Source organism: Vibrio sp. 970, assembly GCF_033339075.1.
The window spans coordinates 57672-115034 of record NZ_JAWOTW010000015.1 but is presented as its reverse complement, the minus strand read 5'-3'; the positions used below and the strand labels follow the sequence as shown (position 1 = coordinate 115034).

Annotated in this window: 58 protein-coding genes and 2 tRNA genes (2 of these 60 running past the window's edge); 27 read left to right on the top strand and 33 right to left on the bottom strand. The window is 44.6% G+C overall.

Annotated features, from left to right (window positions below; all coding sequences use genetic code 11):
* The 4 genes from R7Q11_RS19740 to btuD form a co-directional block, all read left to right on the top strand.
* A protein-coding gene (locus R7Q11_RS19740; protein WP_206957318.1) for a M3 family oligoendopeptidase crosses the window boundary here: on the top strand, positions 1-350 show its 3' end. Its footprint begins 1447 nt before the window's first position; 350 of the gene's 1797 nt are visible here — the last part of the coding sequence; the start codon falls outside the window, past its left edge; the stop codon is at positions 348-350.
* A gap of 274 nt (positions 351-624) precedes the next feature.
* Entirely contained in the window at positions 625-1653 is a 1029-nt protein-coding gene (locus R7Q11_RS19735) for a succinylglutamate desuccinylase (protein WP_005377878.1), read from the top strand.
* A gap of 82 nt (positions 1654-1735) precedes the next feature.
* The gene (btuC, locus tag R7Q11_RS19730) at positions 1736-2731 is read left to right on the top strand and encodes a vitamin B12 ABC transporter permease BtuC (RefSeq protein ID WP_025766768.1); all 996 of its coding nucleotides are present in this window, start codon (positions 1736-1738) and stop codon (positions 2729-2731) included.
* Positions 2718-3485 carry a vitamin B12 ABC transporter ATP-binding protein BtuD gene (gene btuD, locus R7Q11_RS19725; protein WP_080996857.1) on the top strand — a complete coding sequence of 256 codons (768 nt, stop codon included), beginning with the start codon at positions 2718-2720 and terminating at the stop codon, positions 3483-3485. Before btuC ends, btuD begins: the two co-directional genes overlap by 14 nt.
* Before the next feature lie 70 nt (positions 3486-3555).
* On the opposite strand, the gene R7Q11_RS19720 is transcribed toward btuD, so the two are convergent.
* From R7Q11_RS19720 to R7Q11_RS19710, 3 genes are all read right to left on the bottom strand, one after another.
* Positions 3556-4131 (bottom strand): nucleoside triphosphate pyrophosphohydrolase family protein, encoded by a 576-nt coding sequence (locus R7Q11_RS19720; protein ID WP_182016178.1) that lies wholly within the window; start codon positions 4129-4131, stop codon positions 3556-3558.
* A gap of 110 nt (positions 4132-4241) precedes the next feature.
* Positions 4242-4814: a DUF1415 domain-containing protein gene (locus R7Q11_RS19715; RefSeq protein WP_053306933.1), complete on the bottom strand. Its 573-nt coding sequence runs from the start codon at positions 4812-4814 to the stop codon at positions 4242-4244.
* Positions 4815-4903: 89 nt separating this feature from the next.
* The gene (locus tag R7Q11_RS19710; RefSeq protein ID WP_047100700.1) at positions 4904-6127 is read right to left on the bottom strand and encodes an MFS transporter; all 1224 of its coding nucleotides are present in this window, start codon (positions 6125-6127) and stop codon (positions 4904-4906) included.
* A gap of 106 nt (positions 6128-6233) precedes the next feature.
* On the opposite strand from R7Q11_RS19710, the gene R7Q11_RS19705 reads away from it, so the two are divergent.
* A complete protein-coding gene (locus R7Q11_RS19705) occupies positions 6234-7103 on the top strand; it encodes a LysR family transcriptional regulator (RefSeq protein WP_206957311.1) in 870 nt (289 codons plus the stop codon).
* A 27-nt stretch (positions 7104-7130) separates the two neighbouring features.
* Here the strand turns inward: R7Q11_RS19705 and R7Q11_RS19700 are convergent, their stop codons facing one another.
* Positions 7131-7361 (bottom strand): glutaredoxin family protein, encoded by a 231-nt coding sequence (locus tag R7Q11_RS19700; RefSeq protein ID WP_005377871.1) that lies wholly within the window; start codon positions 7359-7361, stop codon positions 7131-7133.
* 138 nt (positions 7362-7499) lie between these two features.
* Between R7Q11_RS19700 and R7Q11_RS19695 the strand changes: the two genes are divergently transcribed.
* Both R7Q11_RS19695 and rlmF read left to right on the top strand, forming a co-directional pair.
* Complete coding sequence (locus R7Q11_RS19695; RefSeq protein ID WP_005377870.1) at positions 7500-8015, top strand: M48 family metallopeptidase; 516 nt, start codon at positions 7500-7502, stop codon at positions 8013-8015.
* Positions 8002-9129, top strand: coding sequence for a 23S rRNA (adenine(1618)-N(6))-methyltransferase RlmF (rlmF, locus tag R7Q11_RS19690; protein WP_170893855.1), 1128 nt, complete (start codon positions 8002-8004; stop codon positions 9127-9129). Before R7Q11_RS19695 ends, rlmF begins: the two co-directional genes overlap by 14 nt.
* A gap of 71 nt (positions 9130-9200) precedes the next feature.
* Here rlmF and R7Q11_RS19685 read toward each other — a convergent pair whose 3' ends face one another.
* The 6 genes from R7Q11_RS19685 to R7Q11_RS19660 form a co-directional block, all read right to left on the bottom strand.
* A complete protein-coding gene (locus R7Q11_RS19685) occupies positions 9201-9521 on the bottom strand; it encodes a hypothetical protein (protein ID WP_052484232.1) in 321 nt (106 codons plus the stop codon).
* Between the two features lie 70 nt (positions 9522-9591).
* Positions 9592-11187, bottom strand: a complete 1596-nt coding sequence (locus R7Q11_RS19680; RefSeq protein WP_042521927.1) for a S41 family peptidase — start codon at positions 11185-11187, stop codon at positions 9592-9594.
* Positions 11188-11552: 365 nt separating this feature from the next.
* Positions 11553-12317: a hypothetical protein gene (locus R7Q11_RS19675; protein WP_005377865.1), complete on the bottom strand. Its 765-nt coding sequence runs from the start codon at positions 12315-12317 to the stop codon at positions 11553-11555.
* Between the two features lie 30 nt (positions 12318-12347).
* The gene (locus R7Q11_RS19670) at positions 12348-13022 is read right to left on the bottom strand and encodes a GntR family transcriptional regulator (protein WP_005377862.1); all 675 of its coding nucleotides are present in this window, start codon (positions 13020-13022) and stop codon (positions 12348-12350) included.
* 152 nt (positions 13023-13174) lie between these two features.
* Positions 13175-14707, bottom strand: a complete 1533-nt coding sequence (locus R7Q11_RS19665) for an aldehyde dehydrogenase (NADP(+)) (RefSeq protein WP_225466660.1) — start codon at positions 14705-14707, stop codon at positions 13175-13177.
* Between the two features lie 21 nt (positions 14708-14728).
* The gene (locus tag R7Q11_RS19660) at positions 14729-15730 is read right to left on the bottom strand and encodes a 4-hydroxyproline epimerase (RefSeq protein ID WP_225466659.1); all 1002 of its coding nucleotides are present in this window, start codon (positions 15728-15730) and stop codon (positions 14729-14731) included.
* A 109-nt stretch (positions 15731-15839) separates the two neighbouring features.
* Between R7Q11_RS19660 and R7Q11_RS19655 the strand changes: the two genes are divergently transcribed.
* From R7Q11_RS19655 to R7Q11_RS19625, 7 genes are all read left to right on the top strand, one after another.
* Positions 15840-17096 (top strand): NAD(P)/FAD-dependent oxidoreductase, encoded by a 1257-nt coding sequence (locus R7Q11_RS19655; RefSeq protein WP_225466658.1) that lies wholly within the window; start codon positions 15840-15842, stop codon positions 17094-17096.
* Between the two features lie 123 nt (positions 17097-17219).
* Positions 17220-18293, top strand: a complete 1074-nt coding sequence (locus tag R7Q11_RS19650; protein WP_225466657.1) for a polyamine ABC transporter substrate-binding protein — start codon at positions 17220-17222, stop codon at positions 18291-18293.
* Between the two features lie 87 nt (positions 18294-18380).
* Positions 18381-19355: an ornithine cyclodeaminase family protein gene (locus tag R7Q11_RS19645; protein ID WP_225466656.1), complete on the top strand. Its 975-nt coding sequence runs from the start codon at positions 18381-18383 to the stop codon at positions 19353-19355.
* Between the two features lie 56 nt (positions 19356-19411).
* Positions 19412-20326, top strand: a complete 915-nt coding sequence (locus R7Q11_RS19640; RefSeq protein ID WP_005377851.1) for a dihydrodipicolinate synthase family protein — start codon at positions 19412-19414, stop codon at positions 20324-20326.
* Between the two features lie 73 nt (positions 20327-20399).
* On the top strand, positions 20400-21521 hold the full coding sequence (locus tag R7Q11_RS19635) for an ABC transporter ATP-binding protein (RefSeq protein WP_048626301.1): 1122 nt from the start codon (positions 20400-20402) through the stop codon (positions 21519-21521).
* A complete protein-coding gene (locus R7Q11_RS19630; protein WP_225466655.1) occupies positions 21518-22789 on the top strand; it encodes an ABC transporter permease in 1272 nt (423 codons plus the stop codon). Before R7Q11_RS19635 ends, R7Q11_RS19630 begins: the two co-directional genes overlap by 4 nt.
* A gap of 2 nt (positions 22790-22791) precedes the next feature.
* Entirely contained in the window at positions 22792-23640 is an 849-nt protein-coding gene (locus R7Q11_RS19625; protein ID WP_136976265.1) for an ABC transporter permease, read from the top strand.
* A gap of 119 nt (positions 23641-23759) precedes the next feature.
* Here the strand turns inward: R7Q11_RS19625 and R7Q11_RS19620 are convergent, their stop codons facing one another.
* Complete coding sequence (locus R7Q11_RS19620) at positions 23760-24194, bottom strand: hypothetical protein (RefSeq protein WP_042521922.1); 435 nt, start codon at positions 24192-24194, stop codon at positions 23760-23762.
* Between the two features lie 302 nt (positions 24195-24496).
* Between R7Q11_RS19620 and R7Q11_RS19615 the strand changes: the two genes are divergently transcribed.
* Positions 24497-26941 (top strand): collagenase, encoded by a 2445-nt coding sequence (locus R7Q11_RS19615; protein WP_017820899.1) that lies wholly within the window; start codon positions 24497-24499, stop codon positions 26939-26941.
* A 160-nt stretch (positions 26942-27101) separates the two neighbouring features.
* Here the strand turns inward: R7Q11_RS19615 and R7Q11_RS19610 are convergent, their stop codons facing one another.
* The 7 genes from R7Q11_RS19610 to R7Q11_RS19580 all read right to left on the bottom strand — a co-directional run bounded on the left by R7Q11_RS19610 (position 27102) and on the right by R7Q11_RS19580 (position 35882).
* Positions 27102-28898, bottom strand: coding sequence for an aminopeptidase P family protein (locus R7Q11_RS19610; RefSeq protein WP_053350405.1), 1797 nt, complete (start codon positions 28896-28898; stop codon positions 27102-27104).
* Complete coding sequence (locus R7Q11_RS19605; RefSeq protein ID WP_017633963.1) at positions 28898-29890, bottom strand: ABC transporter ATP-binding protein; 993 nt, start codon at positions 29888-29890, stop codon at positions 28898-28900. Before R7Q11_RS19605 ends, R7Q11_RS19610 begins: the two co-directional genes overlap by 1 nt.
* A 9-nt stretch (positions 29891-29899) precedes the next feature.
* Positions 29900-30883, bottom strand: coding sequence for an ABC transporter ATP-binding protein (locus R7Q11_RS19600; protein ID WP_225466654.1), 984 nt, complete (start codon positions 30881-30883; stop codon positions 29900-29902).
* A 10-nt stretch (positions 30884-30893) separates the two neighbouring features.
* Positions 30894-31826 (bottom strand): ABC transporter permease subunit, encoded by a 933-nt coding sequence (locus R7Q11_RS19595; RefSeq protein WP_005377839.1) that lies wholly within the window; start codon positions 31824-31826, stop codon positions 30894-30896.
* 9 nt (positions 31827-31835) lie between these two features.
* The gene (gene oppB / locus R7Q11_RS19590) at positions 31836-32756 is read right to left on the bottom strand and encodes an oligopeptide ABC transporter permease OppB (protein ID WP_005377838.1); all 921 of its coding nucleotides are present in this window, start codon (positions 32754-32756) and stop codon (positions 31836-31838) included.
* Between the two features lie 144 nt (positions 32757-32900).
* On the bottom strand, positions 32901-34511 hold the full coding sequence (locus tag R7Q11_RS19585) for a peptide ABC transporter substrate-binding protein (protein ID WP_132936608.1): 1611 nt from the start codon (positions 34509-34511) through the stop codon (positions 32901-32903).
* A gap of 264 nt (positions 34512-34775) precedes the next feature.
* Positions 34776-35882 carry a M20/M25/M40 family metallo-hydrolase gene (locus tag R7Q11_RS19580; protein ID WP_213969537.1) on the bottom strand — a complete coding sequence of 369 codons (1107 nt, stop codon included), beginning with the start codon at positions 35880-35882 and terminating at the stop codon, positions 34776-34778.
* A 539-nt stretch (positions 35883-36421) separates the two neighbouring features.
* Here R7Q11_RS19580 and hppD point away from each other — a divergent pair.
* From hppD to R7Q11_RS19540, 8 genes are all read left to right on the top strand, one after another.
* Positions 36422-37495 (top strand): 4-hydroxyphenylpyruvate dioxygenase, encoded by a 1074-nt coding sequence (gene hppD / locus R7Q11_RS19575; RefSeq protein WP_130546050.1) that lies wholly within the window; start codon positions 36422-36424, stop codon positions 37493-37495.
* The gene (locus R7Q11_RS19570) at positions 37488-38618 is read left to right on the top strand and encodes a homogentisate 1,2-dioxygenase (protein ID WP_042521907.1); all 1131 of its coding nucleotides are present in this window, start codon (positions 37488-37490) and stop codon (positions 38616-38618) included. Before hppD ends, R7Q11_RS19570 begins: the two co-directional genes overlap by 8 nt.
* Before the next feature lie 9 nt (positions 38619-38627).
* A complete protein-coding gene (locus tag R7Q11_RS19565) occupies positions 38628-39665 on the top strand; it encodes a fumarylacetoacetate hydrolase family protein (RefSeq protein ID WP_025766743.1) in 1038 nt (345 codons plus the stop codon).
* A gap of 21 nt (positions 39666-39686) precedes the next feature.
* Positions 39687-40355, top strand: coding sequence for a maleylacetoacetate isomerase (gene maiA, locus R7Q11_RS19560; RefSeq protein WP_054574090.1), 669 nt, complete (start codon positions 39687-39689; stop codon positions 40353-40355).
* Positions 40356-40550: 195 nt separating this feature from the next.
* Complete coding sequence (locus tag R7Q11_RS19555) at positions 40551-41210, top strand: DUF2726 domain-containing protein (protein ID WP_047100684.1); 660 nt, start codon at positions 40551-40553, stop codon at positions 41208-41210.
* Positions 41211-41329: 119 nt separating this feature from the next.
* On the top strand, positions 41330-41668 hold the full coding sequence (locus tag R7Q11_RS19550; RefSeq protein ID WP_005377830.1) for a hypothetical protein: 339 nt from the start codon (positions 41330-41332) through the stop codon (positions 41666-41668).
* Between the two features lie 179 nt (positions 41669-41847).
* Positions 41848-41924 (top strand) — tRNA-Val (locus tag R7Q11_RS19545).
* Positions 41925-41957: 33 nt separating this feature from the next.
* Positions 41958-42034 (top strand) — tRNA-Val (locus R7Q11_RS19540).
* A 257-nt stretch (positions 42035-42291) separates the two neighbouring features.
* On the opposite strand, the gene R7Q11_RS19535 is transcribed toward R7Q11_RS19540, so the two are convergent.
* The 15 genes from R7Q11_RS19535 to R7Q11_RS19465 form a co-directional block, all read right to left on the bottom strand.
* The gene (locus R7Q11_RS19535; RefSeq protein WP_017820907.1) at positions 42292-42522 is read right to left on the bottom strand and encodes a hypothetical protein; all 231 of its coding nucleotides are present in this window, start codon (positions 42520-42522) and stop codon (positions 42292-42294) included.
* A 129-nt stretch (positions 42523-42651) separates the two neighbouring features.
* On the bottom strand, positions 42652-43290 hold the full coding sequence (locus tag R7Q11_RS19530; RefSeq protein ID WP_225466653.1) for a DJ-1/PfpI family protein: 639 nt from the start codon (positions 43288-43290) through the stop codon (positions 42652-42654).
* Between the two features lie 161 nt (positions 43291-43451).
* Positions 43452-43850 (bottom strand): VOC family protein, encoded by a 399-nt coding sequence (locus tag R7Q11_RS19525; protein ID WP_017820909.1) that lies wholly within the window; start codon positions 43848-43850, stop codon positions 43452-43454.
* 205 nt (positions 43851-44055) lie between these two features.
* Positions 44056-44628, bottom strand: coding sequence for a hypothetical protein (locus R7Q11_RS19520; protein ID WP_225466652.1), 573 nt, complete (start codon positions 44626-44628; stop codon positions 44056-44058).
* Between the two features lie 192 nt (positions 44629-44820).
* Positions 44821-45270, bottom strand: a complete 450-nt coding sequence (locus tag R7Q11_RS19515; protein ID WP_005377826.1) for a nuclear transport factor 2 family protein — start codon at positions 45268-45270, stop codon at positions 44821-44823.
* 163 nt (positions 45271-45433) lie between these two features.
* The gene (locus R7Q11_RS19510; protein WP_042522523.1) at positions 45434-45823 is read right to left on the bottom strand and encodes a lysozyme inhibitor LprI family protein; all 390 of its coding nucleotides are present in this window, start codon (positions 45821-45823) and stop codon (positions 45434-45436) included.
* Positions 45824-46227: 404 nt separating this feature from the next.
* The gene (locus R7Q11_RS19505; protein WP_005377824.1) at positions 46228-46479 is read right to left on the bottom strand and encodes a TIGR03643 family protein; all 252 of its coding nucleotides are present in this window, start codon (positions 46477-46479) and stop codon (positions 46228-46230) included.
* A gap of 98 nt (positions 46480-46577) precedes the next feature.
* Positions 46578-47078 carry a GNAT family N-acetyltransferase gene (locus R7Q11_RS19500; protein WP_213961785.1) on the bottom strand — a complete coding sequence of 167 codons (501 nt, stop codon included), beginning with the start codon at positions 47076-47078 and terminating at the stop codon, positions 46578-46580.
* A gap of 150 nt (positions 47079-47228) precedes the next feature.
* A complete protein-coding gene (locus tag R7Q11_RS19495; protein WP_225466651.1) occupies positions 47229-47609 on the bottom strand; it encodes a hypothetical protein in 381 nt (126 codons plus the stop codon).
* A 153-nt stretch (positions 47610-47762) separates the two neighbouring features.
* On the bottom strand, positions 47763-48167 hold the full coding sequence (locus R7Q11_RS19490; RefSeq protein ID WP_017633973.1) for a DUF1801 domain-containing protein: 405 nt from the start codon (positions 48165-48167) through the stop codon (positions 47763-47765).
* 141 nt (positions 48168-48308) lie between these two features.
* Positions 48309-48641 carry a YnfA family protein gene (locus R7Q11_RS19485; RefSeq protein WP_005377819.1) on the bottom strand — a complete coding sequence of 111 codons (333 nt, stop codon included), beginning with the start codon at positions 48639-48641 and terminating at the stop codon, positions 48309-48311.
* A gap of 64 nt (positions 48642-48705) precedes the next feature.
* Positions 48706-49173, bottom strand: coding sequence for an Sbal_3080 family lipoprotein (locus R7Q11_RS19480; RefSeq protein WP_005385757.1), 468 nt, complete (start codon positions 49171-49173; stop codon positions 48706-48708).
* A 417-nt stretch (positions 49174-49590) separates the two neighbouring features.
* Complete coding sequence (locus R7Q11_RS19475; RefSeq protein ID WP_225466650.1) at positions 49591-50274, bottom strand: DUF4336 domain-containing protein; 684 nt, start codon at positions 50272-50274, stop codon at positions 49591-49593.
* 249 nt (positions 50275-50523) lie between these two features.
* Positions 50524-51999, bottom strand: a complete 1476-nt coding sequence (locus R7Q11_RS19470; RefSeq protein ID WP_005377816.1) for a Na+/H+ antiporter NhaC family protein — start codon at positions 51997-51999, stop codon at positions 50524-50526.
* An 18-nt stretch (positions 52000-52017) separates the two neighbouring features.
* Entirely contained in the window at positions 52018-53361 is a 1344-nt protein-coding gene (locus tag R7Q11_RS19465; protein ID WP_053350396.1) for a glutamine synthetase family protein, read from the bottom strand.
* Positions 53362-53701: 340 nt separating this feature from the next.
* Between R7Q11_RS19465 and R7Q11_RS19460 the strand changes: the two genes are divergently transcribed.
* The 4 genes in view from R7Q11_RS19460 to R7Q11_RS19445 are tightly spaced (at most 37 nt apart) and all read left to right on the top strand, a layout consistent with a single transcriptional unit that may run on beyond the window.
* Positions 53702-54448, top strand: a complete 747-nt coding sequence (locus tag R7Q11_RS19460; protein WP_005377814.1) for a gamma-glutamyl-gamma-aminobutyrate hydrolase family protein — start codon at positions 53702-53704, stop codon at positions 54446-54448.
* Positions 54449-54466: 18 nt separating this feature from the next.
* Complete coding sequence (gene puuR, locus R7Q11_RS19455) at positions 54467-55024, top strand: HTH-type transcriptional regulator PuuR (RefSeq protein ID WP_005377813.1); 558 nt, start codon at positions 54467-54469, stop codon at positions 55022-55024.
* A gap of 35 nt (positions 55025-55059) precedes the next feature.
* Entirely contained in the window at positions 55060-56544 is a 1485-nt protein-coding gene (locus R7Q11_RS19450) for an aldehyde dehydrogenase (protein ID WP_225466649.1), read from the top strand.
* Between the two features lie 37 nt (positions 56545-56581).
* Positions 56582-57363, top strand: partial view of an NAD(P)/FAD-dependent oxidoreductase gene (locus tag R7Q11_RS19445; protein ID WP_054574096.1) — the 5' portion only. Its footprint extends 496 nt past the window's final position; 782 of the gene's 1278 nt are visible here — the first part of the coding sequence; its start codon is at positions 56582-56584; the stop codon falls past the right edge of the window.

Sequence of the window (57363 nt, the reverse complement as noted above, 5' to 3'; positions counted from 1 at the left end):
TGTCAGAAACTTGGAAAGAATGGTATGGCGACGTAATGAGCGAACCGGATCCGTACTTCTGGGCAAGCAAGCTGCACTTTTCTATTGATAGCGTGAGCTTTTATAACTACCCATACCTATTTGGTTTCTTGTTTAGCAAGGGTATCTATGCACAGCGAGAAACCAAAGGCGAAGCGTTTTACACCGATTACATCAATTTGCTGCGCGATACAGGCTGCATGATGGCGGAAGATGTCGTCGAAAAGCATCTGTCGATGGATTTAACCCAGCCAACGTTTTGGCAGCAGAGTGTTGAGCTAGTGCGTGAAAAAGTCGATGAGTTTGAGCGTTTGCTCGCACAGCGCGGCTAAGTTTTTCGCAGTGTTGATGCATAATCTGCTTTATAGCTACAAAAATTTGATCAAATCATAATGATCTTAATCAGGGCTGTGGTAAAGTTCACAGCCCTAACACTTTGTAATTGTTTGAAAATTAAACGCCTCAATGCTTGATTTGAGTGCCTGGCGCGAAAAGGCATCGGATTTTCGAGGGAAATAGTGATTTCTACTCATAAGTGAGATCGCAGCAACAAAAATCCTTTGTACAATTTATTAACATATCCGCCGTGCTATTAAGGAGTAACGCATGACGAAGTCTCTCTTTCGCCAATCGTTTTTAACTGACACGTTAGATGTTCATATTGATGTTGCACCAGCGGAGCAGGTGCTTTCTAACGGTGTAAAACTTAAACTCTATCAGCGTGGTGTATTAGAAGTAATCCCTGCGAATTATACTCAGGATACGAAGAACATCATCATCTCTTGTGGGGTTCACGGAGATGAAACCGCACCTATGGAGCTGGTGGATTCCATTATTCAAGACATAGAATCTGGGTTCCAGACGGTCGATACCCGTTGTCTGTTCATTATCGCTCACCCAGAATCCACTCTGGCGCACACGCGATTCCTCGAAGAAAACCTCAACCGTCTGTTTGACGAAAAAGAACACAAACAGACAAAAGAGCTTGTTATCGCCGATACACTTAAGCTGCTTGTTCGAGATTTTTATCAGGATACCGACCCGACAACACGCTGGCACCTTGATTTACACTGCGCGATTAGAGGCTCGAAGCACTATACGTTTGCAGTAAGTCCTAAGACTCGTCATCCTGTGCGCAGCAAAGCATTGATCGATTTCTTGGACAGTGCACACATTGAAGCTGTGCTCCTGTCAAACTCACCATCGAGTACGTTTAGCTGGTACAGTGCTGAGAACTTTGGTGCGCAGGCTCTCACGATGGAGCTTGGACGTGTGGCTCGTATTGGTGAAAATGACCTCGATAAACTGACCGCGTTTGATTTGTCTTTACGTAATTTGATTGCGGAAACGAAGCCAGAACACCTACCAAAACCATGCATTAAGTATCGCGTAAGTCGCACAATCGTTCGTTTGAACGAAGACTTTGACTTTATGTTCGACGACAATGTTGAAAACTTCACCTCATTTGTTCACGGCGAAGTGTTTGGTCATGATGGCGACAAACCATTAATGGCAAAGAACGAAAACGAAGCGATTGTCTTCCCGAACCGCCACGTCGCAATAGGTCAACGTGCAGCTCTGATGGTTTGTGAAGTGAAAACCCGTTTTGAAGAGGGTGAGTTGGTTTACGATTAATCCAACATTGCTTTGAGAAGTTAATTGCAATTTACCGAGGCTTAACTGTAAGGTTAAGCCTCGTTTGTTTTTATCGGCCGCTATGGATTTTCAACAACTTATCCTGAACAAGGAACGACGCTGGCAACGTAACCTGATGGTTATGTCGATCGTGCTCGCTGTACTCTCTGCCATCCACTTGATGGTCGGAGAAATTTTCCTTTCTCCTTTTCAATCCTTATCTGCATTTGAACAGAAGTTATTGGTGGACTTGCGTTTACCGAGGTTAGTGTCTGCGGCAATTATTGGTGCTGCGTTAGCGGTATCTGGCGCGACGTTACAAGTGTTGCTTGGGAACGTGTTGGCTGAACCTGGCGTGCTTGGTATATCTGGTGGTGCAAGCTTAGCAATGGTCTTAATCATGTTCGCGTCACCTGTTCTTCCTACCCCGATTGTTTTTATGTTGGCAGCGATTGCAGGCTCGATGTTATTCACGTTTGTTTTGGTGGCGATAGCAAGGGCAATGCACCTGACGACGGCTCGATTGCTTTTGGTTGGGGTCGCATTGGGTATTTTATCGAGCGCGATTGTGACCTGGGCATTTTACTTTAGTGATGATCTCAGTTTACGCCAACTGATGTATTGGTTAATGGGCAGTATTGGCGGTGCGAGTTGGTATCAACATACCGTTACCTTGGTGATGTTACCGGTGCTCATCTGGTTATGTTGTAAAGGCAAATCGCTTGATAAATTGATGCTGGGTGAGATTCATGCGACCCAATTGGGAGTCGATGTACATCAAATGCGTTGGAAACTGATCCTCGCCATTTCTGTTTTGGTGGGGAGTTCAGTCGCTTTGGGTGGCATCATCAGTTTTGTTGGTTTGGTGGTGCCGCACTTGTTGCGTTTGGCTTTTGGTACGGAAAACCGTTATTTATTGCCACTTTCTGCAATATCTGGTGCTGCGTTGCTTGTATTTGCTGACATCGGCGCAAGACTGTTATTGGACTCCGCAGAGTTACCTTTAGGTGTCATGACAACATCGATTGGCGCACCTATTTTCATCTGGATGCTGGTGAAGAGTCATGATGCACGTTAAACATATGTCGGTTGGTAGTCGATTATTGCCTCTTTCTTTTGAATGCAAAGCTAGCGAAATCGTACATATCGTTGGGCCTAATGGTTCCGGTAAGAGTACTTTATTGGCTGCGATTTCTGGTACGTTAAGTCACCGAGACGGTATGAGTGGTGAAGTGTACGTTGGCAACAAAAACTTGCTTACTTTACCGTTGTCAGAGCAAGCTCATGTTCGAGGTTATTTGTGTCAGCAATCGCGCCCAGCGTTTAATGTTGATGTGTTTCAGTATCTCGCTTTATCTCTGCCAAGTGGTGCTGAGATTGCGGATATCAAAGTGCGTGATGCCGTCAATATGGTGGTGGAGCTGGTACAACTGCAAGATAAGCTTCATCGCAGTATTCAAACATTATCCGGTGGTGAGTGGCAGCGTGTCCGATTAGCAGGTGTATGTTTGCAGGTGTGGCGTACCATTAATCCTTTTTCGCAGTTTTTAATTTTGGATGAGCCAGCAGCACCGTTAGATATTGCGCAAGAGGGTCTGCTCTATCAATTGATTAACGCTATGGCGGCGCAGGGAATTGGAGTATTAGTTGCTAATCACGATCTCAATCGCACATTAAAGCACGCAGATAAAGTATTGCTGCTTAACAACGGTGTGCTGCACTCATCAGGAAGTGCCGATACTGTGCTAACGGAAGAAGCTCTCGGGGAAGTGTTCAATACTCAAGTCAAAAAGGTCATCGTAGATGAGCAACCTTATTTAATCTTTGATTAATGTTTAGGGACAATAAAAAACGACCTACTTGAGGTCGTTTTTTTTTAATCGAGATAGCCAAACTCAACGCTTATTGAGTTAACGGTTTTAGATCTGCAGGGCGGTAGTAAACAGATTTGAGTACTTTGCCTTTACGAATGGTTTTACCTTCCGATACGAAATCTTCGGCGCATTTCGCGATGATGTATTCACCTTTCTGCACCGCCATCAACTTGATGCCTTGTTCTGCGTAGAATGCTTCTGTTTCTGAGTACTCTTGCTCGTTACGGCATACTTTGCTCATGTTGCTTGAATGTACTTCATCCCAGCAAGGAATAAACTCGATACCACGGTTTACCGCAACGTTTAATAGAAGATCAATTAAGTAGTTGATCGCCAGGTTGTCTTCTACTTTGCTGTGGCCAAGATGAACGAGACGGCCCATTAATACATACACGCTGTCTACGATGGCATCTGCTTGCTCAGTTTTACAATCTGCTTCTGCTAGCTCTGTTAGCTCTTCGATCGCCAAAGAGGTGTGTAGTGTGTCTGCTTGCGTATCAAGGCTTGCAGCGTCTGCGACTGGTAAGTCGAAGGTACTACGGAACTCGGTGATATCACGGTATAAGTGATCAAAAATCTCTTGGGTTAGCTTTGACAGTTGCATTCTAATTTCCATTGAATCGATTGAAGCGGCAATGATACCAAACCGCACTTTGAACCCCAAGGGCATTGCATCTAACTGGTGATAAATCTGCCTTTGGGGAATAGTGGTGCTTAACGAAATAGGTAAGGGAACAGCTTTTTACGTTCTTCCTCTGAAAGGGAGGAAACACGAGCGATGTTCGTATCGGGAATGGATTCAGGATCAGGATAGTGTTTTAGTACCTTTTCCATACTCTCTTCGCGAATCAAATGGAAGATCGGGTAAGGAGAACGATTGGTCAGGTTTTCGTCGTCTTCAGGCCTTGCGCCACCAAAACAGTAATCAGGATGGAAAGTCGCTACTTGGAAAATACCTTCCCAGTTTTGCTGCTTAATTAATCCTTCAACCCAATCTATGCAAAAGTTGTAGTCCCAGAAATCTTGTAGCATGTTGGGAACCACAACCAACGTGGTCTCAAGCTGTTCGGGCTCTGTGTTACTCAGCTCAATCAGCTGCAATAAAATATCTTCTAGAAGCGCTTCTTCTTGAGTCGCTTCACTAACAAAGATTTTGATTTGTTTATTACGTTGCGGCTTGGCAGCAAATGGACAAAGGTTGAGACCGATTACTACATCGTTGAGCCATTGATCGACCTGTTGAGTGATCGCTTCGATATCTGTGTTTTGTGTTGAACGCGTTGACATACGACTTTCTGGTTTTTATTAAAGTAGCGCAAGCATAGCAGAGTTGGTTATCCAAGTAACCAGAGAGGTATTACGCAAATGAGCGTACCTTAGCTACTCTTTAAACTCGCAGCGTCAGGTGTTTGGTCAGTATGCTTTCTTTCGGCAATGTGTTTCAAATACGCAATTGCAGCAAACATCGCTAGGTAGACGGCGCTTCCTCCCATAAGAACACTCGACCAACCACCATGTTGCCAACAATAAAGAAGTAAGAATCCTCCTAAGCTACCGCCTACGTAGTAGTGTACTAAGTAGAGCGCTGTCGCGGTGGCTTTGGCGCGAGTGGCGTTCTGACCGACCCAACCGTAGGCGAGGGTATGAGTAAAGAAGGCACCAAAACTTATCAGCAACAACCCAAATAGCATTGCAGTCAAGCTTTCAACCGCCGCAATCCACATCCCCGCCATGCTCACTATCGCGCCTAAGAACATACCGAGGATTGATGAATAACGTTTACTCCAGTGGCCTGCGCAACGAGAGGAGAAAGTCCCTCCCAAGTAACAAATAAAGATCAGTGAGGCCAACCCGACGGGCACATTGTGAGGTTCACTCACCAGACGGAAACCCATGACGGAGTAAAGGTTGACGAACAAAGCAAAGTTGAGTCCTCCTATCAGCATTGCGAACCACACGCGTTGGTTTTTAAAATGACCAATAAGCGCACGATTTTGATGGCGCAAGCTGCTTGATGACGGGGTGAAGTTGCGCTGTGTTGGCAATAAATAGTGAACGCCAATGACACCAAGAAGAGTGAACACCATCATAACTTCAATGGCGACATCAACACTGAAATTGTCCGCCAATAAGCCGCCGCTAATACGCCCTGCAATACCGCCTAATGAGTTAGCCGCAATGTACGTTCCAATTGCCATCGAGAAAGCGTGCTTGTCGAGCTCTTCTGCCATGTAAGCCACGGCGACTGCAGCAAAAGCGGCGAGCGCGACACCGATCAGTGCTCGACATACCACCAAAAACAGAAATGAGTCACCAAATAGCATCAAAGCGGAAAGGGTAGGAATCGAAAACAGACCAGCCATCATGACTGGCTTTCTTCCCACTGATTCTGACAACACAGCCATTGGAACGAGGCTAAAAGAGAGAGCGAGTGTTGAGGCCGCAAATAACCAGTTCACTTGCGTTTCTGAGATAGTGAAAATTTGAGCAAAAGTGGGCAGCATTGGCTGTAGTAGGTATAAATTTGAAAAAACCAAGAAGGAACCAAGCGCTAGCGAGAGCGTAATGCGTTTGTATTCCGGTGTGCCAAAACTGACCATGAATCCTGCCTAATGTGAGCAAATGGAGAGACTGTGATCAATCTATCAGTTCGTTATAAATTAAAAAAATATATTAAAAATATGGACACCATATATTTTTGATCTAATGGAATCGAAACAACTTAAACATTTTCTGGCGGTCGCTGAACATGGAAACATTACCCATGCGGCGAAAGCCCTGCATATTGCCCAGCCCGCATTAAGTATTTCTATCAAAAAGTTTGAGCAGTCTTTGGGCGTTACCCTATTTCGCCGTGATGATAAAAAAATCAGCTTAACGAAAGAGGGCGAAACGCTACATGTACATGCCAAGCGGGTGATTCAACAGTTGCACGACGCGCAGCTCGCGATTGATGAGTTGAAAGGTTTAGCGAAAGGCGAAGTAAGACTAGGGACGCCATCAATGATGGGCAGTTATTTCTTTCCACGAATTGTGATGGCGTTTAAAAGCCAATTCCCTGAGTTAAAATTGACCTTGGTCGAAGCTGGAACTCAATCGATTCGTCGTATGCTGCTCAATGGTCAACTCGATATTGGTGTGATCAGTTGTGATAATGTGCCTGATGATCTAGAAACTGACCATTTGTTTACTAGCCAAATGGTCGCAGTTGTTTCACCTGAGCATGAGTTAGCCCAGCGACACGCTCTTACTTTTGATGAGTTCTTTGAACACGATTTGGTTATGTTTCAGCATGGCTATTTTCACCGCGAATTTTTGGATCAGGTGAGTGAGGAGCATGGGTTTACCATGAAGTCATCATTCGAGACCAACTTACTGCCTTTGATTTTGAGTATTGTAAAACAAGAGTTTGCGATTACCGCGTTACTGGAATTGGTGACTCAACATGAGTCGGGCGTTGTTGGCTTACCGTTTGAACCACCAGTGACGCTGGATCTGGCACTTGCTTGGCGCAAGCAGGGGTATTTATCAATAGCAGATCGAACGTTTATCGACTTTATCAAGCGCTACGTTTAAACGCAGCGCAGATTCATCGTCCGAGCACTAGTCGCCTTTGTACATCTTCTCGAAGTTCTTTGGGTTCCAGCCAATCATTACCCGATCACCAATTTTTAAAACTGGCACTGAACGAGCACCAAGCGCATCAAGTTCTTTGCGACCGCGTTGCATCTTAGCATTGCACAAACGATAGTTAATATTTTTCGAATCCAGATAACGTTGAGCATCTTTGCAGTGAGGGCATTTGTCTTTGACGTAAAGGACGACACGTTTCATTGAGTTTCTCTCCATTATCATTGGGAGGCGAAGTTTAACGGCCTTTCACCATAAATGAAAGGCGAAAGCTAAGGTGAAACTGTCCTTTATCTCAGGTATATTGAGCGCCTTTATTTTGTCATAACAGACGTTAACTCTATGCATCCGTCACTTCGATACATTCAAGGCTACCCACAAAACATCGTAGAGCAGGTGAGCTCATTGATAGCGAGTGGCAAGTTTGTTCCTTGGTTCGAAAAGCGTTATCCCGATAGGCACCAAATCAAAAGCGAAAGGGCGCTCTATGAGTACGCCATGGCAATCAAAAATCGCTACATGAAGAAAGCCGCGCCAATCAGTAAAGTTGTCTACGATAAGAAAATTCACGCGGTAAACAATGCGCTTGGTTTGCACAGTGTAATCAGTAGAAACCATGGTGGTAAGCTTAAGTCGAAAAACGAGATTCGCATTGCCAATGTATTTAAAGATGCGCCCGAGCCACTATTAAGAATGCTGGTGGTACATGAGTTGGCACATACTCGTGAGAAAAACCACGACAAGGCGTTCTATCAGTTATGTTGCTACATGGAGCCTGAGTATCACCAACTCGAATTTGATGCTCGTTTGTTTATGATTTACCTCGATTTAAAAGCGAATTTGAATGAAGAACAATAATCACAACGCGAAGCAAGCAAAGCCAAAGGCTTCAAAGGCGGCTCAGAATACAGACGCGAATAAAGCCAAGCCGAAGCGTGTTAAAGACAAAGTTGCGCGCAAATCCTCGCAGCCTGCAGGAAAGAGCGAAGTCGAGTTCATAAAAATAGCGAAGAATGGTTTGCATGAGCGTAATGTTCATCGAGGTCGTTACGATTTTAAAAAACTCGTGGAAAGTGAACCACAGTTAAAGCCATTCGTTATCAAAAATCCGAAAGGGGAAGACTCCATAAACTTCTCTGATCCTAATGCTGTTAAAATGCTCAATAAAGCATTGCTTGCTGCGTATTATGGTATCGAGTTCTGGGACATTCCCGACACCTACCTTTGCCCACCGATTCCGGGCCGCGCTGATTACATTCACCGAGTGGCAGAACTACTTGATGGTGAAGTAAAAGGTCAGTACGCGCACCAAAAAGTGAAAGCGTTGGACATTGGCGTGGGAGCAAACTGTATTTATCCGATTGTTGGTGTAACAAAATACGGTTGGCACTATACGGGCAGCGATGTCGATCCAAAATCCATCCAATCGGCTCAAACGATCGTAGAGCACAATCGTGTTTTGACGGGAAAAATTGCACTGGTACAGCAATACAATGATGCCAATATTTATCGAGGTATCATTCAACCGAATGATCGTTATGATGTGACGACATGTAATCCGCCATTCCACCGTTCGGCGGAAGATGCCGCTATGGGCAGCCAGCGTAAAATCGATAATCTAAAAGCAAACCAGCGCAAGAAAGGGCTAAAACCTCAAACCGCACAAGTAAAGACAAGTAAACCTGCGTTGAATTTTGGCGGTCAAAACGCTGAATTGTGGTGTGAAGGCGGAGAAGCGGCGTTTATCCGAAAAATGGCGAATGAAAGCCAAGCTTTTGCCGCGCAGGTCTTGTGGTTTACAACACTTATATCCAAAAAAGACAACGTTCGCCCGATGCGTAAGCAGCTTGAAAAATTGGGTGTGAAAGCCGTTCGTGTGGTTGAAATGAGTCAAGGGCAGAAAGTGAGCCGCTTTGTAGCTTGGTCATACATGGATAAGCAACAGCGCAGAGCATGGATTGAACTCAAGTAACGTTGACCGTTTCACACTGAACAATAAAGTAGGAAGCCCGCTGATATCAGCGGGCTTCTATTTTGGGAGATCTAAAACTTAATGATGGGCTCACAATCTAGTGAACTGAGAGAGACAAAAGTATCTGTTTTGGCATAGTACAAGCCACAGGTTTCACCTCTTATCTGCAACGTATATTGGTCTGGAAGATCCGCATAGCTGCCATCCAACAGTTGATTGTTGTTCCCTTTTACTCGTCCTTTTTCAATCAACAAATGCGGTGAGGATTCAAATACGTTATTTGCGATTCTAGGTGCTGGTGTCCCTTGGATTTCTGCGATCGCGTTTTGAATCTCTATGACTGTTTCCGGAGAGTTCTTTTTACTCAATGCTTCAACGGGTTCTTGTGACATAGCTTGGCATCCTATCAAAGAAATCGAAGTGCCTAAGAAAAGCGCAACCCGAATCAGCATTCGTAAAAAGTTAGTTGATCTCAACATGAATTGCCTCTGTTCGTAGCGGAGAGCGAAGATCGCTTAACTCCGGAGATGAAATGTTACGCGGCATGGCGTTGAAACTTGAAGGGGATACTGGCGGACAGGTTCCAGTTTCCATGTAGTTTAGTGCCGCAGAAAGCATACCTTCAGATGGATCGCCTAATGGTTTTGTTAGGTCGTCATTGACCCAGCAACCTTCCACTCTATTGTCTAAGCCTAGCTCGGTATTGATTTGGCTCTTTGGAGTAGGAATAAAACCATCAGCGAAGTCGCCAAATTTTTTCTCGTTCGCCGACTTGAACTGAATAGTGTAGTACATAGTGCCGCAGTTTTGTTCTGGTGAGAACCCGTACGGTTTACCTGTGGTTGTTGAACCTATTTGGATAACCTCCACATCAATGCCGCGCAAAGCGTTGATTAGCAGTTCACTTGAGGAAGCCGTGCCTCCTGAAGTCAGCACATATACGCGCTTTTTGTTCAGTGTCGGAAGCACTTGATCCGAATATTTCTGTGCTGCCCAGTCTATTGCTAGATTCGTAAAGCGATAGATGTTATCCCCATCTTTAATGGTACGCATCACTTTGTCATTATGAATCAACTCACTGAAGACTCGGTTCTGACCAGCACCGCTTAGCATGTAGCCTACTTGCGAGGACTGAAGGACTAAGCCACCGCCGTTGTAACGTAAATCAACGACGATCTCGTCAACATTCTCTGCTGAGAGCGTACTGAACGCCTCAATAAGCGGGGCTTGAGCGCTTGGTTCAAAGGAGTTGTATTGCAGATAGCCGATCCGCATACCATTTTGTGTAATCACTTTGGCATTTTTAACTGGAGAGGTCATGACATCAGAGGCGGTAAGCGTCACGGTTTTCTCTAGACCGCCAACACTCTCAAATGTGAAGGTGTAATCTTGATTGATGTCAGGGTTAAAGAGCGTTTTATTAATAAAATCAATGTCGGACTGACTACCGGTGTTAACCACATCAATATTATTGATTTTCAGAAGCTTATCACCACGAGCAATGCCGCTTCTATCAGCTGGCGAGGCTTCTTCAGTGTAGGAAATACGAACGTCTCGAGGTTGTACGCCACGTAGGAATGCCCAGTTAAAACCAAATCCAGCAACTAAACCGGATTGCGATGATTTCATATCATCCTCATAAGGGACGGTAAAATGGAAGCGATCTTTTGGTTTACCCGTCGCGGTAGTAGCAGAGGTGACCAGCGTATTGAAGTAATCAGTAACAGTTTTGTAGTTTGCTGGATTATTATCAGGAACCTCGTCATACCATAGATACGTTTCGTTAGTAAAAGCTCTTAAAAAGAGTTTTTCGTGTAATGCAGAGCCCAATTTATCTGGATAGGCGGCATAGTTGTCATATGGGTCCAGTCCGACGCGGGGCGTTTCACATTGGTTGATAAACGTTTTCGACGGTTGGCTAAAATCATGAACTTTCCACGTTGGACCGTTTGCACTGCTAGTGGACGGAGTAGGTGATGAGCTATCACCGCCACCACCGCCACAGCCTTGTAATAATGCGAGAGTGACTGCCGTTGCTAAAGAATACTTAAATTTCACTTTTCTATGTCCTTATAAATAATAGAATTATAATTATGTGTTTTGCTTTTGTTTTTATTAGCTAGGTGAATGTATTAATTTAATTTGTTCGTCTGCAAATTTATAGTTAAATAGTGTGAGGTAAATAACGTAAAAAAGTTGTCTTTTATACTTAAGCTAAATTAGTCATTACTTAAGTTTTCTGTCTATTTCAAAAGAGCTAACAAGACAATTAATAAGTGTGAAATTAAGACAAGTTCTTAGTTGACTAAGCGACGCTTGCTAAATAAAAAATCAGAATTAGATTCAGGAAACGCTTTGAATCAATAGTTTGGTAGGGATATATGATGTTATTTCGGGGGTGTTTGATTTATTTATCTGATGCTTTAACTTAATTTAGTGAGTTGAGCGACGTGCTTTAATAAGCTTCCGTCAATGTTAGGTAAATCATCAGCGAAAAATATCTGAGCACCGGGAGTGCAGCGCATTAATATATTTGTTAGTTCACCTTCATTGTTGGAAGTGTTAACTGCGTTAAGTTTCGCTAATTTATTACAAAGCTCGTCCTCTATTTGCACTTTCTGCTCTTCGGTGAGCCTAATGCGACCTATACATACGCCTGGGTTGATATCATGAGAAAGCGAATCTTGTTGAAATCGCTCTTTGAATAAGGTGTCTAATGCCGTACCTTCTTCCATAATAAATCGACGACCAGAACGGTAAAACAAGCCGTCTCCGAAGTTTTCGACATATCCTAGAATTTCCGCGATACGCAAATAGAATCGTAAGCTTGTATCAGAAAGTCCGTAAGTTTGGGCTATCTCTTGCGGTTTAATATCACGAGAAGTCAGCATATAAATAAAATCAAGTAAATAAGGATGCTCAACGAAAAGGGCGCTCTCTTCATCTGTTAGCATTTGCTCGTTTTGGTGCTGAAGCTCGTTGGCTAAGGTTGCGAGTTCGATGAGATCGGTATTCAGGTAGTTCAGATAAATAAGTACTTTATCCAAACCTAAAGCTGGATTATGTAGGTGGCGTTTAATACTAGATAAAGGGATGCCACTTTTCTCTGACAAGGAATTGTAGCAAAGCCCTTCTTCTTTAATCTTTTGTCGTAGCGCTGCAAGTAAAAACTTTGGTCCAACATTCATCCTTGAATATCACCTTATTCGTTATTCCGTTTACTGGCTGATATTTTGCCTTTCAAGCAGCAGGTTTCGAATCGCTGTGCCTGCTTCTAGAATGTGCTTTTTCAGTAGGTACTTGGCGCCTTCGATATCGCGATTTTGGCACATTTCAAACAAGCTTAAGTGCTCTTCTTCTGCCTTTTTAATGCCTGTAGTAAACAATAGCTGCATGCGTATGTATCGGTCACACTTTGTGTTCAGGTTGTAAATGACGTCCATAGTTTCAGGCATGTTGGCTGGCGCATATAGGGCTTTGTGGAACTCGTAGTTGTAGTTGCTCCATTCTTCTACTTCGTCGCCACTGTTCACTACTGACTCGAAACGTTCGCGAACTTCGCGCGCGCGTTCAAGGTCAGCGTCTGTCATATTTTGAATCGCGCGCTCTAAAATGTGGCATTCCACGACAGCGCGCAGTTCAAATAGCTCATTGATTTTCTCTGGAGATAGCTCAGTGACCGTCGCACCTTTGTGAGGTTCAAAGCTAACGAGTCCTTGTGCTTCCAATTGAACTAACGCTTCACGCACAGGAATTCGGCTAACATTAAACTCTTTTGCTAACGCATCTTGACGTAAAGGTTGACCAGTTTTTAACTCGCCCTTCAAGATCTGAGTTCGAATTGCTTCCTCAACGAGCTGAGTACGCGTTTTAAAAACAGGTTTCTGTGACATTGAAGTCTCCCGTGAAATTAATATTGTATCCAATCCATTTTACTTTAGTAGTTTATTGTTTTTCTGGCACAAACCAACTAGGAAAGAAGGTTTTGAGAAGTAGAGTGAAATAAAAGGCATCAGTTGATGCCTTTTTGAGCCATTTGGTGATTTTATTGGGACACACTGCCATCTATGGCGCGTTGAATACCCAGTGGATTCGACGCTTTTAATGAATCCGGCAATAAAGATTCTGGCAAAGCTTGATAAGCGACGGGACGCAACCAACGATGAATAGCCTCTGCCCCGACAGATGTTGAGGCAGAATTGGTTGAAGCCGGATAGGGTCCACCATGAACCATAGCGTAACCAACCTCGACGCCAGTTGGCCAACCGTTGAATACAAGGCGTCCGGCGATTTCTTCCAAACTTGGAAGCAGTTGCTTGGCTTGTTCTTCGTCTTCAGCGGTAGCGTGAAGGGTTGCGGTGAGCGAGCCAGTCAGTGAATCACTCAGTTTCAACATGTCATCGAAATCTTCACAGATTACGATCAACGATTGAGGACCGAATATTTCTTCTTCCCATTGCGGGTTTTTACGCCAGTTTTTACTGTCCGTCACGAACAGTGCTGGTGCGACATTGGTCACTTCTGCTTGTTCAGAACGAGTGACGTTAATGCCTGTTTCGGAAGCTCGCTTATCCACTTCGGATTCATACGTTTCTCGGATTCCTTGCGTTAGCAAAGTGGCCGTTGATTGTTGTTGAATTAACCCTTGAGCGATTTCGATAAAGGCTTGCGTTTCTGGGCTATTCAAGACAAATACAACGCCTGGTTTTGTACAAAATTGTCCACAGCCCAAAGTCATAGAAGCCACAAACTCTTCAGCCAATGAGGCGTTTGCTCGTATGGCTGAAGGGAGAATAAATGTTGGATTAATCGCCCCTAGTTCACCATAGAAGGGGATTGGCTCTGGTCTTTGCTGAGCTAGATTGAACAGCGCACGGCCACCACCGACGGAACCTGTAAACCCAACCCCTTTAATTTTTGGATGGGTAACGAGTGCTTGGCCAAGTGCGCGTTTGTTGCCTTGCAATAGCGTGAAGATGGCTTGCGGTAAGCACTCTTTCTCAAGTGCAGCCTCAATACACTCGGCAACAAGTTGACTGGTGCCAGGGTGGGCGGTATGGCCTTTTACAATCACAGGACAGCCAGCTGCCAGTGCCGAAGCCGTATCACCACCTGCCGTAGAAAATGCGAGCGGAAAATTAGACGCACCAAACACGGCGACAGGGCCAATTGCGATTTGCTGACGACGAATATCTGGTTTCGGCAGTGGTTGACGGTCTGGGTTTGGCGTATCGAAAATTGCTTGATGGTGATTACCCGAGCTCACAACCTCGGCAAATAGTCGTAATTGGCTCGCTGTACGTCCTATTTCACCGCTTAAACGTGCTTCGGGAAGGGCAGTTTCTAAATGAGCACGAGCAACGATTTCTTCACTCTTCACTTCCAATTCAGAGGCGATAGAGCAAAGTAAGCTCGCTCGCTTTGCATTGCTTAGTTGGCGAAACTCACGCGCAACGTTTTGGGCGGCTGAGGCGGCTTGATTAACTTCTTGCTCTCCATGTACCGGAAACGCAATAGGTAGAGGCTCACCAGTAAAGGCGTTGACTGCGTAAAAAGTGGTTGGTTCTTGTGGGTTCATCATTCTTCCTTACTATCCTTATTACTTCACTTCAAATCCGTACGCATATGGGTCTTCATCGTCTACCCATATTGTGTTGTGACCGTATACTTGTGCCCATCCTTCAATACTTGGCAAAATAGCGGCTTTGCCATTCACTTCGGTAATGCCTTCTATACGTCCTTGAAATAGGCTGCCGATGATACTTTCGTGAATAAAGTCTTCTCCTTGATTGAGTTTGCCTCTTGCATGCCATTGCGCCATGCGTGCACTAGTACCCGTACCACATGGCGAGCGATCCAACGCTTTGTCGCCGTAAAACACAGCATTTCGAGCGGTGGCGTTTTCTTGAGTGGGCTCTCCGGTCCATAGCACGTGAGAAACACCGCATACTGTTGGATCTTCTGGATGTACGCACTCAACCGCTCGAGATACCGCTTCGCGAACTTTTGGTGAAAGCATCAAAATTTCATCTGGAGAGTAGTGTTCAAGTCCGGCATAGTTTTCTTGAGGATCGACGATTACGTAATAGTTTCCGCCATAAGCAACATCGACAGTGAGCTCACCTAAGCCCTCTATGTCCACGGTTACGTCTTGGTGGGCAAGGTAAGCTGGTACGTTAAATATCCTCACTGACGTGACCTTGTCACCTTTTGTTTGGTAGTGCACTTCGATTTGTCCTGCTGGGACATCAAGTATCAAACGGCCTTCTTTTTTGGGAGTGATAAGGCGATTCTCGATAGCGGTAGTGACGGTTCCAATGGTGCCGTGGCCACACATTGGTAAGCAGCCACTGGTTTCAATAAACAGAATTGAAGCGTCTGCGTTATCGCTGCAAGGAGGCAAGACAACTGACCCCGACATTATTGAGTGTCCGCGAGGCTCAAACATGAGTGCCTGACGAATCCAATCATAATGCTCAAGAAAGTATTGGCGCTTTTCGCTCATGGTATTGCCTTCGAGTGGAGGCACACCGCCTGCGACCAGCCTAACTGGGTTGCCGCAGGTGTGGGCATCAATACAGAAAAAAGTTCCTTGTCTCATTTTTCGCTCCTTGCTGAAAAAATGGTTGAATTAAACAATGGTGATGTTAACGTAATGTAAAATATATTGTATACAATCTACGTTTTCAAGTGTGACTCGGAGCATATTTATGTTGGTCAAGGATGAAACCAAAAAGGAAAGGATCGCCGTGATAGGTGCGGGGATTATTGGCTTATCAATTGGATTGAAGTTGCAGCAGCAAGGTTATCAAGTCACGATTTTTGATCCCAATGGCGTGGGGAATGGATGCTCTAAGGGAAATGCAGGTCATATCGCGACTGAGCAAATCTTCCCTCTTGCAACGCCAGCGCTGCTTCCACAATTACCTAAAATGCTGCTAGATTCCAAAAGTCCGGTTTCGATCCGTTGGCAAGATATTCCAAACACAATCGGGTGGATGATTCGTTTCCTATTACAAACAAAGCCATCAGCCGCGGAGCAGGCAAAAAACGCGATTAAGAGTCTTAACGAGCGGTCAGTGGCAAGTTGGCGTGGCGTGCTTGATTCAATCGGAAAGGCACATCTAATAAAAATGAATGGTTCATTGCTCACTTTTGAAAACGAGAAACTGTTTCAGAATTATCAAAGCACGCTTAACTCACTGGCTAAAAACGGTGTGGCGTATCAAGTTTGGACACAAGAGGCGATTCGAGAGCGGATACCTGATCTCAGCCATAAGGTTCGTGTCGGCGTCTTTTTTCCCGATACAGGTCATACGCTAGACCCTTATCAGCTCTGTGTTGAGCTAAGTGAAGCTTTTGAAGTTATTGGCGGTAAGGTTTTACAAAAAGATGTATCTGCGTTGGCGAAAAATGGCGAGGTGCTGGTTGAGTCTCAAACGTATTCATTTGACCGAATCATTGTTGCCGCTGGTGTACATTCTAAGCCTTTGATACGGCAGCTAACCGGAGTCAAAGTGCCTATTCAAGCCGAGCGTGGTTATCACCTAATGGTGGATGACAAGCGTGATGTACTGCCATTTCCTATTAGCTCTGCCGATAGAAAATTCATCATGACTCCGATGTCTGGTGGGCTACGCTTGGCAGGCACTGTTGAGTATGCCGATGTAGAATCACCACCCAATATGAAACGTTCAGAAATGCTTTTTCAGTTAGGTGATGAGATGTTTGAATCGGGGTTACATCCACTCAGGCAAGGAGAAAAGTGGATGGGTAATCGGCCTTCAACAGTCGACTCGTTACCGGTTATTGATAGCATTTGGGATGGAAATGTATTACTGGCATTTGGCCACCAACACCTTGGATTAACTCAAGCGGCGATTACGGCAGATCTCCTTTTAGAGCTTATCGAAGGAAAGCCGACATCGATTGATCTATCACCTTTTTCATTACAACGATTCGCCTGAAAAATTTAATATTAAATATTGTATAAAATATATTAAATGCCAATGTTAACTTAATTTTAACAAAAATGGTGTCCAACAGCCGTACTCGGATGCCTCCAGAAAAACAACCAAAAGGAGTAAAACATGTCACGAATGACCAAAGCACCATTGGCGCTGTTGATTTCAGGAATGCTGTTGGGGGCCTCTGCTTATGCTGAAGACAAATTGACGGTCGTATCTTGGGGTGGTGCATTCACCAAGAGCCAAGTGGAGGCATATCATAAGCCTTTCATTAAAAAAACAGGTGTTGAGATCGTATCCGAGGATTTCAGCGGCGGATTAGCTGAAATTAAAGCACAGGTGGAAGCGAACAACGTGCGCTGGGATTTGGTTTCTCTCGACAAGCCAGACATTGTTCGTGGTTGCGCCGAAGGGTTACTAGAACCAGTGAACCCAAGTATTTTGCCTCCGGGCGCAGATGGAACACCAGCACAAGAGGATTTTATTGATGGTGCGATTCACGAGTGCGCAATCAATACCATCGTAGTGTCCACTGTATTAGCGGTGAACGAAGAAGCGTTTAAAGGTAAGGCTTTGCCTAGCAAGTTGACCGATCTTTTTGACCTAAAAACTTTTCCAGGTCGACGTGCATTGCAAAAACAACCTCAGGGTAATCTTGAGTGGGCACTATTGGCTGATGGTGTAAAGCCAGAAGAGGTCTACAGCCTGCTCGAAACCGAAGCGGGGCGTGAGCGTGCTTTTGCTAAGTTGGATACGATCAAATCAGAAGTGCTGTGGTGGACAACAGGTGCCCAGCCACCTCAAATGCTTGCAGACAAAGAAGTGGTGATCGCCTCGGCGTTTAACGGCCGAATCCACAATGCCCGTAAAGATGAAGGTCAACCATTTCGGATTATATGGGACCGTCAAATGGGTTACATGAATGGATGGGCGATACCTAAAGGGAGTGAGAACACAAAGCTTGCATTGGACTTCATTGCTTTTTCTTCAGGAACAAAACCATTAGCTGATCAAGCTAAGTACGTTGCCTATGGGCCTACGCGTAAGTCGTCTTCGGCGGAGGTGAACCCAGACATTTTAGCGAACCTTCCTACCGCACCTCAAAACTTCCAAACCGCCTTCCTGATTAACGATGAATGGTGGTCAGACTACGCGGATGAACTCAATGAAGAGTTCAATACCTGGCTGCTTAACTAGGCATTAATTTTTGTATGGGGCCGAGTTTTCATCCATAAGCGAGGTTCCGTACTTTTCCTCAACTGTATTTATGTTTTCGGAGAAATGATGAAAGTCATCGAAGCACAGCAAGTCGCGCAATGTTTAACAATGAAGTCTCTTATTGAAACGATGCGTGAAATGTACTCGCGGCCAGCAACAATACCTCAACGCCGAGTCATGCCCTTAGAAGAGGGAGAATACGAGGCGTTTGCGCTACTTCCAGCTTGGAACCAGGAGTTGATTGCGGTGAAAGCCTTTACGTATTTCCCGCATAATCCCGAGCAAGGCAAAGATACGCTTGCATCTAAGCTGCTTGTTTTCAGACGAAACGATGGTGAGCCGCTCGCACTCGTGGACGGTAAAGTTTTAACGTTTTGGCGCACCGCCGCAGCTTCTGCGTTGGCAGCGGACTATTTGGCGCGTCCCGATGCTGATCGTCTGTTGATCTGCGGAACGGGCAATCTTGCGCCTTATTTTGCGTGGGCATACGCTGCGGTTCGCCCACTTAAGCAGGTTTATATTTGGGGGCGTAACTCAGATAAAGCCGAGGCGACGGTAGATGCCATTGTGTCATCTTCAGAGTATCAGTCGCTTCCTGATGAGCGTCGGTTCCGTGTTTCAGTCGTAGAAAAAGTGGACCACGTTATCAAACATGTTGACATCATCAGCTGTATTACTGCATCAGCAGAGCCTTTGTTTAATGGCGCAGACGTGCAGCAGGGCACCCATATTGATTTGGTCGGTAATCATGACTTGGACAAGCGTGAATGCGACTCCGAAGCAGTGCAACGAGCACAGGTGTATGTTGATAGCCGTATTAATGTATTAGCCGAAGCGGGCGATCTTCTCATTCCAATTCAAGAGGGCGTGTTCACTTCAGACGATATCAAAGGGGAATTACCGCAGCTTTGCGTCCAACAAATCTCAGGACGTCAAAACGATGAGGTCATTACTTTATACAAATCAGTTGGCAGTGCTTTGGCTGATTTGGCCGCTGTAAAGGCGGTGTTGTTAGAAAATGGCATAGATAGCCATGTCTGAGCATTTTCGCTCGTTCATTTAAATTGCATACAATATACATATAAGGAAAGTAGTTCATGAAAATTGATTGGAAAGGTGTTTATCCGGCGGTCAGTACGCAATTTCGTCAAGATCAGTCAATCGACTTAGACGCAACGCAAACCGTTATAGATAACCAAATTAAAGATGGTGTGAATGGTATTATCTGCCTGGGTACCGTCGGTGAGAACTGCGCGTTGTACCCGGAGGAGAAACGCCAGGTCTTGCAAGCGGCAAAAGAAGTCGTAAATGGTCGTGTGCCTTTGATTGCTGGTACAGCAGAGTCTATTACCACAGCAGCTGTTGATTACATGCAGGATGCGTACAAAATTGGTATCGATGGTTGTATGGTGATGCCTGCCATGGTTTACCGCACGTCTGAGAGCGAAACGTTCGAATATTACCGCACACTAGCAGAAGCAACGCCAGAAATGCCAATCATGATTTACAACAACCCGGTTGCTTATGGTGTCGATGTAAACCTCGACATCATGGCGAAACTGGCTGAGTTTGAAAGTATTGTAGCTATCAAAGAGTCGACCACTGATACTCGTCGTATCACCGAGCTTTACAATAAATTTGATGACCGCTTTACCGTGTTCAGTGGTGTTGATGACATCGCTCTTGAATCATTGATGCTAGGTGCGACCGGCTGGATTTCTGGTTTAACCAACGCATTCCCAGAAGAGTCCGTTGCGATTTATAAACTGGCAAGCCAAGGTCGTTATGCTGAAGCGTTAGAGATCTACCGTTGGTTCTTACCCCTACTGCGTTTAGACACCATTCCTACGCTGGTTCAGTGCATAAAATTGGCCGAGCAAGTCTGCGGACGTGGCTCTGAACAAGTTCGTGCGCCACGCCAACTCTTACAAGGTGAAGAGCGTCAACAAGTCATTCAAATGGTTGAACATGCGTTAGAAACCCGCTTAGACCTATCCAAATACAATCTGTAATTGTGCTGTTTAGTAGAGCGTTAACTGACGCTCTACTCATTCGTAATATTCAAAAAATGAGAAGAGGGAAGTCATGAGCACGGAAAACAAGGACTATGTCAGCTTTCAACACGTTAAGAAAACCTACGATGGCACGAATTTGGTGGTGAAAGACTTCAACTTAGATATTGCTCCTGGAGAGTTCGTTACTATGTTGGGGCCGTCAGGATCGGGCAAGACCACTTGCTTGATGATGCTAGCAGGCTTTGAAACTGCGACCGGTGGAGACATTTATATCGATGGCGTTCCTGTCAATCATCTCGCGCCGCACAAGCGCGATATTGGTATGGTGTTTCAAAACTATGCGTTGTTCCCACATATGACCATTGCTGAGAATCTTGCGTTTCCTTTAAAGGTGCGAAAACTCGACAGTGACACGATTCAAAGCAAAGTTCAGAGTGTATTAGAAATGGTCGAGCTTGAGCATGTTGCGACTCGATACCCGAAGCAGTTATCAGGTGGTCAACAACAGCGTGTTGCGTTAGCGCGAGCATTAGTGTTTGAGCCTAAACTCGTGTTGATGGATGAACCACTAGGCGCGTTAGATAAGCAGCTGCGTGAGCAAATGCAGATGGAAATTAAACATTTGCATGAAAAGCTTGGCATTACCATTTTGTATGTGACGCACGATCAAGACGAAGCTCTCACTATGTCCGACCGTATTGCGGTTTTTAATCACGGCGAAGTGCAACAACTCGCGACACCAACCGAGCTTTATGAATCTCCGAGTAATACGTTTGTTGCGCAGTTTATCGGAGAAAACAACCAACTCTCAGGTTTAGTCAAAGAGTGGAACGGAAAGTATTGCCAAGTGCTCGTTGGGAAAGAGTTATTTACTGCGAAACCTGTCAGAGTCTCTGAGCAAGGGCAGAGAACAACACTTTCCATTCGACCAGAAAAGATTGTTATTCAACCAGAGAAAGCGTCTTGTGAGAACCAAGTCTCGGGCGTCCTACGAGAATTGATTTATCACGGTGATCATTATCGTCTGGTCGTCGAAGTAGAGAGCGTTGGTCACTTCATCGTTAAAGTACCTAACGATAATCGTAAACACTTGCAGTTAACGCCTGGCTCAATTTGTCGTATTGGTTGGCAAAGTGACGATTGCCATGCTCTTGATGGGACACAAACTCAAAGTAGCGAGGTAGCAGCATGAGTCGAGAGCTAACCGCATTAGATTCTGTATTGGAGATCGAACGCCAAGTTCATGAGCAAGAAACCAATCTGAAAGCGCAGTTGCAAAAGGCGGAGCGCCGAAAAAAGCTTCGCTCCATTATGCTCACAACGCCATTGGTGTGTTTTATTCTGCTTACGTTTGCTTTTCCTATCCTCGACATGCTTTATCGAAGCGTGGATAACCGAGAAATATCCCTTTCACTACCACAAACTATTCAAGCCTTAGAAAGTTGGGATTATCAAGGTCAGCCTCATCAAGAAGTCATTGAGGCATTCTCTGTTGAAGTACTTGCGCTTTATCAAAGCAAAGAGCTACCGAAAATAGCCAACCGGATGAATATTGAAGAGTCTGGTATGCGCAGTTTACTCATGAAAACCGGCAGAAAGTTGTCTCGGTTGACGTCGCTGCCGATCTCGGTGACACAGCTGGATAAGCGTTGGGCTAATCCTAAATATTGGGCGGCGTTTAAGAATCTTAGTGGCGCATTAACATTCAGTCATTATCTTGCAGCGCTAGACTTGCAAGTGAATGAGTTTGGAGACATTGAGCCCCAACCAGAAAAACGCCAAATATACGTCGACCTTTTCTTTAAAACTTTTTGGATCTCTATTTCAATCACCTTAATTTGTTTGGTGATGGCGTACCCCGTTGCTTACCTGCTTGCCAATTTACCTGATAAGCGCGCGAACTTACTTTTAATTATTGTGCTGCTGCCATTTTGGACATCATTATTAGTCAGAACCACGTCTTGGATTGTTCTGCTGCAAAACCAAGGGGTCATTAATGATCTCCTTATTTGGTCGGGTTTTACTTCTGAGCGAATTCAGATGATTCACAATACCTTCGGAACGGTGGTGTCTATGGTTCACATTCTGTTGCCGTTTATGATCCTGCCTCTGTATAGCGTAATGAAAGGAATTAGCCCAACTTATTTCCGTGCCGCTCGTTCTCTAGGCGCGACGCCTTTCATTGCGTTCATCAAAGTTTATATGCCGCTTACGTTACCGGGGATAGGTGCGGGGGCTTTGCTTACTTTCATTCTTTCTATTGGTTTCTACATTACGCCCGCTTTGGTTGGTGGAAGAAGCGGACAGATGATCTCCAATATGATTGCCTATCATATGCAGACATCACTGAACTGGGGGATGGCTGGCGCATTGGGTGGACTGCTTTTGTTCGTTGTACTGGTTCTGTTTTATATGTTCAACCGTGTGGTTGGCATTAACAACCTTAAGGTAGGGGGATAACCATGGCATTACCAAACTATGCATCAAAAGTAGAGCGAGTTGCTTACGCAGGTTACTTAGCTTTTTGTGGGGTGGTGCTGTTCTTTTTAATCGCTCCAATTCTGACCATCATCCCGTTATCGTTTAATGCAACGCCTTACTTTACTTTTACCGAGGGGATGTTAAACCTTGATTCGGAAGCGTATTCTACTCGCTGGTATCAAGAAATGTTTACTAGTGAACAGTGGCTGTTGGCGCTGAAAAACAGCACGTTTATTGCTTTTATGGCGACACTCGTTGCAACAGGGCTAGGAACTCTGGCGGCGTTGGGTTTAGCCAGTAGTAATTTGCCTTTTCGCAATACGATTATGGCGCTGTTGATCTCACCCATGATCGTACCAGTCATTATCTCTGCTGCTGCGATGTACTTTTTCTACACGCGCCTTGGCTTGTCACAAACTTATCTAGGCGTCATTTTGGCACACGCTGCTTTAGGTACGCCTTTTGTCGTCATTACCGTTACTGCGACGTTAAGCGGCTTTGACCATAGCTTGGTAAAAGCGGCGGCTAGCTTAGGAGCAAACCCTGTTTATACTTTCAGACACATTACCTTTCCGCTGATTCGTCCGGGGATGATTTCTGGCGGCTTGTTTGCCTTTGGCACATCGTTTGATGAGGTTGTGGTGGCGTTATTCCTGACTGGGGCAGAACAAAAAACCGTTCCTAGGCAGATGTGGTCAGGAATTCGAGAGCAAATCAGTCCGACTATATTGGCGGTCGCTACGTTGCTGATTTTTATGTCGGTGTGTTTGCTCGTGACTTTAGAAGTTCTACGTAGGCGTAATGTACGCATTCGAGGCATTCAAGAATAACCAAACTTTTCTTTGTTGCTCGCTACGCACTTTTGTTTAGGTGCTCCTCAATTTTTGACCAAATGCGCCTCATTGTAGGCGCTTGTCTTTTGTGTTTATCATCAGCGATGACTGACATGTCACTCCTGTAGATTAATGCCAGCCTGCTCGAAACGTGCCAAAGGCGACTTGTTTGATCGCTGATACCAACTAGCTGGCATGTTTGGTTTAAGTCGGGCTTTCTCTTCCTTGCTAATCACAACATAGTGCAAAAACGCATTAAGTGTGGTTACCATCACGTTAAACGTCATTTCCCCATCTTTGCTGATGGATTTCAATAACCCAACGACGGTTTCCTCAGAGACTAACGGTTCAACCACCGCCTTTTTTCGCTCTTTTATTGATGTTGAAGCGGGCAGTCTTGCACGTGCCGTCTCCCAACAAACTTTGTTGGTTTTACTGACAAGGTTGTGCTTGTAGCAGTAGTAACTGAATAAAAAGCGTGGCAGGTTTTGCCAGCGTTCGGCTTGGACTTCTAACCAAAGATGTTGTAGCTCAATATCAGCGTCGGTCATAGGAGTTGTTTAGCAAAAAGAAAAGAAACCATTTTATCGCTTTTGTGAGGAGCAATAAAAGATATTTGAATGGAAAGATAAACAACTAGTTGATCAATATTACTAAAGCAAATCGATTTCTGGCAAGCTCGTGCAACGGCAACTCGAGTACCAAAAACTGACACCGTCACGTTCAGTTGTTAACAAAATGTTTCATCTTGTCTTGCGAGTAGATTATATGGAGATGCTCTTGCAGTAATAAGGGCAGTGGCGATGCAAAAGACGTAATGCATTTAAGGAAAACTCAATATAGAAGAAATTAGATGGAACTGAAGACTTTGAGTGTCGCGATTGCGACAACATTAACCAGCACTGGCGTATTTGCGTTAAGCGAGCCAGTTTCTCAAGTTACAGAGCAACATGCACATTCGGCTCATACACACGGTGTTGAATCCAATCGAGTTGAATACCAACCAACCGCAACTCTCCCTATTCAGCCCTCCAAGGCAACTCGAGTACAGTCACTTGAAAGCCTTGATGAGTCGAGCACTGCTTGTGATTTGGAAGCATTGGTTACCGAAAGCAGTAACCAATTGATCAGCGAAATTTTAAGTCAGGGCGCGACGTGCGTGAACCAGTTATTCTCTGCTGAAAGTCGGATTCAGGAGTCGGTATTTAGCTCCGATCATATGTACAACATTGCGAAGCGCACTACGACATTGGCGAAGGGGTATACAGGTGGCGGGAGCGATGAACTCGAAACGTTTTTCTTATACTTGCGCGCGGGTTATTACGCCGAGTTTTACAATGACAACATCTCATTTATTGAATGGGTTACCCCAGCGGTGAAAGAATCCGTGGATGCGTTTGTTAATAACGCAAACTTCTATGAGAACAGCGACCGTCACGGCAAAGTGCTTAGTGAAGTCATCATCACTATGGATAGTGCGGGCTTGCAGCACGCGTACTTACCGCAAGTGACCCAGTGGCTTACACGTTGGAATGATCAATACGCCCAGCACTGGTATATGCGCAATGCAGTTAACGGTGTTTTCACTATTTTGTTTGGTGGGCAGTGGAACGAGCAATTTGTGCAAATAATTGGCAACCAAACGGACCTTGCCAAAGCTTTAGGCGATTTTGCTCTGAGGGCATCATCAATCGGTGCTGAAGATGAGTTCATGGCCGCGAATGCGGGGCGAGAGCTCGGGCGTTTGACCAAGTATACGGGTAACGCGAGTTCTGTTGTGAAGAGTCAGCTGAGTCGAATCTTTGAACAGTATGAAATGTATGGTCGGGGTGACGCGGTTTGGCTTGCGGCGGCGGACACTGCCTCATATTACGCAGATTGTAGTGAGTTCGGAATTTGTAATTTCGAAACTGAGCTAAAAGGCTTAGTGCTATCGCAAACTTATACTTGTAGTCCAACAATTCGAATATTGTCCCAGAATATGACGCAAGAGCAACACGCGGCCGCATGTTCTAAAATGGGTTACGAAGAGGGTTACTTTCATCAGTCATTAGAAACTGGTGAACAGCCAGTAAAAGATGACCACAATACTCAGCTCCAAGTCAATATCTTCGATTCAAGCACCGATTATGGTAAGTACGCAGGGCCAATTTTCGATATTAGTACTGACAATGGCGGTATGTACTTGGAAGGCGATCCTTCCCAGCCGGGGAATATTCCCAACTTTATTGCTTATGAAGCCTCTTATGCGAACGCGGATCACTTTGTCTGGAACTTAGAGCACGAATACGTGCATTACTTAGATGGTCGATTTGATCTCTATGGAGGGTTTAGTCATCCAACTGAAAAAATAGTGTGGTGGAGTGAAGGCATTGCAGAGTATGTCGCTCAAGAAAATGACAACCAAGCAGCACTTGAGACGATTTTAGACGGCTCGACATATACCTTAAGTGAGATTTTCGAGACTACTTATGATGGGTTTGATGTCGATCGAATTTATCGTTGGGGGTACTTAGCTGTACGTTTTATGTTTGAAAATCATAAAGATGACGTAAACCAAATGCTGGTGGAAACACGCCAAGGGAATTGGAGCAATTACAAAGCAACGATCACCCAATGGGCGAATTTATATCAAAGTGAGTTTGAGCAGTGGCAGCAAGCCCTTGTCTCAAATGGTGCACCTAATGCAGTCATAACCGCAAACAACAAGGGGAAAGTCGGTGAAAGCATTACATTTAGCAGTGAAAACAGTACAGACCCAAACGGGAAGATCGTCAGCGTCTTATGGGACTTCGGTGATGGCTCGACAAGTACACAAACCAAGCCGACGCACCAATATGGGAGTGAAGGGGAGTATTCGGTCAGTCTAAGTGTGACAGACAGTGAAGGCTTGACGGCAACCGCCACTCATAGTGTTGTTATCTCAACGTTGGGCGGTAATGACACATTGCCACAAGACTGCGCGGTGCAAAGTAAAGTAAGCGGTGGGCGCCTAACAGCAGGAGAGCCTGTTTGCTTGGCAAATCAACAAACCATTTGGCTGAGCGTGCCAGCGGTGAATGAGAGCTCAAATCTGGCGATAACGACGGGGAACGGTATGGGCAACCTAAAGCTTGAATACAGTAACTCTGGTTGGCCGGATGGTGCTAATCTTCACGGGTGGTCAGATAATATTGGTAATGGAGAGTGTATTACGTTGTCAAATCAGAGTAACTACTGGGGCTACGTTAAAGTCTCTGGTGACTTTGAGAATGCCGCCATCGTGGTTGATTTTGATGCTCAGAAGTGTCGTCAGTAGGGCATTTTAACTGCATCATTTTAATTTAATTGATCGCCTCGCTAACATTGCGGGGCGTTTTTGTTTTTCACGCCGTTATCTCTATAAAAAAACCAGCCCGAAGGCTGGCAAACAAGGAGTTTGAGATGAAAATGAAAACGTTATAAAGCTTGCTGATATCCTATTTCTCAATAAGTTGGGTTGTGCGTTGAAGCCAGTTTTTATCTTGCGTATCAAGAAAAGGGCTAAGTGCTTGATAGACTCGTGAATGGTAATGATTGAGCCAGTCTAGCTCTGCTTGATCTAGCATTGATAAATCAAGGGCGTTGGTCGCAATTGGAGCAAGAGTGATGGTCTCAAAACCGTAAAACGTGCCGAACTCATTTTGTTCTACTTCTACAACTTTAAGAATGTTCTCTATTCTTACCCCGTACTCACCTTCGCGATAAACGCCTGGCTCATTAGTAATGACCATACCCGGTTTTAGTTCAACCTCGTGGTGGCTTTGCGAGAAATTTTGTGGGCCTTCGTGAACATTCAAGCAAACGCCCACGCCGTGTCCAGTGCCGCACTTGTAATCAATACCATGTTGCCATAAGACGCCACGCGCCATGATATCAAGATTGGCACCCGTAGAGCCTTTCATGAATCGAGTCTGAGTCAGTCGGATGACCGCTTTGAGCACCAAGGTATAATCTTTGCGCTGCTTAATGGTCGGTGACCCGAAGTGGAAAGTACGGGTGATGTCTGTTGTCCCGCCAAGGTATTGGCCACCAGAATCGACGAGAAAGAAGTTGCTTTCATTGACTGCCGCATTGCTTTCTTCATCGGCGGCATAATGCATTTTTGCCCCGTGAGCTGCGAAGCCTGCGATAGTGCGGAAACTGTCACTCACATAATGTCGGGTTTGACGGCGATAGTGATTCAGTTGTGCCTCAGCAGACAATTCTGTAACGAGTCCGCTTGGAACTTGCTCTTCGAGCCAGTTCATAAACCTTACGATTGCCACACCATCATCTGTTAATGCCTGTTCTAGGCTAGTTAGCTCGGTCGCATTTTTTATGGCCTTCATTGCCGTTACAGGGCAAGCCATTGGCTTTAGATTCACATTCCCTTCAATCGAACTCACCAATAAGCTGTCTGTGTGGGTCGGGTTAAAAGCGAGCGATAATCCCTCACATTGCTGATTCAAATACTGACTTACGTAGTTGTAATGGCGAATGTGTACACTCTGATCGGTCAGCGCTCTTTCAACGTCTTGAGGCAGTTTGGCTTTATCAATAAACAGTGTCGCAAGTGATTGCTCTACGACTAGATAGGCTTCAGAAACTGGGCAGTAATTCGTATCACCACCTCGAATATTCATTGTCCACATGACATCATCTAGCGTTGACACTAATAAGCTATCTACTTGGTTCTCGGTTAACCAAGAACGGATTCTCGCTAACTTATTTTCAGTGTCAACGCCAGCAAAAGCGGTGGGGTGCTCGAATACGGGTGCACTTGGGCGAGGTGGTCTTTCAAGCCAAATCGGTGTGAGTAAATCCAGGTCGAGAATGATCTTAATGTTTTTCGCTTCAAAGGTTTGTTTGAGGCCTTGATAAAAAGCGTAACTGATGGCGCGCCCGTCAACCGCGATAATACTGTTTTCTGGTAGCGTGGTAGCCAGCCATTTGGCAACTGTCGGCGTTTCTGGTTGTTTGGCTTTAAACAGTTCAAGTCCTGTGCCGTGTAACTGTTCTTCAGCTTGAATATAGTAACGACCATCAGTCCACAGGCCACCACCTTGTTGGGTAATGACGACATCGCCTGCTGAGCCGGTAAAACCTGAAATCCAGCTTCGCGCTAACCAATGATCCGCTGAGTATTCACTGTTATGTGGGTCATTGTTGGTCACGATATATGCAGACACGTTGTGAAAGGACATTGCCTCACGCAATAACGTAAGGCGTTGGTTTACTGAGTTAGTATTGTTCATTAAATGGTTCCTAAAGTCATATTTGAGCAATAGATATGATGCTGCTCCGAGCCTGTTTTTATTGGGTTCTGTTGCCCGCATACTTCTGTTGCTTCTGGGCATCGAGTACGAAAAACGCAACCGCTCGGTGGGTTAAGTGGAGAAGGAAGATCGCCGGGCAATAGTTGTATTTCACGGTCACGTGCTAATTGCGGATTAGCTATCGGGACAGCAGATAACAGTGCTTTGGTGTAGGGGTGTTGAGCATCATCAAATACTTGATCGTAACGTCCTACTTCCATAGGTTTACCAAGATACATCACCATAACGCGGTCGCTGATATGGCGCACCACGCTTAAGTCATGCGCAATCATCACCAGTGTTAACCCCATTTCTTGTTTAAGATCATCTAGAAGATTGATGACCTGAGCTTGTATGGAGACATCTAGTGCACTAACGGGTTCATCACACACGACCAAATCTGGATTGAGAATTAATGCTCTGGCAATGCCCACACGCTGGCATTGACCTCCGGAAAATTCATGTGGATAGCGGTTTCGCTGGCTCGCCAAGAGACCCACTTTATCCATCATAGCGATGACACGCTTTTCTACCTCTGCCCGTTTAAGCTTTGGCTCGTGGGTGAGCAGTGGTTCGGCGATGCATTCTGAGATGGTTAACCTCGGATTCAAACAAGCGGATGGGTCTTGAAACACCATCTGAAATTCTCTGCGTCGAGAGGAAAGCTCTTTTTTACTAAACCCGAGCATGTCTTGACCTTTCCAAGTCAACTCGCCATGTGTAGGTTCAATTAAGCGAAGTAAGGCGCGAGCAAGTGTTGATTTTCCGCAGCCTGATTCCCCCACAATGCCAAGTGTCTCACCTCGGTAAACATCTAAGTCGATACCATTGACCGCTTTCACGATTTTACGTCGACTTGGAATAAGATGACGTGAAACAGGAAAGTGGACGTTTAAATCACGAGCAGACATGAGGACTTCTTTTTTATTCATAACGCCTCCTTAAGCTTTTATTTGAATAGGAGTGATAACACTGGGTGCGTTAACGTGACAGGCAATGGACTGGCTCGTGTTTAATGGAGAAAACCGTGGGGTTTCGTATTGGCAACGCGTCTCTCGATGCTCGCACCGCTCTCTAAACGGACACCCTTGATGGTTAATCAACGCACTTGGTGGGTTACCTGGGATGGTTGGTAAACGTGGCATATCTTCAGTGATAGAAGGAATTGCCTTTAGCAAGCCTTGAGTGTAGGGGTGCGCAGGTTGAGCGAACAATGTCTCCGTATCGGATTGCTCCATTTTTTGACCACCATACATGACCAATACGCGATCACACATCTCGGCGACGACGCCCATATCGTGAGTGATCAGTAAAATGGCCGTATTGAACTCTTGTTGTAAGTCTCGTAATAGCGTCAAAATTTGAGCCTGAACGGTTACATCTAATGCGGTGGTTGGTTCGTCTGCAATTAACAACTCGGGCTTACACAACAACGCCATCGCTATCATGATTCGCTGACGCATTCCGCCAGATAATTCGTGAGGGTATTGATTCATCCGAGTTTCGGGAGAGGGAATACGCACCGCATCCAACATGTGAATCGATTCAATTTTTGCTTGTTTTCGGCTCATTCCTTTATGAATCATGAGAACTTCACAAAGCTGCTTGCCAATTTTCATGAATGGATTAAGTGACGTCATCGGATCTTGAAAGATCATTCCGATTCTCTCTGCACGGATGCGGTTGAGCTGCTTTTTCGACATCGCGAGTAAATCATCACCGTGGAACATTGCGCTTCCAGACACGGCGCCGTTATCCGCGGTTAACCCCATTAATGCGAAAACAGACTGGCTTTTTCCCGAACCTGATTCCCCAACAATCCCAAGAGTTTCGCCCGCTTTAATCGAGTAGGAGAGATTACTGACCGCTTGCACTTGCCCATCTGGCGTATCGAAGCGAACGTTCATGTTTTCAATAGATAGCATGGGTTTGTCCTTATCGGTCTTTCGGGTCAAGAGCATCACGCAAGCCATCGCCGATGAAGTTAAAACAAAAGAGGGTGGCAACCAAAAACAGAGAGGGAAAAAGCAGCATCCACAATGCAACGTCAATCGTTTTTGCGCCTTCGGAAATTAGGATTCCCCAGCTCGTGTCGGGTGGTTGAACACCAAGCCCTAAGAAGCTCAAAAACGATTCGAACATAATGAATCCTGGTACCATTAAGGAGGAATAAACCATCACGATCCCAAGCACATTAGGCAGAACATGGCGTCGGACAATTGTCAATTTAGAAACCCCAATAGAGTGTGCGGCTTCGATGAACTCTCGCTTTTTTAGACCGAAGGTGACACCACGTACAACACGGGCAATGCCCAGCCAAGATACCATTCCGATCACGATAAAAATCAGGTAGATGTTGTTGCCAAAAAGGGTAACAAACAGGATAACCATAAACATAAATGGCACCGAATCGAGCACCTCAATAATGCGCATCATTACGCTATCGACAACGCCGCCAAGATAGCCGGAAATACTTCCCCAAATCGTACCAATAACAACGGCGACTAAGGCGCCAACAAAACCTACCAAAATAGAGAGCCTGCCACCTTGCATCGTGCGAGCGAAAACATCTTGCCCGAGATCATCGGTACCAAAGTAATGACCACTGCTCAGTGAAGGTTTTCCTAGCTCGTATGGATCGATGAGCACTTCCCAGTCAATTTCATCATGGCCAAAAGCGGCAAGAGAGGGGCCGAAGGTGATGCATAAGGTAATGAACGCCAAAACATACACTGATGTCATCGCGGCTCTGTTTTTACGAAATCGAGTCCATGCATCCTGCCAAAGACTGCGACCTTCGACGGCTTCAATATTGTCGACGACTTGATCTTGAAGAGCTTGTGTATCCAGTTTTTTGATCGTTAACATGCCGTACTCCTAAACGCGTATACGAGGGTCGATAATCGTATATAGCAAGTCGACCACAAGGTTAAAGAAGATAGTGAGTGAAGCGACAATCAGAGTAATGCCCATTACTAGGCCGTAGTCGCGGTTGAGAGCACCAGACACAAAGTGTTGTCCCATGCCACCTGTACCAAAGAAAATGTCGATAATCACCGAGCCTGTCACAACAGACACAAACGCAGGGCCGAGCATCGCAACGACGGGAATAAGGGATGGTCGCAAAGCATGATGGAATAAAATGTAGGTTGTGGACAAACCTTTGGCCTTTGCCGTTCGAATGTATGGTTGGTTGAGTGTTTCAATCATTGCGCCACGCATGACGCGTGCAATACTCGCAATGGAGCCAATCGCCAGGCTGAGCACGGGAAGAACAAGAAAAGCCAGCTTTCCTCCTTCCCAACCACCAGCAGGGAACCAGCCGAGCTGAATGGCGAAGATCATGACTAAAACTGGAGCAAGCACGAAAGCCGGAACCACAACTCCAGTCATCGAAAGTGTCATCAGGCCGTAATCTAGGCGGCTATTTCGGTTCAATGCCGCAATGGTGCCAAGCAACATGCCAAGTGGAACGGAAATGCAAAAGGAGAGTACGCCTAATACTGCTGAAACTGGCCATGATTGTGCGACGAGCTGTGTAACACTGAAGTCTTGATAAACGAAGCTCGGACCGAGATCTCCTTGTATGAAATTACCAATGTAAATCCAAAACTGAGTAAGGAAGGGCTGGTCCAAATGGAATTTTGCTTCGATATTCGCACGTACCACCTCTGGCATAGGCCGTTCCATATCAAATGGCCCCCCTGGTGCAATGTGCATCAGCCAAAATGATACGAGTGCGATGAATAGAAGCGTGGGGATAGCGATAGCTAATCGCTTAACAATGTACCAAATCATGATCCATCATCCTTTGGTCATCCGAAATCACTTCGAACGGTTATGAATAAAAAATGGTCTGAGCTCAGGTTGCCTTCTCCACCGAGAGATATGAGGAACGGCAAGTAAACATTGAACTTGCCGACTCAGACCGAAAACATGCTTTTAGTGGGCTTTTACATAGACATTCTTGCGGTAGTACGACGACTCAGGGTTTGTCAGTTCGTAGCCGCCCACGTAAGGCTTGATGAGGTATTGATCGTTACCCGGACGATAAATAGGAATAATGGCCATGTCTTCAATCAGCATGCTTTCTGCTTGTAGATACAGTTCTGATGGGTTGCTCATGGTCTTTGAGCGAGCCATTAACTCGTCGTATTGCGGGTTGTTATAACGAGAATCGTTGTACTCGCCATTAGAAACAAAGATATCTAACCACGTAGAGGCTTCATTGTAGTCGGCTGTCCAGCCGCCGCGAGTAATGTCGGTCGGCTCTTTAAGTGCGTAGAACACTTTCGGTTCTAGCTGTTTTATCGTGACTTGCGCACCCAATCGGCTTTTCCACATGCCTGCCATGGTGGTTGCCATTTTTACGTCCATCGAGAAAGTTGGTACGGTAAACGTTAACTTAAGCGGATTGCTTTTATCGTATCCAGCTTCTGACAGTAATTGCTGCGCTTTTTCGATACGTTTATGGCGGTTCCAAGTTGCGAACTCAGGAGTGTGAGATTTAAAACCATCTGTTTGAGGTGGCACAAGGGTATACATTGGAACCCCACCGTTTCTCAAAATAGCACTCGTTAACAGTTGACGGTCAATGGCATATGAGAGGGCTTTACGAACCCGCACGTCTTTTGTTGGCCCTTGTTGAGTGTTGAGGTAATAGAATGTGGAGCCAAGAGACGCACTGGTGCTTGCCACTTCTTGTGGGCGTTGTTGAATTAACTTTTTCTTCTGAGCGGCAGGAATGGAAACCGCTTGGTCTATCTCACCAGCTAGGTAGCGGTTTAGCACTACGTTTGCATCACCAATTGGTAGCCAGGTGACTTTTTCCAGCACTACATTGCTTGCGTCCCAATAATGTGGATTTTTAACCATCACCAGTTTTTCGTTAACTTTCCATTCAGAGACAGTAAACGCACCATTTGTAACTATATGTTCTGGCTGGGTCCAACGGTTGCCATGTTTTTCAATGGTCGCTTTATGAACGGGGGCAAGCACTGGATGACTTAATAGTTTCGTAAAGAAGGGAATAGGCTCTTCTAGTGTTACCTGGAACGTTTTTTCATCCAGCGCCTTCACGCCCAAAGACTCGGGTGCGGCGTCGCCCTTCATAATCGCTTGCGAGTTTTCGATATTTGGAATGGCCGCAAACCAAGCGTATGGTGAAGCAGTGCTTGGATTCAGTAAGCGTTGCCAGCTGTAGACAAAATCTTGTGCAGTGACCGTTTCGCCATTTGACCATTTTGCATCACGTAAGTGGAAGGTATAAACCGTATTGTTGTCATTGACTGACCAAGACTCAGCAACACCAGGAATGGTTTTACCTTGCTTATCTTGAATGACCAGACCTTCAAACAGGTCTCGACCGAGATTAAAAGCGGGCTCTGCGGCTTGCTTGGCTGGGTCAATAGAAGTAACTTCAGCTCCATTGTTTAGCGTAATTTCTTGTATCTCATCGAGGGTCACACCTGCGGGATGCGGTGCGGCATAGCTTGATGTTGCCAGTATTGGACTCATCATCGACGCTAATAAAAGCAACTTAGGTAATTTCATCCTTGTCTCACTCTTTTCATCCTGAAAGATGTCAAAAATGTATATTGTATAAATTGTCTACACAATCGAGTTTTAACATTACTGTAACAGGGGGTCAGGTGTTGAGCTGTCTGGTCTCAAAAAGTGAGCTAGGGGAATTTCTTTGAAGATCTGATATCAAGTTGGCATGACGGGAAGTAATTTTGCTTCGATACAAATTAAAATCCCCTTCAAGCACAGGCTAGAAGGGGAAGATAGTCAGTCTGCTCTTCAAAAGGCACGACGTTAACTGACTAGGAAATGTTTCACGAACTCAGTGATTTTGACCATATCACTTACCGCGATAAACTCTTCTGTCGTGTGTACTTTTGCCATGCCAGTTGAAAGGTTGACAGTTGTGAGACCTTTCTTGTTAAAGTTGTTGGCATCGCTACCGCCGCCAGTGCCTTTTGTGAAGGCGTCAATTCCCAACTCTGAAAATGCTGCTTTTATAGCGTTTACGTGTGGGTGGTTTTCTTCAATAACAAAAGCGTCATAGGCTCGGCTAGATTCAATTTCGACTTCTGCACCGTGTTTTTTACAGACAGACTCTAATGTTGAGATCATATGATTGACCTGAGCATCTAGTTTATCGCCATTCAGGGAGCGTGCTTCTGCCACGATTTTTAATTCAGGCATAACAATGTTTGTGGCCTGACCGCCGTTAACCATACCGATGTTGGCTGTCGTTTCTTCGTCGATGCGAAGCAGCTTCATTTGGTTGATGGCATCTGCCGCCACCATGATCGCACTGATGCCTTCTTCTGGCGCAAGCCCTGCGTGTGCTGGTCGACCTTTGATTTTTGCCATGATTTTTTGCTGGCCTGGGGCTGCGGTCACAATGGTGCCAATAGGGCCACCTGTGTCTAACACGATTGCTTCCGTTGAATTGACATGTGACATATCGAAGTATTGTGAACCGAATAAGCCGCCTTCTTCATACACGGTGAAAGCAAGTTCTAACGTTTTGTGCTCACGGTTTTCCGCTTGAATACAACGAACGGCTTCCATGATAGCAGCAATACCAGATTTATCATCGCCACCAAGAATCGTATTGCCTTTTGAACGGATAACACCGTCTTCGATGATTGGCTCAATGCCAATGCCTGGAGTGACCGTATCCATATGACAGCTCATTAGGATAGAGCCGTCTTTTTTGCCGTCTAAACGGGCGTATAGGTTAAAGCCGTTAGAAATGTGCTTAGGCACTGGAAGCTTGTGCACGGTGAAGCCTAGGTCGCCTAGCTGCTCTGCCAGTGTTTCTGCAATTTGTTTTTCGTTTGTTGATTCGCTATCGATACGTACCAGTTGGCAAAAATGTTCAACTAAGCGTTCTTGATTAATGTGTGTCATTAGATGTCTCTTTTTCTGATCGAGCGTGAAGCCTTGTGGCTCGGCTCGATAGGGAACAGAGCACCACTTATGGCATAGTTACTTTTGAATAAAACTGAGGTGAATCAATAAAGGGGTATCCATGACACGATTCTGACCGATGAGCCTTTCGAACTGTATGAAGCGTCACGAAACATTACTTTCGATGTTTTGTAGGACCAAATGAATGAAGCAGATAGAAATAGGGGGCAATAGGCTTTCTATCCCTCTTTTACTTTTTAAGCTACGTTGCCAAGATAAAATGCCAAAGTAACAATTTGTTTACATTTTTCATGTTGGCGTAAAGCCGAAAATATCAATCTAATATATTGAAAATAAGCAATTTGTTTGATGTTTACGAAAGTGGGTTCGATGCGCTCTCTGTGTGTAACATATATTTTACAATTATGCGTAAAAATCGCCAAGATAAAGATTTCTCCCCACGTATTCCAATTTCTCAAGACCTGCGCCAAGTTAGAAAAATAAGTCCAAACAAAAGCTACTGAGACAAGGAGAAAGTCATGGTTGATGCATATAACCCATTAGGAACAGACGGATTTGAGTTTGTTGAATATACCGCTGCTGACAACAAAGGCATTCAACAGCTTAAAGATCTGTTTATATCGTTAGGTTTTGCGGAGATTGCAAAGCATCGCTCAAAAGAAGCGTGGTTATATCGACAAGGTGACATTAGCTTTATTGTGAATGCGCAGCCGCATAGCCAAGCTGAGGGATTCGCCAAAGTTCACGGTCCGTCGGTTTGTGGCATGGCATTTCGTGTGAAAGACGCCACCGTTGCTCTGGCGCATGCGTTAGAGAATGGCGGTAAAGAATATAAAACGGAAATTGGGCCGATGGAGCTAAGCATTCCTGCTATTTATGGCATCGGTGAAAGCTTGCTTTATTTTGTCGACCGTTATGGAAAGCAGAGCATCTATGATGTCGATTTTCGTTTTTATAATGATGCTGATGAGCGTTTATCAAAAGCGAATGTTGGTCTTTACGAAATCGACCACTTAACGCACAACGTTAAGCAAGGCAACATGGATGTCTGGTCTGGTTTCTATGAGCGCATTGGTAACTTCCGCGAAATTCGTTATTTCGATATCGAAGGTAAGCTGACTGGTCTTGTCAGCCGTGCGATGACCGCACCTTGCGGCAAAATCCGAATTCCTATCAATGAGTCGTCAGATGATAAATCACAGATTGAAGAGTTTATCCGTGAATACAATGGCGAAGGTATTCAACACATCGCATTGACCACTGACGACATCTACGAAACGGTCAAAACCTTGCGTGAGCGAGGCATGGACTTTATGCCAACGCCAGATACTTATTACGAGAAAGTCGATCAGCGTGTTGAAGGCCACGGCGAAGATGTAAGCAAGCTTCGTGATTTGCAGATTCTTATTGATGGTGCGCCAACGAAAGATGGCATCTTGCTACAAATCTTTACTCAAACCGTTATCGGCCCTGTGTTCTTCGAAATCATCCAACGTAAAGGCAATGAAGGCTTTGGCGAGGGTAACTTCAAAGCGTTGTTTGAATCGATAGAAGAAGACCAAATTCGCCGAGGAGTATTGAGCGATGCATAAATGGATCACATTCCCTCATCGGGAGGGAGTGTGCTCTAAACAAGCACATGCTGACTTCCCGGAAGAGGCAATTTATGAACGTGAGGCAGGTCGAAGTGGCTTCTTCGGCCCCGCAACACATTTTCATCATCAACATGCCCCAACGGGGTGGTCTGAGTGGGAGGGCGAGCTACGTCCACGAGCGTTTGATTTTAATCTAGTCGAAAAAGCCAGCCATATTACCCCTTGGGCAGTCCCGCATCTATTACACAACGCGAATTGTAAAGTTCGTGTTTGGCGTATGGATGAAAAAATGGACTTCTTGGTGAGAAATGCAGATGGCGACGAACTGCTATTCATCCACCAAGGTACGGCAGATCTCTACTGTGATTATGGTCATTTGAAAGTGAGCGAAGGGGATTATGTCATGATCCCGCGCTCAACGAGCTGGCGTTTAGAACCAAGCGAGCCGATGTTCATTCTGATGATTGAAAACACCGATGCGGCTTATACATTGCCCGAAAAAGGCATGGTTGGAAACCACGCGGTGTTTGATCCGGCGGTTTTAGAAACGCCGTCGATCAACGATCAGTTCCGTGCTCAATATTCTGAGAATCAAACACAGGTTCAGGTGAAACGCCACGATAAAGTCAGTGTTATCACTTACCCATTCAACCCGCTGGATGCGATTGGGTGGCATGGTGATTTGGCGGTAGTAAAAGTGAACTGGCGTGATATTCGTCCACTTATGTCACATCGTTACCATTTACCGCCTTCTGCACATACTACATTTGTAGGAGCAGGATTTGTGGTGTGTACCTTCGTTCCTCGTCCAATTGAAAGTGATCCTGGAGCGCTCAAAGTACCGTTCTACCACAACAATGACGATTATGACGAAGTCTTGTTCTACCATGCAGGTGATTTTTTCAGCCGTGACAACATTGAAGCAGGCATGGTGACATTCCATCCAGCAGGATTTACGCATGGTCCTCACCCGAAAGCTTTCAAGGCAGGGCGAGAGCATAAGAAGACTTTTGCCGACGAAGTCGCGGTCATGATTGATACGCGTCACGCACTTCAGTTTTCGGATGAGCTGGAAAAAGTAGAAAACAAAGAATACGTCTATAGCTGGCAAGAGAAGTAAGAGGCAAGGATGAAATTAGCAACCAAGAAAAATGGCACTCGTGACGGTTTGTTGATGGTCGTGAGCAAAGACTTAACGCGCTGCGTACCAGCGACAGAAATTTTCCACCCCATGAACTTAGCACCGACGATGCAGGTGGCACTTGATAACTGGGATACGCTAGCACCGCAACTGGAAGAGCTATACGTTGCACTGAACAATGGCACGGTTGCAGGGTATGAAGAGTTTGAAGCGCACTACTGCGAGTCGCCGCTTCCTCGCGCTTATCAGTGGGCTGATGGCAGTGCTTACGTAAACCACGTTGAGTTGGTTCGAAAAGCTCGCGGCGCTGAAATGCCAGAGAGTTTTTGGACGGACCCGTTGATGTACCAAGGAGGCTCTGATGCCTTTATTGGACCTTGTGACAACATCGAGTTTGCGAGTGATGAATGGGGTATTGATTTCGAAGGTGAAGTTGCTGTGGTAACTGGTGACGTACCAATGGGCGCGAGTGTTGCAGAGGCTCAGGAGTCGATTCGTTTGATCATGCTGGTGAATGATGTCTCACTGCGTGGTCTAATTCCGGCAGAGTTAGCTAAAGGGTTTGGTTTTTTCCAATCTAAACCTTCTTCTGCGTTTTCTCCTGTGGCAGTAACACCTGACGAACTAGGCGATGCGTGGTACGAAAACAAAGTGCATTTACCACTGGTCTCGACCTACAACCACAAGCCGTTTGGTCGCCCAAATGCGGGTATCGATATGACGTTTGATTTTGCAGACTTAATTGTTCATGCGACTAAAACGCGCCCGCTATCTGCTGGGGCAATTATAGGTTCTGGCACGGTATCTAATAAGCAAGGCACCGAACATGGCACTTCGATTGAGGAGGGTGGTGTTGGTTATTCATGTATCGCGGAAGTTCGCATGATTGAAACCATTCGTGATGGTAAGCCGTCGACTAACTTCATGTCGTTTGGAGATTCTATTAGATTGGAAATGTTCGATGCGGATGGCAACAACATATTCGGTTCGATTGACCAACAAGTTAGCCAATATCTCAAGCACTAACAGTGCTGGTTGGGAGACGATATGAGCGATAGCATGATTTTATACGGATACTGGCGATCATCGGCGGCATATCGTGTGCGTATTTGCTTGAATCTTAAAGAGTTACCGTATGATTCAAAATCGGTACACTTGGTGCGCAATGGTGGCGAACAACACAGTAACGAGTACCATGAGTTAAACGCTTCTGAACTGGTTCCTTTGCTGGTGGATGGGGAGGTTCAGTTAACCCAGTCACTGGCGATCATTCAATACTTAGAAGAACACTACCCGGATGTCACTGTGATCCCCGAGCAAACGCCGCTTCGATACCAAGCGCTAGCTTTGGCTCAGGATATTGCAATGGAGATTCATCCCCTGAATAACTTAAGAGTTCTACAGTATTTAGAGGGGGAGTTAGCTTGCGAGCCAGAGCGCAAAGTCGCTTGGATTCATCACTGGATCCACAAAGGTTTTACAGCATTAGAAGAGAAACTTCAGAAGCATCGTAAACTAAATGGTGATTGCAAGTTTAGCCTGACAAGCTCGCCATCTATTGTCGATATTTGTCTGGTACCACAATTTTATAACGCACAACGCTTTGGTGTAGATACCTCTCTTTATCCAACCATTAACGCTGTTGTGCAGTCATGCAATCAACTGCCCGCTTTTATTGATGCGATGCCAGAGAATCAGCCAGACGCTAATAGTTGATTCTTAGCATACATAATGTATTAACAAAATTTAAACGAGCCAATCCAAGTGTGTGATTGGCTTGTATTTATTGGTGAGCAAAATTTTCTGTTTCTCGCTATCGTCGTGGCGCCTCAAAATTGCGAGGTTTTGTTGCTCTGCATAACATTTCCATTTACGCTTTGAGCAACGAGTTGTTTTGGATGCACTTTATTTATGACCAACATTTTTATCATTGTTGTTCTTCTGGTTTTATTCTTCTTTGTTATTCAAAAGTACGTGATTAAGCACGATGACACGCGTGATTATCCTTATCGCTCGAAAGGCCCTCTGCTCAGAGGTCAAGAGGGTGCGTTCTATAATGCGTTAAGAGCTGCGGTCGGGGAGCATGCCGTAGTATTCGCGAAAGTAAACATGTCCAGTTTGGTTACGCCAAAAGAAATCAAAAATAAGAAGCAGTTTTTTGTCGCGAACAATCGTATATCTCGAAGCTATTTTGATTACGTTATTTGTGACCCAAGGACACTAGAGCCGCGCGTTATCGTTGAATTGGATAATGGGCAGGAGCTAAACAAGGGTAAGATAGAAAGACAAAAGTTATTGATTCATGTTTGTAAGACGGCCAACCTGCCTTTAATCGGCGCCTCGGTAAAGCACAGTTATCAAGTTGGGCGATTACGTCGTTTGCTTGCGGCACACATTGATTTGATTGAGCCCGATAAAGAAGTGCGTTTTTGTAAAAAATGCGGCAGTCCGATGATCATTAAAACCGCAAGCCAAGGTGAGTTCAAAGGGAGACGTTTCTTTACTTGTAGCCGTCAGCCGAATTGTACATACACCGAAAATTATAACGTTGTGTTTGAGGCGGATGACTAAACACGACAATTAACCTGCAGAAATAAGGGGCTTTGATTAGAGATGATCAAAGCCTTTTTTGTATCTGTCCTCAAGGCAAGACCTATACTTTGAAAAAGAGTGCAGAATAGGGCAGCCATATGCGATACGGATGGATTTTGTCAGCATTGTTCATCGCATCTAATGTTAGTGCGATACCTAATTTGAAACCACTGGAGTGTGAATTGACAGAGACACCCCAAGATCATTTCTTGTTTTACCGAGAGCAAATGGTTTACCACAGTGAGCAGTTTGTCATATTTCAAAACTTCAAAGGCAGGGTGAGCACTCAAGTAGACGTCAAAACAGGAGAGTTGATTCGTACAACCTATATCGGCGAACCATTTAAACCTAAATATCAGATTTTGTTCGGCACTTGCCCTAAGGTATCGCAAACCTTACAGATTTGGATGCTCAGTGAAGTGCCTTACGACAATTAAGTGAGATAATAAAAGTTATATAGATCACACTTTTAAACCCTGCAGGCTCAGTCCTTGTCGATAAAATCATCTGAAAACGCGTGTTGAGCTTACATTTTCGCCAAACGGTTCAAAGTTGGTAAATTTGTGCTTGCACCGTCGTTCGCTTATAGCTAATATCCTCGTCGTTCCAGAGAAATGCGTCCGTAGCTCAGCTGGTTAGAGTATCGCCTTGACATGGCGGGGGTCGGTGGTTCGAGTCCACTCGGACGCACCATTCTGAATTGAATGGTTAGGAACATAAAAATTTGGGTCCGTAGCTCAGTTGGTTAGAGTACTACCTTGACATGGTAGGGGTCGGCGATTCGAGTTCGCCCGGACCCACCAAATTTTAAAAAAGCCCACCTTTTGGTGGGCTTTTTTGTGTCTGTAATTCATTGATACTAAGTAAAACTACTTCTTTTCTTGTCCCTTGTTTTTGCTCTGCGTTAGCCCCTTGTTAAAGATAAAAGCGCACTACCTGATCCGCAACACAACCTCAAAACCCTAAATGCAATGCATAAGGTGCATACACTTCAAACCCACTAGAGCCGTCTATAAATCATGTTGCGTGCCACTAGCCGTGGCATTAGAGACACTGACTATTAATCTAAATTATCTGGCGTGTGAAGATTGGTGCCGCATATTGTACATTTGTAGTCACCAGTCGCTTCGCCTTCCATTAATGAGCTAATTATTGCTGCAAATAGACCTGAGAAGAAACCTTTAGCTTTTTTCTCGGTCTTTTCCTGCGCTTTAGAGAAGCTTTCGTACCGATGTAGCGTTACTTCTTTACAATTACAGCAAAACGCTCTTGTCTCTTCAGAACCGTACATTTTTACCAATTGATTTACTCCCTGTAAGTTAATTTCCCCAAGTGGCGTTATGTTCAAGGGTAAGTCGCTCAAGACTGATGTGTGACTTACCCTAAACACTAAAACTAACGTAATGTAAAACACCACATGTTATGAATGATTATTTAACGCCTTGTTATCCGAGCTTGCTAACTCTGCTGATTGAATAGTTGTGGCAATAAGCTCTTCAAACAGCTCTAATTGCCCAGCAGGTATCAATTGATTTTGTATAGCTTTTCGTTTGTTTGAGTCAAATAGCCGCTCTGTTAACCAACCAATTAGATACATCAGTGAAAGGCAGCCACCGGCCGTCGCTACATTACCGTCTATCACGAGAGGCAGATCCTGAACATCTCCTCCCATACTTTGTAGAACATCCTTTGCATCTGGGTTTGTTGTTAATCGCTTGCCTTTTAGTAAACCTAGTTCATGGAGGATGAATGATCCCGCACAAATCGAACCTATTAGCTGCCTATTTGGATCAAGATTCAACGCTGACATAAATTCAGCATCTTTTAAAGCGGCTGGAATACCCCGTTTGCCGCTTGTAATAAGAACGACATCTTGATTCGTCACCTCAGAAAGGTGTCCGTCTGTTTTAACTTTCATACCGAGGTGGGAATGATGTTCAGATTTAGTTCCAAGTATACTTACTGTCCAACTGTCGGTTGTGCGCCCCAGCAAGTCATACATAAGAAAGAAATCGATATCCGTGAAATCATCAAATAAAACAACGCCGATTTTATACATAACATTTATCCTTTTGGACTTACTCGTAAGTCGCAAAATGTGTAGTAGGAGGGGGTATTCGATACACAAGCTTCTGCTAAGCACCTTAAACACCAAACGCGGTGCAAACTAACAATGCCATGTGTGCCAAATCCCTATTATAAAACTTTGTTATGTTTGTTTTACGAGCCCGCCCAGAAAAACTCAACCCTAATACCACTTGGGTCGTAACACATTAAATGTTTTGCGGGTCCTGTCTTAACAAGCTCGGGACCAAACTCAATTTCGATTCCCGACGCCATAAATTGATCACGCAACTCATCGAGTTGCTTCTCAGTCTCTACGAGTAAAGCTAAGTGATGCAAACCAATATTCGTTTTTCTGTCAAATGGAGTGGCGGCATCAGCCTTAGCCGCCCATAGTGTAAGCATGATATGCCCATCACTCACAAATATTGCCGGGTAGTCTGGGTTTCTTTTTACTTCACTCCAACCTAATTGTTCAGTGAAAAACTTCGCGCTTGCTTCTAGGTTAGATACGGTTAAACCTACGTGGTGTATGCCTTTTGTTAACACAGTCACTTTGTTTCCTTACTCGTTTTAATGGCTATCAAACAAAGATAACTCGATAAAAAGTAAGCATCAATACACATATATTGATTAACTTCGTCAATCTATTCGAATACGGTAATCCAACTGGAAACATTACATTGTAAACAAGAAACCCAATCTTGAACTAAAAATTAAACTTAGAGTTCATTCTTAAGTCCTGTATTAATCAAATACATTAATAGCCATAATATTTAAGCCAGCCTATAGGGCATATCATTCCATTAAAGGTTTGAATGTTCTTATTCAAGCTAACGTCTTCCAATTTGTAACAGTGAACAACATTACTAGTCGAAGTAGATGCTGGTGTTGAATACGTCACAGGTTTAGAAGCGTTTGCTTTATGTATTTCATGTGCTCGCTGTTGGTCTATCGCCACTTGATTCTTATGATTGTTAACTTCTCGCAATCCAGATTCTAGGGGTAGGTGCCAATCCTTACATGTTGTTCCTAAACCATCATTCTGAGACTGATATTCTGATAACGCTACACGAGCTTCATTTACCGACTGATCGATATCGGACTGATCGACTAGCCAAGTAGAAAAAGAATAGTTAATGGCCTCTCGATAGTTTACCGATTGCTCTAAGCTATAAGCATCGGAATGAAAACAGGCCTCTACCACTGCCCATTGAGTCGATAGGTTTGATAATACGTTTTCAGGTATAGGCTGTAGCTGGCTTTGCGTAGACTGGCAACCGGCTAGAAGAAAAGGGACAGGGAGTAGTTTTAGAAAAAATTTTTGGTTCATTTTAATCTTAAAATTAATGCAATCTTTTTCATTATCATAATACAGGACGATTGAAGAAAGTAGCATTTCTATCAGTAAGGGAATGTGGCTAACGCACTGATAAGGTGTGAGTAAAGCGATATCAAAGCCCTCAACACACCTTAACTACGAATACTACCGCATAACAAAGATGCTATGCGGTAACGGTAGTATTCAGGCTTGAACAGTTTGTCGCACGTTGCTCTCGCCTGACAGCACGGAAATTCTCTCAAAATCTCGACTCGGGAAGTCAGGGTCTACGTACACAAACATACGACTTATCATTTTTCCTTCAAACTCAAATACACTACAAAAACGCCCTGTGGAAACTTTGTTGTCCGGCCAAGAGGTACCATCACTCATTACGCCGCCTTCCTGTCCTTCAACAATGACCTTGTTTCCAGCAGTCGTTATTTGAAAGCCGTCTATGTCGTGCCAGATACTAATCAACGAGCTACCAATCCTATTGCCAAACTCCACTAAGGCACTCTTTCCTTTCGCTTGCCCAAATTTAGGAAAGAAAAAATCAACATCCTCTGAGAATAGATCCAGATAGCTAGGATCACCGGCATCTATTTTCTCGAAATACTTAACTACTAGCCCAACTAAATCGTCTTTTTCCATAATTATTTCACACCCATATTAGCTTTACGCACAACGCAGGGTTAAGTAGTAAGCGGAGCGACCACTCGACCTGAACGTTTGCATCTTAAACACTGAGTACATTTAAACTGAAATTGCCAAGAGTTGCGAATCTTATTGAAGTGCTTTGTTAGATGTAATCCGTTTAGCCTACGTATACTCCATTGAAGTACTCGACGCGTTCTAACGTCATTCTTAACTTACACTCTTCAATCTGGACACCTTGCCAGGGTGAGGGTGTGGAAGACAGGCCCGTAAATTCACATTCGGCGTCTCTGTATTTTAGCCAAGCTCTTTGGGCCTTTCGAAATGGCTCTACCAGTTCGGTCTGAGACCATGTTTTCCTTAGTGCTTTTTCTTCCTCACCTATTCTAGCGATTGCTTCCTTGTAACTTTCGTTAAGCTCTTTATCTGCAGACTCCATCTTCTTTTCTACACACTGATAACCAGCCATAACGCCACCGCCTTTTACTTTGCAGGGATCTTCAACATCAGCAGAAGCCAAGCAAGGTAAAGAAACCAACGCAAATATCATAAGTAATTTGTTCAAAATTGCCTCCAAGCTCCGAGTGCTTGTTAAACCGTTATCAGCTATTTTTCCTTTTTAATCATGCAGCTTTTTGTCTGTGCCTTCAAAGATAAAATAGAAGGTTAGTGATTCTAGTGCCTAAATAGAAGGTAAAAGAGATTGATACACGGGTTAAATGACGCCTTAATCTGAGTTACTTTTAGTGGGCGTTTTGTATCAATCTTTTCTGTGGAATCATTAGTTTGATGGCGTCTGAGGATGTTAATATGACTCCCATTGAATTTATTATCGCCCTGAAACACCTAGGTTGAATTAAGTGGTGACTATTCCCCTCCAATCATGAAGTTGGTTCAAAGGTAGGGCGATAAATGTTGCGATTCGTAATAAAAATTTATGCCAAGTGCAGTTCGCTATCGCGGCTTATATTGAGTTGGGCAATAACCTCTAATGATGTCTGAGTTTCGTAGCTTGTTGTGTTTTGTATTGCGCCCCGAAACCCTTTTACGCCACAATTTAAAGCTACTTGATTTGAGCCGGCTACGCATAAACTGAATCACGTCGGATTCATTCAAACCAAATTGAAATTCGATAGCCTCAAATGGGGTGCGGTCTTCCCATGCCATTTCTATTATTCTTGACTCAGTTTCCGAGGTCAGTTTCATTTCAAATAACCTATTTTAGAAAAGACATTGTTACGACGGAAATTGAGTCTTGGTTCAAATGTTCTTATATGCGTGCTTAGTGTTTAGCGACTTAACACCTACAAAAACTTCTCAATGAGGACTTCGTCTACGTATTTCCCACGAACTTTTGCATGCTTCTTCGCGGTCCCTACGATTTCGAAGCCTTGTTTGAGATAGGCTGATAACGCTCGCTCATTATCGCTGCGAACGTACGCAAATAGTTTTTCGTAACCCTTTTGTTTGGCTGCTTCGAATGTCGATTTGAAAAGCTGTTTAGACACACCTTGGCCACGAACACCGTCACTAACAAACGTACCAATTATGCCAACATGGTCAAAAGCTTTTGTATATTGTGCAAAGGGCTCGATATTTTGGAAACCAATGACTTGTGAGCTATTTTCGGATAAAGCGACTGTAAACACGCCCCGTTCTGGGAAATGAGTAATGAACTCTTTTTCTTCTTCAGGTGTGAAAGGCGTATCTAATACAGTGTATAAACCTTCAATAATGATGGGATTGAGGACGTTTGTAATGCCTTCAGCATCACCTAAAGTTACCTGACGTACAATTAAATTCATGCCACTTAGCTCCTATTAAAATTAGGGCTGTTTTGTACATGAGTTGGAGAATTGCGGCAACAAGTAACGTCATTAAGTCGTAAAGAATATACCTATTACACTTAAGCGGCGGTTAATAGTGCTGATTGTTACTTTAGTATTTCTGATATATCACTTTTTAAGTGACGGCTTAACTTCTACAGAATATTTCCACATCACGATCCCGTTTTCTACAAGATCATAACTCGCGCTTTGACCCTCGGAGTTGAGTACAAATACCGGCAATTCCATCCTTGACGTAGCGCCATCTCGGTTGCATGACATGGTAGCTTCAAGCTGTATGCTATTTTTGCTCGGTTCTGAAAGGGTTCCTAAGTACGTGCAGCCGTCGACAAAACTGGTTTTGCTTTTTCCTTTAGAGGACATTTCAAAAGTCGGAAAAATGAATGTTGATTGAGGCTCTGTTACTACCACATTGACTTGATAGTTCGTCGCTGAAAAAGCATTGAAATGAGCTCCAAGCATAAGTAAGAACAAGATTTTTGATTTCATAAACTCTTCTTTATTTCGATATTACTAGTTTGGTTACGGCGCTATTAACGTGACCACTTAATCTAAAACTTTACTGCGGAAGCATTAAAAAGGATACAAAGGTAGAGTAGTTGAATATGGTTAATCGGCCGTAAATAGTTTTATTAAGCGATTTTACATACCTAAAAGAGGTAAGTTCTTTCGCTTTTGATAGGTTAATGCTAATTCTAAACAGGTCTTGATTGAAGCTTCTGGCAAAGGCGCTGATAAAGATAGAATTATTGCTCGATTACCCTGAAACTCAAGTGAGTCACTATACAGTTCGCGGAATGTGTCGACGAGCTTAGTTTGGCAATTAAAGAACAGATAATAACGACTAGGCGTTTTCTGTTTCCAATCCATCCTTACCGGGCTACCTGTTTTCACACTGTAGCTTGGCTCTCCCCATTTTAGAGATTCTTCAACTTCCCCCAGTTTTAATTCAGAAGCGATAGTTAAGACGATATTTCGTAGCTCTTCTATCCGAATACGCACATGTTTTGGATACTCATCAAATCTTGCCTTCACTGCATGGTTCATTGGTATCTCCTATAAATAGCGCTGTTTTGGGGTGAAGCCCAAGCATACTTTGGCTATGTAGCAATTACGTCATAATGTTATTAATCAATAAATCTAGCACATAGCCAAAATACTAAGCGTAAGGGTTTCCCTCGGTTACGTTTAGGATGCTCTGGGTGAAAACATGATGATTGACATGCCAAGCATAGCGACAGAAACCCCCACTATGTCCCAGAGCGTTGGTCGAACGCCGTCGATACACCACAACCATAGAATTGCGACAAAAATATAGACACCACCGTAAGCGGCATAAACTCTGCCAGTTGCGGTAGGATGTAAAGATAGAAGCCAAGCAAACATAGCAAGGCATAGCGCTGCTGGTACCAAAAGCCAAACTGACTTATCTTCCTTTAACCAGAGATAAGGTAAGTAGCAGCCTAATATTTCTGCAATGGCGGTTATAAAGAAAAGCCCAATGGTTTTGACTTCAGTCACTTAAACATTCCTATCTTTCTCTACAAATATATGATGCTTGTTAAATGGGCAATTGCTCGGCTCATTACATTTCGCCCAGCTTAATCTTGGATTGAGCCTCACTCACGGTTTGTTTACCGAATAACAAATCCATCATCGAAATGATTCGTTTGTTGTCTTTACCCCATTTATCTGGATTCGCGCTGTTTGGTGCTTTAAATTCAACTTGTCCTACTTTTTCGTTATTTTTGTAGGCTTTAATCTGAGCATCAGCGATAAATGTTCTAAAATCCCAGCTCCAGCGTGATACGTAAGTAAGTGTCAGCTCAGAGCTAACAGGAGGCGTGCCATCGCTTACGACTGTGCATTTATGGGCGGTATCCAAACACCAGTCTTGCATCGAATCTAAGAAAACATCTCGCGTGGCGTTGTCTTTTACGATGGTGATTTCCTTGCTCTGATTTTCTTTCGAGATTGTTTCTACAGTATACTTTGGTGCCGCACATGCAGCTAATAGAATAGGCAAGCTTAGAATGATGAGTTTTTTGTGCATCTTATGTCTCTTTATTTAAATTTATATATTCAAACAACTTCAAGATACTGAGTTCAACGAGAATAACTAACAAGCATGGCAACTGTTATTAACAAAACCTTTAGAGTAGAAGGGTTTGTTTCGGGAGTATGCCAATGTCTCGAAGCAAATAATTAGTAAGAGATTGCTATTGCGTTATGTTAACTCTTGAACTTATGTCCGTATCAATGTCCAGAATTCTTCGCATTGAAGTTTTTTGAAGTGCAATTCTAACGGAATTTTAAATTGCTGCATAATGCTCAATTAAGAGGAATAGGGGAGCTTATCGTTAAACATAACGTGTAGTGCTGTAAATTCGTCCCTAAGACTAAGCTAAAAGGGCCTAATGTTTTAAAATAGCTTCTTGTCTATTCTGTTGTGTGAGTTTTCAATGTTGTCTCATACTAGCCACTTAAAAGAGCGCTGTAAGAACTCGTCTGCATTATCAAGGACGATTTCGCCGTGAGCCATAACCAATATATTAGGTTTCCAAGACAGCAATTTATTTAAGTGTTTTCGAGCCTCTTGTTTGCTAAACATAAAACTTAGGCGCCAATCCAAAGGCATTTTTCCATTCGGAGCAAGAATACCGGCCCCTTTAGCCACAAACCGCTGCCAGTAGTTAAAGTCCTGGCCAGAAAAATTCTCGACGAGGTCAGTAACAATTAAGGTCTTTGAAAGTCGATGATAAAACACACACTCTTCCATTAATGGAGAGCCAGAAAATAGTTCTTGTTCAACCTCAGAGTTCCAAGCATTACCGCCTTGGTTAAGTGAAGCGTGAAAGTGTATATCACGGCACTTCTTGATGACTTCATCTGTGCCATAAACTTCTGCGCTAGGATAGGCAAATACCCATTCAGATAAGAACAAGTGGTGTAAATGATTAGGAGCGATTAAGTATTTCACTTGGCCTAGATTGTTGATTTGCTCTCTAATCGAATTTGATAACTTAATTGGACTATGAACCCAAAGGCCACCATCAGAAAGCCTAACAATAGTCATACGAGTGGTGTATGGGAGTCCTAAGAATTGGACGGGATCTCCGTCAAATATCCATATCTCTTGGGCTAACTTTTTCATGTCTCTCCAACCGTTAACACTGTATTAAGGCGGCATTTAAGTTACTCAAAAGCTGCCTTGTTGCACAATAAACGCTTCGCTAAGCGTAAACCAAAAATATTAGGTTTACCAAACCCTTATTGAGTGCAGCTGTACATCTTTGAGTATTTTTATACTGAACGAACGTAAAGTAGTTTTAAGAGGATCATTTGACTTGATAGAACAAAACCCCGCTATTTTTGAGCAGGGTTTTGCAATTAGATAAAGGGGCTAACCGATGATGAAGAAGAAAATCGCGGTTGCAACAATACCAATCAACGCATAAGGAAACTGTGTGGTTGCGTGTTGCATTGCTGTACAGCCCGAACCTTGTGCAGATAACACGGTTGAGTCACTAAAGAAACAAGAGTGGCTCCCTGCCGCTGATGCTGAAAGCAGCGCTGCAACGGTTAAGTGTAGAGGCACACCAAGCTGTTCGCCCAAAGGTAGAACAATTGGCATCGCTACTGCAAACGTTCCCCAAGACGATGCCGTTGCAAATACCAACGCGCCCGTAATCATAAAGATAATCGCCGGGAAGTAAGACGCTGACAGGTAAGGGCTGACGGTCTCAATGACATACTGCGTGACGCCCAATGAGTCGTTGACCGATTTCAACATGAAACCACCAATAACGGTCGCAAGCGGCAGTAGCATAACCTTAATGCCATCATAAACAGCTTCGAACATGTCGTTCATCGAGATCAGTTTTTGTGCGCCGTAAAAGCTAATAGTAAAGATTAACGCGACGAAAACACCAGCAAGTAGATCGATACCAAAATACCAACTTGCAGCAACAAGTACGATCATTGGTAACAAGAAGTTGACAAGGCCCATGGTTGGGTTGGTATGTGCAGATACATCGGGACCAAAGTCGACATCTGTTGCACCGTCTGGACGAACTTGACCATTCTTCGCACGCTTTTCTGCCTTTTTCATCGCACCTAGATCTGGGATCTTTTCCATTGCAACCAGCAAAACAATCACCAGCGTTACCCAGCCGTAAGCCATGTATGGAATAGCTTCAATGTATGCTTTGATACCATCTCCCGCTTCTGCTACTCCGTTTGCTTCTAGCAACGAACTGAAGAAAATTGCCCAAGTGGAAATCGGTACGAGGATACAGATAGGCGCGGCGGTTGAATCCACAAGATATGAGAGCTTTTCACGCGAGATTTGGTAGCCGTCCGTAACTTTTTTCATTGAGGAAGAAATTGCAATCGCATTCAAATAATCGTCGATAAAGATCAGAATGCCTAACGCAAAGGTCATCAGCATCGATTGCTTACGGCTTTTTACTTTCGTGACCAGCATGTCGGAGAAGCTTAAGATACTGCCGCCTTTCTCCAAAATAGCAATTAGGCCGCCCATCAAACCACAAACGAGGATGATCCAAGCAATAGTTTCATCCATCATTACACTCATGGAAATATCAACAATCTGTTCCACCGCTTCAGTTGGGTTAAGCAGAAGAACACCGGCAATAGCGCCGCTAAAGAGGGCTTCCACAGTTCGGTGTGTTGTCAGCGCAAAGACCAATACCAACGCCGTTGGTAAAAGACTCATCCATCCGTAGGCTTCGCCTTCCTCATGGTTCAAACCGATTGTGGTAAAAAAGACAAACGTCGCAACCGAGATTAAAGAAACAATAATGTGTTGAGAGTTGATTTTAAGAGGCGCATCCAGCGCCTTGGTCTGCGTAGTCATAAAGTTCATTTCCTTTGTTTATGCCGAGTGCAACATCCAGTCGATTTCCAATGGAGTAATCGCTCGCTCAAATTCTGCGAGTTCACTCTGTTTGCAAGCTAGATACAAATCGATAAAGTCTCTTGAGATGTATTGAGCTAGCTCACTGTGCTCCAGTCGCTCTAGAGCTTCTGACATACGCAGAGGTAACTCAATTGCATCATCACTGAGAGTCGGTGGACATTGATCTTTGGTGTAGCTTTCACTCGCTAATACTGCGGAAAGTACTACTGCAGCGAGAATGTATGGGTTAACGTCAGCGCCTGCTATACGATGCTCTATACGGCGATTTTTGCTATCGCTGATAGGCACACGCAACGCAACACCGCGGTGGTTTTCTCCCCAATCGGCTTTGGTTGGGACGTAAGCGCCAGGAACAAAGCGACGGTAAGAGTTAACGTTAGGACAGATTAGGGCCATGGCATCGGATGTTTGTGACAGCATCGCTGCCATGGTTTGATAGAAGAAGGCGCTCGCTTGACCGTCTGATTGGCTAAAGTGGTTGTTACCATCTGTATCAACCAAGCTGAGATGAATGTGCATGCCATTACCCGCTTGCTCACTAAAAGGTTTCGCCATAAATGTGGCGTCAAATCCGTGCTGATGAGCGACCTGGCGAATCAAGCGTTTTGCGATGATGATTTCATCACATGCTCGAAGCACATCTTTAGAATGGTTGAAGTTGATTTCGAACTGCCCTGGTGCCGATTCAGATAGGGCTCCGGAAGTGTTTAAACCTTGTTCTAATGCAATTCGATTAAGGTCGGCCAAGAAATCAGCGTAGTCATCTAGTCCATCAAGGTCGTAAACCTCGGTATCTTTTTCTCGAGTTTTTTTCGTGGGGTTAATTGCCGTTAATGGTTCGCCATTTTCGCCGCGGGTTTTGTCTATTAAATAGAACTCCAGCTCGAGCGCGACGCAAGGATATTGGTCTTTAGCATGCAGTGTTTGCAATATAGAAGCGAGAATGTTTCGGATGAACAGTGGGTTAGGGTGCTGCCCGGTTTCATCCATCATACTAAGCAGTAGCTGACCAACTTGTTCTTTTGCCGTCGGCATTAAGGTGCCGCTGATTGGATAGCAGAGATTATCTGGTTCTCCGAGATCTTCTCCCAACCCGGCTGTTTCAACGACGTTACCTTTGGTATCTAGGGTGATGGTCGAAAGGGGGAGGGCAACACCTTTATTCAGTTTTTCTAGAGCATCTATCGGGATGCGTTTTCCTCTTGGGGTGGCATTTATATCGGTAAAGATGAGATCGATAAATTCAATATCGGGCCATTTTTGTTTAAAATTTTTTACTTCCTGTAGATACGATTCCATTTTCTTCTCCAAATAGCCTGACGAGTAGAAATTAGAAATAACCAAATTAACAAATAAATTACAGTACTCTGAGCGAGTTGTTTGTTTTTTAGGTTATTTTTAATTTAAACATGCACTTACACTGTGTTTTTGATGTTTAACGGCTGGTTTTTATGTCTTTCTGTTAACTATTTTGTAACAGTTGGTTTTGTTTTGTTCAATATAATGAGCATAAATATTCAGTTTTGAAGCCTAAAAAGTGCGTCAGATCACGTTGTGACGATAATAATGGTCATCTGTGTTGATAATTTTGTACATGGTTTGTAGGGTTTATGTTAAATAAATCGAACACGGACATATCATGGCAGATACACACAAACCCATCATTGGTGTGGTTAGCTGCGCTAAAGAGTTGGGTGGCTATCAGATACAAGCGGTCAACGACTTTTACCTTCGCGCCATAAAGGATTTTGGAGGACTACCGATTATGTTGGCTCCCGACATGTCGGGCGATGACGTAACCACCATCCTAGACATATGTGATGGTTTTCTTTTTCCTGGCAGCCACTCTAACGTTGCGCCACATCGATACAATGCAACGCACGAAGAGAGCTACAAAGATGAAGCTCGTGATGAGCTCTCATTCACGTTAATTCGTCATGCGGTTGACCAAAACATTCCGTGCCTTGGTATTTGCCGCGGCTTTCAAGAGATGAATGTCGCACTTGGTGGCTCGTTAAACCCAGCCGTTCATGACTCCGGCTTCAATGACCATCGTGAAGCGCCTGTTGAAGATTTCGAACAAAAATACGCGCCAGCACACGCTGTACTAGTTCAAAAGCAGAGCTTATTTGAACAATGGCTGGTGCAAAATCATTGGGAAAATACCACCTTCTTTGAAGTGAACACACTACACAACCAAGGCGTCGATCAGCTTGCTCCTCTATTACAAGTAGAAGCTAAAGCCCCGGATGGCTTGGTAGAAGCATTTAGTCTTCCTAATCAAAAATTTTTCGTTGGCGTGCAGTGGCACCCAGAATGGGAAGCAAAAACCAATCATTTCTCTCAAATTTTGTTCAATGAATTTATGATGGCTACCTCTCGTTAAACGTTTGGAGCTGTATGAATGGACAATCAAGAGATTGGTAAAAATATTGTTCAGTTACGAAAAAAACATGGATTGTCACAAAGGGAACTAGCCGAGCGCGCTGGTATTACCCACAGTGCAATCTCATCCATTGAAAATGGCAAAGTGAGCCCGTCGGTCAGCTCACTACAAAAAATCGTTAATGTATTTTCTTTATCGTTATCAGAGTTTTTCACTTTTGAACAACCTTCGAACGATGAAGTGAAAGTAGTCATCAAGCCGTCAGATCTTGTGGAAATCGGGAGCGAGACGGTGTCCATGAAACTGGTAACGAATGGCGACAAAGATCAAGTTATCGGATTCTTGATCGAGGAATACGCACCTTATGGAACCACTGGTGCGGCAGAAATCAAACACGAAGGCGAAGAGATTGGCACCGTATTAGAGGGTGAAATCACTCTGGAATATAAAGGGCAATCTCATGTCATAACAGCGGGCGAGTCGTACATTATTGATACGACGAAGCCCCATCGATTTACAAATCACACAGACAAGGCTTGTCGAATGATAAGTGCGCATACGCCAACCACATTTTAGTGGGGGCTTGCCTTGTGTGATCACAAGGAGAGCGTATGAAAACCCAAGAGCAATGGATTGAACTAAAAAACAATCTAAACATCGAAAACAGGGCGTACATTAACGGTGAATACAGTGCCGCTTTAACAGGGCAAACCATCCCGGTAGTTAACCCAGCAACAGACGAGATATTCACCGAAATCGCCCGTTGCCAAAATGAAGATGTTGATCTCGCGGTATCATACGCTCGCCAAGCATTTCAATCTGGTATCTGGAGTGAAAGCAGCCCAGCTCATCGCAAAGCAGTGCTTAAACAGTTTGCTGACCTGATTGATCAACACCAAGAAGAGTTAGCACTATTAGAAACTCTCGATACTGGTAAACCTATCTCTCACAGCTTCTCTACCGATATTCCTGGCGCAGCAAACTCTTTACGCTGGTACGCTGAAGCGATCGACAAAGTGTACGGTGAAGTTGCTCCAACGGAAAAAGACGTACATGCCTTTATTTCTCATCAGCCAATTGGCGTGGTGGCTGCAGTTGTACCGTGGAACTTTCCCCTTTGGCTTGCGTGCTGGAAGCTTGGTCCTGCTTTAGCCGCTGGTAACAGCGTGATTCTAAAACCGTCAGAAAAATCTTCTCTCACCGCGATATTTCTAGGTCAACTTGCTTCTCAAGCGGGATTACCAACAGGCGTTTTCCAAGTCGTTACGGGTTTTGGTCATGAAGCTGGCGACGCGTTGGCGAAACACCAAGACGTAGACTGCATCGCCTTCACAGGCTCGACGCGCATTGCAGGTCAACTGATGGTCAGATCGGGTGAGAGCAACCTAAAGCGTGTGTTTGCAGAAGCGGGCGGCAAGAACGCGAACATCGTGTTTGAAGATTGTGATGATTTAGACCGCGCAGCAGCAGACACCGCCGCAGGGTGTTTCTACAACCAAGGTGAGGTGTGCGTCGCGGCAACCCGCCTGCTTGTTCACGAAAGCATCAAAGAGCAGTTTATAGAAAAAGTTATTCAAGCGTCGAAAGCGTTCACGCCAAAAGACCCAATGGACCCAAGTTCATCCATGGGTGCACTCATCGACCAAGATCATAAATCAAAAGTATTGGAATACATCTCGTTAGGTGAATCAGAAGGTGCAAACGTACGTTGTGGTGGCGATGTCGATGGGCAGGGCGCATTTGTTTCCCCAACCATTTTAGACAACGTCGACAACAAGATGCGTGTCGCCCAAGAGGAAATTTTTGGTCCGGTGCTGTGTGTCATTCCATTCAAAGATGAAGCGCAAGCAATTGAGATCGCTAACGATTCGAAGTACGGCTTAGGTGCTGCACTTTGGAGCAGCAATATCAACCGCGTTCATCGCGTAGCAAAACGACTGCAAGCCGGCTCGGTTTGGGTCAACAACTACAACGAAGGTGACATGACGGTCCCATTTGGCGGATTCAAAATGAGCGGAAATGGTCGAGACAAGTCTCTCCACGCGATTGCAAAATTCACCGAAACCAAAACCACTTGGATTCGCCTCCATCCTTAAGCCTGCTGACGATTACGATAAATAAAGGAATAGTTCTATGAACAAGCATACGGATTCGTTCTACGCGCACTCTGTGCCAAACATGCCGGAATACCCACAGTTGCAAAACGACATCGAGTGCGATGTGTGTGTAGTCGGTGCGGGATTTTCTGGTCTTTCTTCTGCACTACACCTTGCAGAAAAAGGTTTTAAAGTTGTTGTGCTAGAAAGCGCAAAAGTGGGCTTTGGAGCAACTGGTCGTAACGGTGGCCAAATCGTTAACAGCTACAGCCGAGATGTTGACGTGATTGAAAGCCGTTACGACCAAAACCAAGCCAAAGCTCTGTGCGATATGATTTTTGAAGGCGGCGATATCATCCGTGGTCTGATCGACAAATACGACATCAACTGTGATTACAAGCAAGGCGGCTTGTTCACGGCACTGAACAGTAAACAACTCAAAGGGCTAGAAGAACATAAGAAGAACTGGGAGCGTTACGGCAACGACCAACTGACTCTGCTTGACGCAGGAGAAGTAGAACAAGCGGTAGGGACCAAAGTGTACACTGGTGGCTTGTTGGATATGCGCGGTGGTCACATTCACCCGCTTAAACTCGCGTTAGGTGAAGCCGCTGCGTTTATTTCTCTGGGTGGCCAAATCTTCGAACAGTCGGCGGTCGTATCGATTGACAAAGGGATTAACCCAGTAGTGAAAACAGCGCAAGGCAGCGTGAAGAGCAAGTACGTGGTTTTGGCAGGTAACGCCTACCTTGGTGGTTTGGCACCAAACATCAGCAACAAAGCGATCCCGTGCGGCACACAAGTGGTGGCGACTCAGCC

What these genes read in the sequence shown, in the direction of transcription:
- R7Q11_RS19735 (WP_005377878.1), top strand. Translation starts at nt 625, where the DNA reads ATGACGAAGTCTCTCTTTCGCCAATCGTTTTTAACTGACACGTTAGAT.
- btuC (WP_025766768.1), top strand. Translation starts at nt 1,736, where the DNA reads ATGGATTTTCAACAACTTATCCTGAACAAGGAACGACGCTGGCAACGT.
- btuD (WP_080996857.1), top strand. Translation starts at nt 2,718, where the DNA reads ATGATGCACGTTAAACATATGTCGGTTGGTAGTCGATTATTGCCTCTT.
- R7Q11_RS19720 (WP_182016178.1), bottom strand. Translation starts at nt 4,131, where the DNA reads ATGCAACTGTCAAAGCTAACCCAAGAGATTTTTGATCACTTATACCGT.
- R7Q11_RS19715 (WP_053306933.1), bottom strand. Translation starts at nt 4,814, where the DNA reads ATGTCAACGCGTTCAACACAAAACACAGATATCGAAGCGATCACTCAA.
- R7Q11_RS19710 (WP_047100700.1), bottom strand. Translation starts at nt 6,127, where the DNA reads ATGGTCAGTTTTGGCACACCGGAATACAAACGCATTACGCTCTCGCTA.
- R7Q11_RS19705 (WP_206957311.1), top strand. Translation starts at nt 6,234, where the DNA reads ATGGAATCGAAACAACTTAAACATTTTCTGGCGGTCGCTGAACATGGA.
- R7Q11_RS19700 (WP_005377871.1), bottom strand. Translation starts at nt 7,361, where the DNA reads ATGAAACGTGTCGTCCTTTACGTCAAAGACAAATGCCCTCACTGCAAA.
- R7Q11_RS19695 (WP_005377870.1), top strand. Translation starts at nt 7,500, where the DNA reads ATGCATCCGTCACTTCGATACATTCAAGGCTACCCACAAAACATCGTA.
- rlmF (WP_170893855.1), top strand. Translation starts at nt 8,002, where the DNA reads ATGAAGAACAATAATCACAACGCGAAGCAAGCAAAGCCAAAGGCTTCA.
- R7Q11_RS19685 (WP_052484232.1), bottom strand. Translation starts at nt 9,521, where the DNA reads ATGTCACAAGAACCCGTTGAAGCATTGAGTAAAAAGAACTCTCCGGAA.
- R7Q11_RS19675 (WP_005377865.1), bottom strand. Translation starts at nt 12,317, where the DNA reads ATGAATGTTGGACCAAAGTTTTTACTTGCAGCGCTACGACAAAAGATT.
- R7Q11_RS19670 (WP_005377862.1), bottom strand. Translation starts at nt 13,022, where the DNA reads ATGTCACAGAAACCTGTTTTTAAAACGCGTACTCAGCTCGTTGAGGAA.
- R7Q11_RS19665 (WP_225466660.1), bottom strand. Translation starts at nt 14,707, where the DNA reads ATGAACCCACAAGAACCAACCACTTTTTACGCAGTCAACGCCTTTACT.
- R7Q11_RS19660 (WP_225466659.1), bottom strand. Translation starts at nt 15,730, where the DNA reads ATGAGACAAGGAACTTTTTTCTGTATTGATGCCCACACCTGCGGCAAC.
- R7Q11_RS19655 (WP_225466658.1), top strand. Translation starts at nt 15,840, where the DNA reads ATGTTGGTCAAGGATGAAACCAAAAAGGAAAGGATCGCCGTGATAGGT.
- R7Q11_RS19650 (WP_225466657.1), top strand. Translation starts at nt 17,220, where the DNA reads ATGTCACGAATGACCAAAGCACCATTGGCGCTGTTGATTTCAGGAATG.
- R7Q11_RS19645 (WP_225466656.1), top strand. Translation starts at nt 18,381, where the DNA reads ATGAAAGTCATCGAAGCACAGCAAGTCGCGCAATGTTTAACAATGAAG.
- R7Q11_RS19640 (WP_005377851.1), top strand. Translation starts at nt 19,412, where the DNA reads ATGAAAATTGATTGGAAAGGTGTTTATCCGGCGGTCAGTACGCAATTT.
- R7Q11_RS19635 (WP_048626301.1), top strand. Translation starts at nt 20,400, where the DNA reads ATGAGCACGGAAAACAAGGACTATGTCAGCTTTCAACACGTTAAGAAA.
- R7Q11_RS19630 (WP_225466655.1), top strand. Translation starts at nt 21,518, where the DNA reads ATGAGTCGAGAGCTAACCGCATTAGATTCTGTATTGGAGATCGAACGC.
- R7Q11_RS19625 (WP_136976265.1), top strand. Translation starts at nt 22,792, where the DNA reads ATGGCATTACCAAACTATGCATCAAAAGTAGAGCGAGTTGCTTACGCA.
- R7Q11_RS19620 (WP_042521922.1), bottom strand. Translation starts at nt 24,194, where the DNA reads ATGACCGACGCTGATATTGAGCTACAACATCTTTGGTTAGAAGTCCAA.
- R7Q11_RS19615 (WP_017820899.1), top strand. Translation starts at nt 24,497, where the DNA reads ATGGAACTGAAGACTTTGAGTGTCGCGATTGCGACAACATTAACCAGC.
- R7Q11_RS19610 (WP_053350405.1), bottom strand. Translation starts at nt 28,898, where the DNA reads ATGAACAATACTAACTCAGTAAACCAACGCCTTACGTTATTGCGTGAG.
- R7Q11_RS19605 (WP_017633963.1), bottom strand. Translation starts at nt 29,890, where the DNA reads ATGAATAAAAAAGAAGTCCTCATGTCTGCTCGTGATTTAAACGTCCAC.
- R7Q11_RS19600 (WP_225466654.1), bottom strand. Translation starts at nt 30,883, where the DNA reads ATGCTATCTATTGAAAACATGAACGTTCGCTTCGATACGCCAGATGGG.
- R7Q11_RS19595 (WP_005377839.1), bottom strand. Translation starts at nt 31,826, where the DNA reads ATGTTAACGATCAAAAAACTGGATACACAAGCTCTTCAAGATCAAGTC.
- oppB (WP_005377838.1), bottom strand. Translation starts at nt 32,756, where the DNA reads ATGATTTGGTACATTGTTAAGCGATTAGCTATCGCTATCCCCACGCTT.
- R7Q11_RS19585 (WP_132936608.1), bottom strand. Translation starts at nt 34,511, where the DNA reads ATGAAATTACCTAAGTTGCTTTTATTAGCGTCGATGATGAGTCCAATA.
- R7Q11_RS19580 (WP_213969537.1), bottom strand. Translation starts at nt 35,882, where the DNA reads ATGACACACATTAATCAAGAACGCTTAGTTGAACATTTTTGCCAACTG.
- hppD (WP_130546050.1), top strand. Translation starts at nt 36,422, where the DNA reads ATGGTTGATGCATATAACCCATTAGGAACAGACGGATTTGAGTTTGTT.
- R7Q11_RS19570 (WP_042521907.1), top strand. Translation starts at nt 37,488, where the DNA reads ATGCATAAATGGATCACATTCCCTCATCGGGAGGGAGTGTGCTCTAAA.
- R7Q11_RS19565 (WP_025766743.1), top strand. Translation starts at nt 38,628, where the DNA reads ATGAAATTAGCAACCAAGAAAAATGGCACTCGTGACGGTTTGTTGATG.
- maiA (WP_054574090.1), top strand. Translation starts at nt 39,687, where the DNA reads ATGAGCGATAGCATGATTTTATACGGATACTGGCGATCATCGGCGGCA.
- R7Q11_RS19555 (WP_047100684.1), top strand. Translation starts at nt 40,551, where the DNA reads ATGACCAACATTTTTATCATTGTTGTTCTTCTGGTTTTATTCTTCTTT.
- R7Q11_RS19550 (WP_005377830.1), top strand. Translation starts at nt 41,330, where the DNA reads ATGCGATACGGATGGATTTTGTCAGCATTGTTCATCGCATCTAATGTT.
- R7Q11_RS19535 (WP_017820907.1), bottom strand. Translation starts at nt 42,522, where the DNA reads ATGTACGGTTCTGAAGAGACAAGAGCGTTTTGCTGTAATTGTAAAGAA.
- R7Q11_RS19530 (WP_225466653.1), bottom strand. Translation starts at nt 43,290, where the DNA reads ATGTATAAAATCGGCGTTGTTTTATTTGATGATTTCACGGATATCGAT.
- R7Q11_RS19520 (WP_225466652.1), bottom strand. Translation starts at nt 44,628, where the DNA reads ATGAACCAAAAATTTTTTCTAAAACTACTCCCTGTCCCTTTTCTTCTA.
- R7Q11_RS19515 (WP_005377826.1), bottom strand. Translation starts at nt 45,270, where the DNA reads ATGGAAAAAGACGATTTAGTTGGGCTAGTAGTTAAGTATTTCGAGAAA.
- R7Q11_RS19510 (WP_042522523.1), bottom strand. Translation starts at nt 45,823, where the DNA reads ATGATATTTGCGTTGGTTTCTTTACCTTGCTTGGCTTCTGCTGATGTT.
- R7Q11_RS19505 (WP_005377824.1), bottom strand. Translation starts at nt 46,479, where the DNA reads ATGAAACTGACCTCGGAAACTGAGTCAAGAATAATAGAAATGGCATGG.
- R7Q11_RS19500 (WP_213961785.1), bottom strand. Translation starts at nt 47,078, where the DNA reads ATGAATTTAATTGTACGTCAGGTAACTTTAGGTGATGCTGAAGGCATT.
- R7Q11_RS19495 (WP_225466651.1), bottom strand. Translation starts at nt 47,609, where the DNA reads ATGAAATCAAAAATCTTGTTCTTACTTATGCTTGGAGCTCATTTCAAT.
- R7Q11_RS19490 (WP_017633973.1), bottom strand. Translation starts at nt 48,167, where the DNA reads ATGAACCATGCAGTGAAGGCAAGATTTGATGAGTATCCAAAACATGTG.
- R7Q11_RS19480 (WP_005385757.1), bottom strand. Translation starts at nt 49,173, where the DNA reads ATGCACAAAAAACTCATCATTCTAAGCTTGCCTATTCTATTAGCTGCA.
- R7Q11_RS19475 (WP_225466650.1), bottom strand. Translation starts at nt 50,274, where the DNA reads ATGAAAAAGTTAGCCCAAGAGATATGGATATTTGACGGAGATCCCGTC.
- R7Q11_RS19470 (WP_005377816.1), bottom strand. Translation starts at nt 51,999, where the DNA reads ATGACTACGCAGACCAAGGCGCTGGATGCGCCTCTTAAAATCAACTCT.
- R7Q11_RS19465 (WP_053350396.1), bottom strand. Translation starts at nt 53,361, where the DNA reads ATGGAATCGTATCTACAGGAAGTAAAAAATTTTAAACAAAAATGGCCC.
- R7Q11_RS19460 (WP_005377814.1), top strand. Translation starts at nt 53,702, where the DNA reads ATGGCAGATACACACAAACCCATCATTGGTGTGGTTAGCTGCGCTAAA.
- puuR (WP_005377813.1), top strand. Translation starts at nt 54,467, where the DNA reads ATGGACAATCAAGAGATTGGTAAAAATATTGTTCAGTTACGAAAAAAA.
- R7Q11_RS19450 (WP_225466649.1), top strand. Translation starts at nt 55,060, where the DNA reads ATGAAAACCCAAGAGCAATGGATTGAACTAAAAAACAATCTAAACATC.